This is a genomic window from Roseateles microcysteis, assembly GCF_036880965.1.
GTDB lineage: Bacteria > Pseudomonadota > Gammaproteobacteria > Burkholderiales > Burkholderiaceae_C > JAUASW01.
In genome coordinates this window covers 902,460-958,547 of sequence record NZ_JBAJMV010000001.1, presented here as the reverse complement: position 1 = coordinate 958,547, position 56,088 = coordinate 902,460, and the positions used below count along the sequence as shown (strand labels likewise).

Annotated in this window: 56 protein-coding genes (2 of these 56 running past the window's edge); 34 read left to right on the top strand and 22 right to left on the bottom strand. The window is 65.1% G+C overall.

The features are described from left to right. The 9 genes from V3596_RS04390 to V3596_RS04350 all read left to right on the top strand — a co-directional run. Window positions 1-964: the 3' portion of a glycosyltransferase gene (locus tag V3596_RS04390; protein ID WP_334276366.1), read on the top strand. The gene continues 77 nt to the left of window position 1, outside the view; the window shows 964 of its 1,041 coding nt (coding positions 78-1,041); its start codon lies off the left edge, out of view; it ends in the stop codon at window positions 962-964. Next, window positions 961-2,178: a glycosyltransferase family 4 protein gene (locus V3596_RS04385; protein ID WP_334276365.1), complete on the top strand. Its 1,218-nt coding sequence runs from the start codon at window positions 961-963 to the stop codon at window positions 2,176-2,178. The genes V3596_RS04390 and V3596_RS04385 overlap by 4 nt, the downstream gene beginning before the upstream one ends. Before the next feature lie 16 nt (window positions 2,179-2,194). Then, window positions 2,195-3,067 carry a dTDP-4-dehydrorhamnose reductase family protein gene (locus V3596_RS04380; protein WP_334276364.1) on the top strand — a complete coding sequence of 291 codons (873 nt, stop codon included), beginning with the start codon at window positions 2,195-2,197 and terminating at the stop codon, window positions 3,065-3,067. A 31-nt stretch (window positions 3,068-3,098) separates the two neighbouring features. After that, window positions 3,099-4,109 carry an SDR family NAD(P)-dependent oxidoreductase gene (locus V3596_RS04375; RefSeq protein WP_334276362.1) on the top strand — a complete coding sequence of 337 codons (1,011 nt, stop codon included), beginning with the start codon at window positions 3,099-3,101 and terminating at the stop codon, window positions 4,107-4,109. Beyond that, a complete protein-coding gene (gene wecB, locus V3596_RS04370; RefSeq protein ID WP_334276491.1) occupies window positions 4,096-5,235 on the top strand; it encodes a non-hydrolyzing UDP-N-acetylglucosamine 2-epimerase in 1,140 nt (379 codons plus the stop codon). Before V3596_RS04375 ends, wecB begins: the two co-directional genes overlap by 14 nt. A 101-nt stretch (window positions 5,236-5,336) precedes the next feature. Beyond that, window positions 5,337-7,274: an SLBB domain-containing protein gene (locus V3596_RS04365; protein WP_334276361.1), complete on the top strand. Its 1,938-nt coding sequence runs from the start codon at window positions 5,337-5,339 to the stop codon at window positions 7,272-7,274. Further along, window positions 7,274-8,425, top strand: coding sequence for a Wzz/FepE/Etk N-terminal domain-containing protein (locus V3596_RS04360; RefSeq protein ID WP_334276360.1), 1,152 nt, complete (start codon window positions 7,274-7,276; stop codon window positions 8,423-8,425). Before V3596_RS04365 ends, V3596_RS04360 begins: the two co-directional genes overlap by 1 nt. 35 nt (window positions 8,426-8,460) lie before the next feature. After that, window positions 8,461-9,555 (top strand): MraY family glycosyltransferase, encoded by a 1,095-nt coding sequence (locus tag V3596_RS04355; RefSeq protein WP_334276359.1) that lies wholly within the window; start codon window positions 8,461-8,463, stop codon window positions 9,553-9,555. A 60-nt stretch (window positions 9,556-9,615) separates the two neighbouring features. Then, window positions 9,616-11,091, top strand: coding sequence for a DEAD/DEAH box helicase (locus V3596_RS04350; protein ID WP_334276358.1), 1,476 nt, complete (start codon window positions 9,616-9,618; stop codon window positions 11,089-11,091). A 4-nt stretch (window positions 11,092-11,095) separates the two neighbouring features. On the opposite strand, the gene V3596_RS04345 is transcribed toward V3596_RS04350, so the two are convergent. Together V3596_RS04345 and V3596_RS04340 are read right to left on the bottom strand one after the other, a co-directional pair. After that, entirely contained in the window at window positions 11,096-11,869 is a 774-nt protein-coding gene (locus tag V3596_RS04345; protein WP_334276357.1) for an SAM-dependent methyltransferase, read from the bottom strand. Next, window positions 11,866-12,465 carry a Maf family nucleotide pyrophosphatase gene (locus tag V3596_RS04340; protein WP_334276356.1) on the bottom strand — a complete coding sequence of 200 codons (600 nt, stop codon included), beginning with the start codon at window positions 12,463-12,465 and terminating at the stop codon, window positions 11,866-11,868. Before V3596_RS04340 ends, V3596_RS04345 begins: the two co-directional genes overlap by 4 nt. 43 nt (window positions 12,466-12,508) lie before the next feature. Here V3596_RS04340 and V3596_RS04335 point away from each other — a divergent pair, with 43 nt between their 5' ends. From V3596_RS04335 to acpS, 18 genes are all read left to right on the top strand, one after another. Beyond that, window positions 12,509-13,063, top strand: a complete 555-nt coding sequence (locus V3596_RS04335) for a YceD family protein (protein ID WP_334276355.1) — start codon at window positions 12,509-12,511, stop codon at window positions 13,061-13,063. Window positions 13,064-13,263: 200 nt separating this feature from the next. Further along, the gene (rpmF, locus tag V3596_RS04330) at window positions 13,264-13,449 is read left to right on the top strand and encodes a 50S ribosomal protein L32 (protein WP_198100908.1); all 186 of its coding nucleotides are present in this window, start codon (window positions 13,264-13,266) and stop codon (window positions 13,447-13,449) included. Between the two features lie 246 nt (window positions 13,450-13,695). Further along, window positions 13,696-14,763: a phosphate acyltransferase PlsX gene (plsX, locus tag V3596_RS04325; RefSeq protein WP_334276490.1), complete on the top strand. Its 1,068-nt coding sequence runs from the start codon at window positions 13,696-13,698 to the stop codon at window positions 14,761-14,763. Window positions 14,764-14,780: 17 nt separating this feature from the next. After that, complete coding sequence (locus V3596_RS04320) at window positions 14,781-15,770, top strand: beta-ketoacyl-ACP synthase III (RefSeq protein ID WP_334276354.1); 990 nt, start codon at window positions 14,781-14,783, stop codon at window positions 15,768-15,770. A 23-nt stretch (window positions 15,771-15,793) separates the two neighbouring features. After that, window positions 15,794-16,738: an ACP S-malonyltransferase gene (fabD, locus tag V3596_RS04315; RefSeq protein ID WP_334276353.1), complete on the top strand. Its 945-nt coding sequence runs from the start codon at window positions 15,794-15,796 to the stop codon at window positions 16,736-16,738. A 7-nt stretch (window positions 16,739-16,745) separates the two neighbouring features. Then, window positions 16,746-17,483, top strand: coding sequence for a 3-oxoacyl-ACP reductase FabG (gene fabG / locus V3596_RS04310; RefSeq protein WP_334276351.1), 738 nt, complete (start codon window positions 16,746-16,748; stop codon window positions 17,481-17,483). 143 nt (window positions 17,484-17,626) lie between these two features. After that, complete coding sequence (acpP, locus tag V3596_RS04305) at window positions 17,627-17,866, top strand: acyl carrier protein (protein ID WP_282823812.1); 240 nt, start codon at window positions 17,627-17,629, stop codon at window positions 17,864-17,866. 74 nt (window positions 17,867-17,940) lie between these two features. Further along, window positions 17,941-19,185: a beta-ketoacyl-ACP synthase II gene (fabF, locus tag V3596_RS04300; protein WP_334276350.1), complete on the top strand. Its 1,245-nt coding sequence runs from the start codon at window positions 17,941-17,943 to the stop codon at window positions 19,183-19,185. A 13-nt stretch (window positions 19,186-19,198) separates the two neighbouring features. Beyond that, window positions 19,199-19,642, top strand: coding sequence for a hypothetical protein (locus tag V3596_RS04295; protein ID WP_334276349.1), 444 nt, complete (start codon window positions 19,199-19,201; stop codon window positions 19,640-19,642). A gap of 53 nt (window positions 19,643-19,695) precedes the next feature. Next, window positions 19,696-21,159 (top strand): Do family serine endopeptidase, encoded by a 1,464-nt coding sequence (locus V3596_RS04290; RefSeq protein WP_334276348.1) that lies wholly within the window; start codon window positions 19,696-19,698, stop codon window positions 21,157-21,159. A gap of 494 nt (window positions 21,160-21,653) precedes the next feature. Then, a complete protein-coding gene (gene lepA, locus V3596_RS04285; RefSeq protein ID WP_334276347.1) occupies window positions 21,654-23,462 on the top strand; it encodes a translation elongation factor 4 in 1,809 nt (602 codons plus the stop codon). Window positions 23,463-23,471: 9 nt separating this feature from the next. After that, window positions 23,472-24,437, top strand: a complete 966-nt coding sequence (lepB, locus tag V3596_RS04280) for a signal peptidase I (protein ID WP_334276346.1) — start codon at window positions 23,472-23,474, stop codon at window positions 24,435-24,437. A gap of 41 nt (window positions 24,438-24,478) precedes the next feature. Then, entirely contained in the window at window positions 24,479-24,844 is a 366-nt protein-coding gene (locus tag V3596_RS04275) for a DUF4845 domain-containing protein (RefSeq protein WP_334276345.1), read from the top strand. Between the two features lie 10 nt (window positions 24,845-24,854). Continuing rightward, window positions 24,855-25,550, top strand: a complete 696-nt coding sequence (gene rnc, locus V3596_RS04270) for a ribonuclease III (protein WP_334276344.1) — start codon at window positions 24,855-24,857, stop codon at window positions 25,548-25,550. A 48-nt stretch (window positions 25,551-25,598) separates the two neighbouring features. After that, a complete protein-coding gene (gene era, locus V3596_RS04265; RefSeq protein WP_334276343.1) occupies window positions 25,599-26,531 on the top strand; it encodes a GTPase Era in 933 nt (310 codons plus the stop codon). Window positions 26,532-26,533: 2 nt separating this feature from the next. Next, on the top strand, window positions 26,534-27,313 hold the full coding sequence (gene recO, locus V3596_RS04260) for a DNA repair protein RecO (protein ID WP_334276342.1): 780 nt from the start codon (window positions 26,534-26,536) through the stop codon (window positions 27,311-27,313). A gap of 9 nt (window positions 27,314-27,322) precedes the next feature. Beyond that, entirely contained in the window at window positions 27,323-28,105 is a 783-nt protein-coding gene (locus V3596_RS04255; protein WP_334276341.1) for a pyridoxine 5'-phosphate synthase, read from the top strand. An 85-nt stretch (window positions 28,106-28,190) separates the two neighbouring features. Next, a complete protein-coding gene (gene acpS, locus V3596_RS04250; protein WP_334276340.1) occupies window positions 28,191-28,586 on the top strand; it encodes a holo-ACP synthase in 396 nt (131 codons plus the stop codon). Between the two features lie 35 nt (window positions 28,587-28,621). Here the strand turns inward: acpS and V3596_RS04245 are convergent, their stop codons facing one another. From V3596_RS04245 to V3596_RS04235, 3 genes are all read right to left on the bottom strand, one after another. Next, a complete protein-coding gene (locus tag V3596_RS04245) occupies window positions 28,622-29,581 on the bottom strand; it encodes a hypothetical protein (RefSeq protein WP_334276339.1) in 960 nt (319 codons plus the stop codon). Between the two features lie 94 nt (window positions 29,582-29,675). Continuing rightward, complete coding sequence (locus V3596_RS04240; RefSeq protein WP_334276489.1) at window positions 29,676-31,181, bottom strand: POT-type proton-dependent oligopeptide transporter; 1,506 nt, start codon at window positions 31,179-31,181, stop codon at window positions 29,676-29,678. Window positions 31,182-31,316: 135 nt separating this feature from the next. Beyond that, a complete protein-coding gene (locus tag V3596_RS04235) occupies window positions 31,317-34,328 on the bottom strand; it encodes an Rne/Rng family ribonuclease (RefSeq protein WP_334276338.1) in 3,012 nt (1,003 codons plus the stop codon). A gap of 739 nt (window positions 34,329-35,067) precedes the next feature. Between V3596_RS04235 and V3596_RS04230 the strand changes: the two genes are divergently transcribed. From V3596_RS04230 to V3596_RS04215, 4 genes are read left to right on the top strand one after another with little or no spacing between them, the layout of a single operon-like run. Further along, complete coding sequence (locus tag V3596_RS04230; protein WP_334276488.1) at window positions 35,068-36,048, top strand: RluA family pseudouridine synthase; 981 nt, start codon at window positions 35,068-35,070, stop codon at window positions 36,046-36,048. Then, window positions 36,045-36,710 carry an HAD-IA family hydrolase gene (locus tag V3596_RS04225; protein ID WP_334276337.1) on the top strand — a complete coding sequence of 222 codons (666 nt, stop codon included), beginning with the start codon at window positions 36,045-36,047 and terminating at the stop codon, window positions 36,708-36,710. Before V3596_RS04230 ends, V3596_RS04225 begins: the two co-directional genes overlap by 4 nt. Continuing rightward, the gene (locus tag V3596_RS04220; protein WP_334276336.1) at window positions 36,703-37,095 is read left to right on the top strand and encodes a Rieske (2Fe-2S) protein; all 393 of its coding nucleotides are present in this window, start codon (window positions 36,703-36,705) and stop codon (window positions 37,093-37,095) included. The genes V3596_RS04225 and V3596_RS04220 overlap by 8 nt, the downstream gene beginning before the upstream one ends. 14 nt (window positions 37,096-37,109) lie before the next feature. Beyond that, complete coding sequence (locus tag V3596_RS04215; RefSeq protein WP_334276335.1) at window positions 37,110-38,105, top strand: S49 family peptidase; 996 nt, start codon at window positions 37,110-37,112, stop codon at window positions 38,103-38,105. Window positions 38,106-38,114: 9 nt separating this feature from the next. Here V3596_RS04215 and V3596_RS04210 read toward each other — a convergent pair whose 3' ends face one another. The 10 genes from V3596_RS04210 to hemP form a co-directional block, all read right to left on the bottom strand. After that, window positions 38,115-39,170 (bottom strand): collagen-binding domain-containing protein, encoded by a 1,056-nt coding sequence (locus V3596_RS04210; RefSeq protein WP_334276334.1) that lies wholly within the window; start codon window positions 39,168-39,170, stop codon window positions 38,115-38,117. Between the two features lie 155 nt (window positions 39,171-39,325). Then, window positions 39,326-40,756, bottom strand: a complete 1,431-nt coding sequence (locus V3596_RS04205) for an aldehyde dehydrogenase family protein (RefSeq protein ID WP_334276333.1) — start codon at window positions 40,754-40,756, stop codon at window positions 39,326-39,328. A 60-nt stretch (window positions 40,757-40,816) separates the two neighbouring features. After that, entirely contained in the window at window positions 40,817-42,106 is a 1,290-nt protein-coding gene (locus tag V3596_RS04200) for a DUF2325 domain-containing protein (RefSeq protein WP_334276332.1), read from the bottom strand. Between the two features lie 27 nt (window positions 42,107-42,133). Then, window positions 42,134-42,778, bottom strand: coding sequence for an energy transducer TonB (locus V3596_RS04195; protein WP_334276331.1), 645 nt, complete (start codon window positions 42,776-42,778; stop codon window positions 42,134-42,136). Between the two features lies 1 nt (window position 42,779). Next, window positions 42,780-43,568, bottom strand: a complete 789-nt coding sequence (locus V3596_RS04190; protein ID WP_334276330.1) for an ATP-binding cassette domain-containing protein — start codon at window positions 43,566-43,568, stop codon at window positions 42,780-42,782. Beyond that, window positions 43,568-44,608, bottom strand: a complete 1,041-nt coding sequence (locus V3596_RS04185) for a FecCD family ABC transporter permease (protein WP_334276329.1) — start codon at window positions 44,606-44,608, stop codon at window positions 43,568-43,570. Before V3596_RS04185 ends, V3596_RS04190 begins: the two co-directional genes overlap by 1 nt. Before the next feature lie 29 nt (window positions 44,609-44,637). Next, window positions 44,638-45,492: a heme/hemin ABC transporter substrate-binding protein gene (locus V3596_RS04180; RefSeq protein WP_334276328.1), complete on the bottom strand. Its 855-nt coding sequence runs from the start codon at window positions 45,490-45,492 to the stop codon at window positions 44,638-44,640. Beyond that, window positions 45,486-46,577 (bottom strand): hemin-degrading factor, encoded by a 1,092-nt coding sequence (locus V3596_RS04175; RefSeq protein WP_334276327.1) that lies wholly within the window; start codon window positions 46,575-46,577, stop codon window positions 45,486-45,488. Before V3596_RS04175 ends, V3596_RS04180 begins: the two co-directional genes overlap by 7 nt. A gap of 16 nt (window positions 46,578-46,593) precedes the next feature. After that, the gene (locus V3596_RS04170; RefSeq protein WP_334276326.1) at window positions 46,594-48,774 is read right to left on the bottom strand and encodes a TonB-dependent hemoglobin/transferrin/lactoferrin family receptor; all 2,181 of its coding nucleotides are present in this window, start codon (window positions 48,772-48,774) and stop codon (window positions 46,594-46,596) included. 79 nt (window positions 48,775-48,853) lie between these two features. After that, window positions 48,854-48,985, bottom strand: coding sequence for a hemin uptake protein HemP (gene hemP / locus V3596_RS04165; protein WP_334276325.1), 132 nt, complete (start codon window positions 48,983-48,985; stop codon window positions 48,854-48,856). A gap of 219 nt (window positions 48,986-49,204) precedes the next feature. On the opposite strand from hemP, the gene bfr reads away from it, so the two are divergent. Next, entirely contained in the window at window positions 49,205-49,687 is a 483-nt protein-coding gene (gene bfr, locus V3596_RS04160) for a bacterioferritin (protein ID WP_334276324.1), read from the top strand. A 110-nt stretch (window positions 49,688-49,797) separates the two neighbouring features. Further along, window positions 49,798-50,034 (top strand): (2Fe-2S)-binding protein, encoded by a 237-nt coding sequence (locus V3596_RS04155; RefSeq protein ID WP_334276323.1) that lies wholly within the window; start codon window positions 49,798-49,800, stop codon window positions 50,032-50,034. Between the two features lie 17 nt (window positions 50,035-50,051). Here the strand turns inward: V3596_RS04155 and ureG are convergent, their stop codons facing one another. From ureG to V3596_RS04120, 7 genes are all read right to left on the bottom strand, one after another. Next, on the bottom strand, window positions 50,052-50,699 hold the full coding sequence (gene ureG, locus V3596_RS04150; RefSeq protein WP_334276322.1) for an urease accessory protein UreG: 648 nt from the start codon (window positions 50,697-50,699) through the stop codon (window positions 50,052-50,054). Window positions 50,700-50,753: 54 nt separating this feature from the next. Beyond that, window positions 50,754-51,782 carry a hypothetical protein gene (locus V3596_RS04145; RefSeq protein WP_334276321.1) on the bottom strand — a complete coding sequence of 343 codons (1,029 nt, stop codon included), beginning with the start codon at window positions 51,780-51,782 and terminating at the stop codon, window positions 50,754-50,756. Window positions 51,783-51,961: 179 nt separating this feature from the next. Beyond that, a complete protein-coding gene (locus V3596_RS04140) occupies window positions 51,962-52,675 on the bottom strand; it encodes an outer membrane lipoprotein-sorting protein (RefSeq protein ID WP_334276320.1) in 714 nt (237 codons plus the stop codon). Between the two features lie 10 nt (window positions 52,676-52,685). Next, window positions 52,686-53,906, bottom strand: a complete 1,221-nt coding sequence (locus V3596_RS04135; RefSeq protein WP_334276319.1) for an FtsX-like permease family protein — start codon at window positions 53,904-53,906, stop codon at window positions 52,686-52,688. Further along, the gene (locus V3596_RS04130) at window positions 53,903-54,589 is read right to left on the bottom strand and encodes an ABC transporter ATP-binding protein (RefSeq protein WP_334276318.1); all 687 of its coding nucleotides are present in this window, start codon (window positions 54,587-54,589) and stop codon (window positions 53,903-53,905) included. Before V3596_RS04130 ends, V3596_RS04135 begins: the two co-directional genes overlap by 4 nt. After that, entirely contained in the window at window positions 54,586-55,122 is a 537-nt protein-coding gene (locus tag V3596_RS04125; RefSeq protein ID WP_334276317.1) for a hypothetical protein, read from the bottom strand. The genes V3596_RS04130 and V3596_RS04125 overlap by 4 nt, the downstream gene beginning before the upstream one ends. A gap of 257 nt (window positions 55,123-55,379) precedes the next feature. Beyond that, on the bottom strand, window positions 55,380-55,757 hold the full coding sequence (locus V3596_RS04120) for a hypothetical protein (RefSeq protein WP_334276316.1): 378 nt from the start codon (window positions 55,755-55,757) through the stop codon (window positions 55,380-55,382). A gap of 144 nt (window positions 55,758-55,901) precedes the next feature. Between V3596_RS04120 and V3596_RS04115 the strand changes: the two genes are divergently transcribed. After that, a protein-coding gene (locus V3596_RS04115; RefSeq protein WP_334276315.1) for a GNAT family N-acetyltransferase crosses the window boundary here: on the top strand, window positions 55,902-56,088 show its beginning. 662 nt of this gene lie beyond the right edge of the window; the window shows 187 of its 849 coding nt (coding positions 1-187); the start codon lies at window positions 55,902-55,904; its stop codon lies beyond the right edge, outside the window.

Genomic DNA, 56,088 nt, shown 5'->3' with positions numbered 1-56,088 from the left:
CTTGCTGGCGGCCTGGCCAGCCGGGCGGCCGCTGGTTGCCTGGCTGGACGCGCGCGCACGTGGCCGCCTGGTGCCTCCGGCGGGCAGCGAGATCACCTGGGTGCGTGCCAGCTTCGGCTCGCGCCTGGGGGCCGAGGTCTCACTGGCCCGCGCTGGTCGGGCTCAGGATCGGGTGCTGTGCTTCCATGGGCTGCCGCCGCTCATGCGCAATGCCGCGCCTGTGCTGGTGTTTCAGCAAAACCGCAATTACCTGGGCCTGGTGCCGCTGGCAGCCTTCAGCTGGAAGACGCGCCAACGGCTGCGCTTCGAGCAGGCGATCAGCCGCTTGTTCCGGCGCCGTGTTGCCAGCTACTGGGTGCAAACGCCCTCGATGGCGCGGGCGCTGCGGGCCTGGTATGGCGCCGAGCCCGTCAAGATCCATGTGATGCCCTTTGCATTGCCGGCCGAGGCGGCCGAGCAGGTGCCGGCGCCGCGCTGGGATTTCGTCTACGTTGCTGACGGCGAGGCGCACAAGAACCATCGCACGCTGATCGAGGCCTGGGCCTTGCTGGCCGAGCAGGGCCTGCGCCCAACGCTGGCCCTGACCCTCTCTTCGCGCGACGCCGGCCTGGCGAGCTGGATCGCTGGCCGGGCGGTCGAGCTGGGCTTGCAGGTCAGCAACCTTGGCACGCTGGCGCATGCGGACGTGCTGCAGCTCTATGGCTCTTCCAGAGCGCTGATGTTCCCGTCCACGAGCGAATCCTTTGGTCTGCCGCTGATCGAGGCGCGCAATGCCGGGCTGCCCATCCTGGCCGGCGAGCTGGATTTCGTGCGCGATGTCTGCGAACCGGTGCAGACCTTCGACCCGGGCTCGGCGGTATCGATGGCTCGCGCAGTGCGCCGCTTCCTGCAGCTGGCCGAGGCGCCGCTGCAGCCGGTTGGCGCCGCGGATTTCCTGCGCGCGCTCCACGACGAGGCGGCATGAAGGTCTTGCTGCTGAGCCAGCATTTCTGGCCCGAGTCCTTTCGCATCAACGAGATCGCGCAATCGCTGGTCGAGCAGGGTTGCGAAGTGACGGTGCTGACCGGCAAGCCCAACTATCCGGAAGGCCGGCTGTTCGATGGCTACCGCGTCGGCGGCATCCAGCGCGAGCGGCACCAGGGCTTCGAGATCGTGCGCGTGCCGCTGCTGCCGCGCGGCCCCGGCGGTGCGCGTGCGCTGGTGCTGAACTATCTGTCCTTCATTGCCTGCGCCTCGCTGATGGGGGCGTGGGCGCTGCGTGGCCGTCGCTTTGACGTGATCTTCGTCTACGGCACCAGCCCCATCCTGCAAGCGATACCGGCCGTCGTCTTGAAGTGGATCAAGGGGGCGGCGCTGGTTACCTGGGTGCAGGACCTTTGGCCCGACAGCCTCGAAATCACCGGTTTCATCAGGAACAAGCGGGCGCTGGCTGCGGTGGCTGTGGTGGTGCGCTGGATCTACCGTCGCACCAACCTGTTGCTGGTGCAGTCACAGGCCTTTCTGGCGCCGGTCCGTGCCATGGCCGGTGGCGTGCCTGTGGCGGTGCATGAGAACCCGGGCGATGCAGCAAGGCCCGGCCCGCTGGCACCAAGCCCGCTGGGCCTGGATCCCGCTGTGTTCAATATCGTGTTTGCCGGCAACCTCGGCACCGTCCAGGCGCTGGACTGCGTGCTGGATGCCGCCGAGCGCCTGGGGCCGGATGCCGGCATCCGCTGGTGGCTGGTCGGCAGCGGCGCGCGCGATGCCTGGCTGGCCGAGCAGGTCCAGAGGCGAGGGCTGTCACAGGTCACGCTGGCCGGGCGATTTCCGCCCGGGCAGATGCCCTCGATCTTTGCGCAGGCGGATGCCTTGCTGGTCAGTCTGCTGGGCGGCCCGGCCTTGAGCTTGACGGTTCCGAGCAAAATACAGGCCTATCTGGCGGCTGGCCGCCCGATTCTGGCCAGTCTCGATGGCGAAGGTGCACGCGTGGTGCGCGAGGCCGGCGCCGGATTGGCCAGCCCGGCACAGGACAGTGCTGCACTGGCAGCCGCGGCCCAGGCCCTGCAAGCCATGCCGGCGGCAGAGCGGCAAGCCCTGGGCGAAGCGGGCAGGCGTTACTACGCCGAACACTACGAGCCGGAGCGCCTGGCCAGCGCACTGGTGAAACATTTCGAGCGCGCCGTCGCGGCGCGCCCTTGAGAAGAGAAGACTGAGCATGAATCAAGAGAAACGCCGCCTGCTGGTGCTGGGTGCCAGCGGCATGTTGGGCAATGCGGTGCTGCGCCTGTTTGCGCAGGACCCGGCTTTCGAAGTGTTTGGTTCGGTGCGTGGTGCCGCTGTCATCAAGACGCTGCAGGCCAAGGCGCCTGCGGCACAGTTCGTGGCCGGCGTCGATGTCGAGAGCCTGGACAGCCTCACCCGCTTGTTCGCCCAGGTGCAGCCCGACCTGGTGATCAACTGCATCGGCGTGGTCAAGCAACTGGCCGAGGCGGACGACCCGCTTACCGCGATTCCGATCAACGCGCTGCTGCCGCACCGCCTGGCACGGCTGGCGCAGGTGGCCGGCGCGCGGCTGATTCATGTCAGCACCGACTGCGTGTTCTCCGGCAAGAAGGGCGGCTATCTGGAGAGCGACGCTTCGGACGCTTACGATCTTTACGGCCGCAGCAAGCTGATGGGTGAAGTCGACTACGACAATGCAATCACCTTGCGCACCTCGATCATCGGCCACGAACTGGCCAGTGCGCATGGGCTGGTCGGCTGGTTCCTGGCGCAGCAAGGGCCGGTGCGTGGCTTCACCAAGGCCATCTTCTCGGGCCTGCCCACGGTCGAGCTGGCGCGGGTGATGAAGGAGCATGTGGTGCCGCATCCTGAACTGCGCGGTACCTGGCATGTTTCAACGGTGCCGATCGACAAGTACACGCTGCTCAGGCTGGTGGCCGCCGAGTACGGGCGCAGCAACGAGATTGCACCGGACGACAAGCTGGTGATCGACCGCTCGCTGGACTCCGGGCGCTTCCGCGCCGCCACCGGCTATGCCCCCCCTGACTGGCCCGAGCTGGTGCGCCGCATGCGCGAGTTCGGCTGAAGACACAACGATTGACGACAGAGAGTTCCAGATGTTCAAAGACAAAGTCCTGCTGATCACCGGCGGCACCGGCAGCTTCGGCAATGCCGTGCTGACCCGCTTCCTGAAATCCGACTTCGCCGAGATCCGCATCTTCAGCCGCGACGAGAAGAAGCAGGAAGACATGCGCATCGCCCTGAAGAGCGACAAGGTCAAGTTCTACATCGGCGACGTGCGCGACTACGACAGCGTGCATGACGCGCTCAACGGCGTGGACTATGTCTTCCATGCTGCTGCGCTCAAGCAGGTGCCGTCCTGCGAGTTCTATCCGATGGAAGCGGTCAAGACCAATGTGGTTGGCGCCGAGAACGTGATGCGCGCCGCCATTGCGCAGGGCGTGAGCCGCGTGGTCGTGCTCTCCACCGACAAGGCCGTGTACCCGATCAACGCCATGGGCATGTCCAAGGCCATGATGGAAAAGGTGATGGTGGCCAAGTCGCGCCTGTGCGACCCCAGGAAGACGGTGCTGTCTGCCACTCGCTATGGCAATGTGATGGCCTCGCGCGGTTCGGTGATTCCGCTGTTCCTGCAGCAGTTGCAGGACGGCAAGTCGCTGACCATCACCGATCCGACGATGACCCGCTTCCTGATGTCGCTCGAGGAGTCGGTCGACCTGGTGCTCTACGCCTTCGAGCATGCGCGCCCCGGCGACATCTTCGTGCAGAAGGCGCCGGCCTCGACGGTGGGCGACCTCGCTGAGGCGATGCGCCAGCTGCTCAAGAAGAGCAACGACATCAACATCATCGGCACTCGCCATGGCGAGAAGCTGTACGAGTCGCTGGTCTCGCGCGAAGAGATGGCGCGCTCGGAAGACCTGGGCGGCTACTACCGCATCCCGGCCGATTCGCGCGACCTGAACTACGCCAAGTACTTCGTCGAGGGCCAGCCCGAGATCGCGACCATCGACGACTACACCTCGCACAACACCAAGCGGCTGACGGTCGAAGAGGTCAAGCAGGTGCTCATGCAGCTGGACCTGATCAAGGAGGCTGTCAATGCTTAAGGTCATGACCGTGGTGGGCACGCGGCCGGAGATCATCCGGCTGTCGCGCGTGATCGCCCAGCTCGACCGGCATTGCGAGCATGTACTGGTGCATACCGGCCAGAACTACGACTACGAGCTCAACGAAGTCTTCTTCAGCGACCTCGGCATCCGCAAGCCGGACCACTTCCTGGAGGCGGCCGGCGCCACGGCCGCCGAGACCATCGCCCAGGTGATCATGAACGTGGACAAGGTGCTGGACCAGACCAAGCCCGACGCGCTCCTGATCCTCGGCGATACCAACAGCTGCCTGGCCGCCATTGCTGCCAAGCGCCGCAAGGTGCCGATCTTCCACATGGAAGCCGGTAATCGCTGTTTCGACTTCCGCGTGCCGGAAGAGATCAATCGCCGCATCGTCGACCACACCTCGGACATCAACCTCAGCTACAGCCAGATCGCACGCGACTACCTGCTGCGCGAAGGCCTGCCGCCGGACCAGGTGATCGTCACCGGCAGCCCGATGCGCGAGGTGCTCGAGCATTACCGTCCCGGCATCGAGGCCTCAAGCGTGCTGCAGCGCCAGGGCCTGACCGAAGGCAAGTACTTCGTCGTCAGCTCGCACCGGGAGGAGAACGTCGATGCGCCGGAGAACCTGCAGCGCCTGCTGAACCTGCTGAACAAGCTGGCAGAGCGCTACGACGAGCCGGTGATCGTGTCCACGCATCCACGCACGCGCAAGCGGCTGGAATCCTTGCTTGCCCAGCAGACCATGCACCCCCGGGTGCAGTTCATGAAGCCTTTCGGCTTCCTGGACTATGTCAAGCTGCAGGCTGGCGCTCGCGCGGTGCTTTCCGACAGCGGCACCATCACCGAAGAGGCCAACATCCTCAACTTCCCGGCCTTGAACCTGCGCGAGGTGCATGAGCGGCCTGAAGGTGTGGAGGAGGGCGCGGTGATGATGGTCGGCTTCGATGCCGAGCTCGTGCTGGACGCGCTCAAGATCCTGGAGAGCCAGCCGCGCGGTGATGAACGCTTGCTGCGTCTCGTGCACGACTATTCACCGGCCAATGTGTCTGACAAGGTGCTTCGCATCATCATCAGCTACACGGGCTTCGTGAACCGCAAGGTATGGCGCAAGCCGGCATGAACCGCACGCGCGGGGTGCGGACTAGAATCCGCGCCGAACGAGGCTGCGAGCTCACGGCCTTGCCTCTCTCTACCAAGGCCTGGAGCCTTTCCTATCGCCCTATGCGCAAACTCATTGCAACCTTGGTGTCCGGTCTTGCCCTGCTGGCCTTGACGCCGCTGGCCATGAGCCAGGCCGGTACTGGCGCTGAAACTGGCGCGGGCGCGATGGGCGGCCCGATCCGACTGACCCAGCCTTTGCCGCGCGCCGTCAATGGCAAGCAGGCCGATGGCAAGCAGAAGTCGAACAGCAACTTCGAGCGCAAGTCGCGCGAGGCCGGCGACCCGCTCTCCCGCGAGGATGAAGCTGCCCAGCGCCCTGAGCCGGCGCCATCGGAGTTTGAGCTCTTTGTCAGCCGCCTCGCCACCAACAGCAAGAGCAGTTTTGACCGCGACGGCGAACCGATGCAGTTGGTGCGGTATTTTGGGAGTCAGCTTTCGCAGGGCAATCCGGTCGATGAGGGCGATGATGGTCCGAGCCTCGTGCCCGAGGACTACCTGATCGGCGCTGGCGACGAGATCCTGCTGAACCTCTGGGGCAGCGTGGAAGCCAATCTTCGCCTGCAGGTGGATCGCACCGGGATGGTGGCCATTCCGCGCGTCGGCAGCGTGGCGGTGAGCGGGCTGCGCTTTTCGGAGCTGCGCAAGGTGCTGGCCCTGCGGGTCGGCCAACAGTTCAAGAACTTCGATCTGTCAGTGGCCTTGGGGGCGGTCAAGTCGGTGCGTGTCTACGTGACCGGCTTCGTGCAGAAGCCGGGGGCCTATCCGGTCAGCGCGCTGTCGTCGATGCTGCAGGCCGTGATGGCGGCGGGCGGCCCCACCGCCGTGGGCAGCTTCCGCAACATCCAGTTGCGACGCGGCAGCGCCACGCTGAGCTCGCTGGACCTCTACGACTTCCTGCTCAAGGGTGATCGCAGTGCCGACCGCCCGCTGCGCAGTGGCGACGTGATCCATGTCGGCGCCGTCGGTCCGCAGGTGGGCGTGATCGGCAGTGTCAACAATCAGGCCGTCTTCGAGCTGCGCGCCGGTGAGACAGTCAACGATGTTCTGCGCATGGCGGGCGGCGTCTCGGCCGTCGCGAATCGCACCGTGGCTTCGCTTTACAGCTTTGATGACAAGGCTGGCCAGGCGCTCAAGAGTGTTGATCTTCAGAAGGATCAGGGCCTGGTCCTCAAGCATGGCGACGTGCTGCGCATCTCAAGCGCTGCCGACCTGGCCAGGCCCAGTGTTGGCTTGAGCAAGCGTGTGCGCGTCGATGGCGAAGTTCAGCGACCGGGCGACTATGTGCTCCCCGCTGGCAGCACCCTGCGGGATGCCATTGCCGCAGCCGGCGGCCTGACCTCCGAGGCATTTGTGTTCGGTGCCGAGTTCACCCGCGAGAGCACGCGCATTTCGCAGCAGGAGAATTACGACCGGGCTCTGCGTGAGCTCGAAACCGAGTTCAACCGTGCCGCCGTCACGCGCAAGGAAAAGGTCGTTCCGCCAGACGGAGCTGTCGTTGGCCGAAGCCTCGACCAGCTCCAGCTGATCGAGCGCCTGCGTTCGGTCAAGCCGACCGGCCGCATCGTCTTGCAGTTCGGGCCGCAGGACCGCGACCTGCCGCTGCTCGCGGTCGAGGACCGGGACCGCTTGTTCGTGCCATCGCGTCCGACGTCGATCAATGTCTATGGCAGCGTGTTCAACGGCGGCAGCTATCTGTTTGCCGATGGCCGCAACCTGGAGCAGTACCTGTCGTTGGCCGGCGGTCCGACTCGCAATGCCGACGCGGACAGCACCTTCGTGATTCGCGCCAATGGCAGCGTCGTCAGCGCTCGCAATACCCGCAGCGGCTGGAGCTTCAGCGGTGCCCAGGCTGTCGAGGCCCTGGCCGCCTTGCCGGGCGACACGATCTTTGTGCCAGAGAACATGAACAAGGTCAGCTGGACACAGGAGGCCAAGGACTGGGCCTCCATACTGTCGCAGTTCGGCCTCGGCGCCGTGGCCCTCAAGAACCTGAAATGATGAGCGAACAAACCAAGGCTGCCGCCCCGCAGTCCGCCGAAATGGGTGGGCTGGACATGCTTCTTGAAGTCGCCCGTCATGCGCGTCTGATCGTCGTTGGCGGCCTCGCGGCCGGCGTGCTGGCGGTCGGTTTGAGCTATCTGGTCCGCCCGACCTTCAGTGCGAGCACGGTGTTGTTGCCGCCACAGCAGCAACAGTCGGCGGCGGCCTCGGCACTCTCCTCGCTGGGGGCGCTGGCTGGCCTGGCGGGCGGCGCGGCCGGGGTCAGAACGCAGCTCGACCAGTACGTGTCCATCCTGCTCAGCCGGACCGTGGCTGATCGCATGATCGAGCGCTTCCAGCTCTCGGCGGTTTATGAAGAACCGCTGCTGATGGATGTGCGCAGGGTCTTCTGGACCAAGCTGCGCGTGACAGCCGGGCGGCGTGATGGCCTCATCACCATTGAGGTCGATGATCACGAGCCCAAGCGGGCTGCGGAAATGGCGGCCGCGATGGTCGAAGAATTTCGCCGCATCACCTCCGAGATTGCGATCACCGAGGCGCAGCAGCGCAAGGTCTTCTTCGAGAAACACCTCGCCGATACGCGTGACAGGCTGGCGGCTGCGCAGCGCACGCTGCAGGACAGCGGGCTCAGTGCGGGCAGCTTGAAAGCAGAGCCCAAGGCTGCAGCGGAAGGCTATGCCCGGTTGCAGGCCGAGGCCACCGCGGCGCAAGTGAAGCTGCAAGCCTTGCTCAGCAGTCTGACTGCCAATGCACCTGAGGTGCAGCAGCAGCAGGCGGTGACGAGCGCCCTGAGGCAGCAACTGGCACGTGCTGAGGCCAGCACCAGCGGCGAGGGCAGCGACTACATCAGCAAGTACCGCGAGTTCAAGTACCAGGAGACTCTGTTCGAGCTGTTCTCGCGCCAGTTCGAACTCGCGCGTGTCGATGAGAGCCGGGAAGGTGGTCTGATCCAGGTCGTCGATGCGGCTGTTGTTCCGGAGAAGAAGATCAAGCCGCGCCGTTCCATCGTCGGCTTGGTCACCAGTGTGCTGTGCGGCCTGGGCCTCCTGGGTTTTGTTTTGCTGCGCTGGCGCTGGCGCCTGACCGCCTCCGAGGCTTCGCGCAGCAAGCTCGGCAGTCTCGGCCTGGCGCTGCGCGGCAAGGCCTGAGGCCTGGCCGCCCTTTCTTGATCAGCCGCTGCTAGATGCTCTCCACCCTCGCCCTGAGTTTTGCCGTCGCCTTTGTGGCCACCCTGCTGATCGTCCGTTCAGCGCGGCTGCACTCCAAGCTCTCCGCCGATCACGATTTTTCCGGTCCGCAGAAATTTCATTCGCGCGCCGTGCCTCGCATTGGCGGTTTGGGCATCTTTCTGGGCGTGCTGGCCGGCACTGGCTTGGCCTTGTACAAGCTGGCCGATGGTCGAGCACTGGTCGGCGGCTTGCTGCTCTGCGCCATGCCGGCTTTCCTGATCGGGCTGCTGGAGGATGCAACCAAGCGCATCAGCCCGCTCTGGCGCATGCTGGCCTTGATGGCCGCAGCACTGCTGGGCGTATTCCTGCTGGGCGCGCGTATCGATCACACCGCCATTCCGGGCCTGGACCTGATTGCCGCCACCTCGGTGGGCGGGGCGCTGCTGGCCATCTTCGTGGTCGCTGGCGTGGCCAATTCGATCAATATCATCGATGGCTTCAATGGCCTGGCCTCGATGTGCAGCATCATCATGCTCAGCGGCGTCGCTGCCGTGGCCCTGACGGTGGGCGATCAGCTGGTGGCCGGCTGCGCCCTGATGGCAGCCGCGGCAACGCTGGGTTTCTTTGTCTGGAACTATCCGGCCGGCCTCGTGTTCCTGGGCGATGGCGGCGCCTATTTCCTGGGCTTCCTGCTGGCTGAGCTGAGCATCCTCCTGATCAACCGCAACCCGGATGTCTCGCCGCTGTTCCCCTTGCTGCTGTGCGCCTATCCCGTGATCGAGACGGTGTTCTCGATGTACCGGCGCAAGGTCGTGCGCGGGCGCCCCGTCGGCATGCCCGATGGCGTGCATCTGCACAGCCTGGTGTACCGCCGCCTGATGCGTTGGGCCATCGGCAGCCGGGACGCTCGCGAGCTGACCCGGCGCAATTCGCTCACGGCGCCCTACCTCTGGGTGGTGTGCTCGGCCTCTTCGATCCCGGCCGTGATCTGGTGGGATGACGATGCGGCGCTGGGCATTGCCCTGGGCGTTTTTGCGCTCGGCTACATCACCATGTACTGGCGCATCGTGCGTTTTCGCACACCGCGCTGGCTGGTGTTGCGGCGCTAAATCCAGGCTGCGCCGGTGAAAACCCGCGTTTATCGACGAAGACAGCGATAATCGCGGGCTATGACCGAAACGACCCTCCCAGAAGTCGCGCCCGCGCGCTTCGACACGCTGCCCCTGGACCCCAAGCTGCTTCGCGCGGTGGCCGACTCCGGCTACCTGATGATGACGCCGATCCAGGCCAAGGCGATTCCCATCGTGCTGGAGGGGCGTGACGTGATGGGTGCGGCCCAGACCGGCACCGGCAAGACCGCTGCCTTCTCGATCCCGCTGCTGCAGCGCATGCTCAAGCATGAAAACGCCAGCGCTTCGCCGGCCCGCCATCCGGTGCGCGCCCTGGTGATCGCCCCGACACGCGAGCTGGCCGACCAGGTGGCCAACAACGTCAAGGCTTACGCCAAGCACACCAATCTGCGCTCGGCCTGCGTGTTCGGCGGTATCGACATGAAGCCGCAGACCCTGCAGCTCAAGGCCGGCGTCGAGGTGCTGATCGCCACCCCGGGCCGCCTGCTGGACCATATCGAGGCAAAGAACTGCGTGCTCAACCAGGTCGAGTACGTGGTGCTCGACGAGGCCGACCGCATGCTGGACATCGGCTTCCTGCCGGACCTGCAGCGCATCCTGAGCTACCTTCCCAAGACCCGCCAGACCCTGCTGTTCTCGGCCACCTTCTCGCCTGAGATCAAGCGTCTGGCGCAGAGCTATCTGCAAGACCCGATCCTGGTCGAGGTGGCGCGGCCCAATGCCACGGCCACCACGGTGGAGCAGCGCTTCTACAGCGTCAGCGACGACGACAAGCGCCAGGCCGTGCGCCAGATCATCAAGGAGCGCTCGCTGACGCAGGCGATCGTGTTCGTCAATTCCAAGCTGGGCGCGGCCCGCCTGGCCCGCTCGTTCGAGCGCGATGGCCTGCGCACTGCGGCCCTGCATGGCGACAAGTCGCAAGACGAACGCCTGAAGGCGCTGGAAGCCTTCAAGCGCGGTGAAGTCGACCTGCTGGTGGCCACCGATGTTGCGGCCCGCGGCCTGGACATCGCCGACCTGCCGGCGGTCTTCAATTTCGACGTGCCCTTCAATGCGGAAGACTATGTCCACCGCATCGGCCGTACGGGCCGCGCCGGCGCTTCCGGCCTGGCCGTGACCCTGGTGGCGCGTGACGACACCCGCCTGGTGGCCGACATCGAGAAGCTGATCAAGCGCAAGATCGATCTCGATCCGCTGGAGATCGAGAGCGAGCGTCCGCGCCGCGCGCCGAGGCGCGATGCTGAAGAAGGTGCATACGTCGCGGCAGCGGCAGCGCCGGCGCCGGTGGCTTCCGCCCCGCGCAGCAGCTACCGCGCGCCCTCGGCGCCGCGCGACGCCTTCTTCGACAAGCCCTACGAAGCCAGCGGCAGCAACGAACCGCCGGCCTGGGAAAAGAACGCGGCCCAGCCTGCGGTCAAGGGCGTGTCCAGCAATATCAAGCCCAAGAAGAAGGTGGCTGCGTTGTTTGGCGCCAAGCGGCCCGCACTGGTCGAGTCGGCCCCGGAAACAGCCTGATAGGTCAGCCGGCCAGCAAGGCGAAGACGGCCGGGATCTTGTCCGGCAAGGCTCTGGGATGCTGGCGCCACTGCGCCACGGTCGTGCTGCGGGTCCAGCCCTCACGCAGCGTCAGCCCACAGCTGACCGAGAGCTGCGTCTGAGGCTTCAGGCTGGCCAGCAAGGCCTGCAAGAGCGCCTCATTGCGATAGGGCGTCTCGATCATCAATTGGGTCTGCGCCTGCCGCTGCGAGAGCTGCTCCAGCTCGCGGATCCGCGCCGTTCGCGCCGCAGCGTCTACCGGCAGGTAGCCGACAAAGGCAAAGCTCTGCCCGTTGAGTCCGCTGGCCGACAGCGCCATCAAGAGCGAGCTCGGCCCGCTCAGCGGCAAGACCTCGATGCCGGTCGCATGTGCCTGGGCCACCAGGCGCGCGCCGGGGTCGGCCACGGCGGGCAAGCCGGCTTCGGAAATCAAACCCACATCATGACCTTGCAGGGCTGGCGCCAGAAGCGCCCGCCAGGCAGCGCTGCTGTCGTCGCCGGCCGGTGACTTGCCGCCGCCCTTGGGTGGGCGTGGCAGCTCGGCAATCTGCAGCTCCTGCAACGGCAGATTCAGTGGACAGATCGCGTCGACCCGCTTCAGGAAGGCCCGCGTGGTCTTGGCGTTCTCGGCTGCCCAGTGTTTGATGCCCGCCGCCTGCTGCAGTGCCAGATGCGGCAGCACGTCCTGCAGAGGCATCTCGGCGCCTGGCACGCCAAAGTCCAGCGTGTTGGGCATCAGGACCAGCCGCCCCTTCATGACCGGCCCAGCGGGTTGATGCCTGCCTGGCGCAGCAGCTCGCAGGTGCGGATCAGTGGCAGGCCTATCAAGGCGGTCGGGTCGTCGGATTCGATCGCACTCAGGAGGCTGATCCCCAGTCCCTCGGACTTGGCGCTGCCGGCGCAGTCGTACGGCTTCTCAGCGAGCAGATAGGTTTCGATTTCCGCGTCCGAGAGATCGCGAAAACGAACCACGACCGGGGCCAGTGACTGCGCGGCAAAGCCTCGGCTCAGGCAGACCACCGCCACGGCGGTCTGGAAAACGATCTGCTTGCCACGCATCGCTCGCAACTGCTCGATGGCACGCTCATGGGTACCCGGCTTGCCTATGGGTTTGCCTTCCAGATCGGCTACTTGGTCGGAGCCGATCACGACGGCGTCCGGATGCTGTGAGGCAACGGCTTGTGCCTTGGCCAAGGCGAGACGCACGGCGAGGGCTGCGGGAGCCTCTCCCGGCCGCGGTGTTTCATCGACCTCGGGCGACTGGACGGTGAAGGGCATGCGCAGGCGCTCAAGCAGTTCGCGCCGGTAGCGTGAGGTCGAGCCAAGAATCAGGGCGGGGGGGCTTTGAAGCATGGGGAGATTCTCCCATCGGGGTCGGCGCTCTTACACTTGCGGCATGAAAGAACGAGTTTTTGACCCCCGCAAGCTCGACGTCGCCGCGTTCGCGCGCGATGCTGCCAGCTTGCACGGCGAATGGCCTGCGACCAGCCTGCAGCGCCTGGCCGAGGCGGCGGCTGCAGAATCGCCGGCCAGCCAATGGCCTGCTGTCACCTGGTCCGTCGAAGGTGAGACGCGCGAAGTGCGGGGCCAAGCCCAAGCCTGGTTGCATCTGAAGATCGGCGCCAGCGTTCAATTGACCTGCCAGCGCTGCCTGAAGGCCGTAGGCGAGACCTTGGCACTGGAGCGCAGTATCCGCTTCGTCAAGGACGAGAACGAGGCCGCCGAGCTCGATGTCGACAGCGAGGAAGATGTCCTGGCGCTGCAGCGCCATCTGGACCTGGCCGAGCTGATCGAAGACGAGCTGCTGCTGGCGCTGCCCTTGGTCCCGCGCCACGAGACCTGCCCCCAGCCCTTGCCGGTGCCCGCGGAGGATGACGAAGTCTTCGAGGAAAAGCGCCCCAATCCCTTTGCCGCCCTGGCGGCTTTGAAGAAGGGCAGTGGCTCGCAATAGCTTTGCACGCTGGGAGCTTTGGGAAGTTCAGAAGCCGTGCTAGAATCGCGGGCTTTCCCGGGTTGGATTGCTCGCGTCTTGGTGGCGCGCTCATCGACACGGGGTTGCCCAGGCGACGGTGGCAGGCAGAGTTCTGAGTTGCCAATCCAATCGTGTTGCCAACAGTACAAGCCTTAACCGTATAGCCGCAGGAGAAAATCATGGCCGTTCAGCAAAACAAGAAGTCGCCTTCCAAGCGTGGCATGCACCGCTCGCACAATGCCCTGGTGAACCCGGGCACCGCGATCGAGCCGACCACCGGCGAAGTGCATCTGCGTCACCACATCAGCCCCAATGGCTTCTATCGCGGCCGCAAGGTCCTGAAGACCAAGGCTGACGCCGCCTGATCTGACTTCCATCTGCCTCGCGCCGACAAGGTGTCGAGGCTCATGAAGCGGTTCACTGGCGAACAACAAGACCCGGCCTGCTAGCCAACAGCAGGGCTGGGTTTTTGTGTTTCTGGGGGCTCTTCCCATGCGGGTGCGCCCGCTTGCCGTGGATCTGACGCTCGCGTAAGGTCCGCGGTTTCGCGGTCCAGCAACCGCGCTGACAAGATTTCGATGAACTCAATGGTGGATTCAAGTGCAGGCGGCGTGGTGCGCCTGTCGGTCGACTGCATGGGCGGCGACCACGGCCCTTCGATCACGCTGCCGGCCTGCAAGGCCTTCCTGGCGCGTCATCCGCAGGCCGAGTTGCTGCTGGTCGGCAAGCCCGAGGCCTTGACCGAGGCAGCCCATTGGCCGCGCTGCCGGATCGTGACCGCCAGCGAAGTGGTCGAGATGGATGACCCGGTCGAGGTGGCCCTGCGCCGCAAGCGCGATTCATCGATGCGTGTGGCCATCAGCCAGCTCAAGGCCGGGCCCGATGGCGCGAGTGCTGCGCAAGCCTGCGTCTCCGCTGGCAACACCGGCGCCCTGATGGCCGTGTCGCGCTACGTGCTCAAGACCATGGACGGTATCGACCGTCCGGCGCTGGCCTCGGTCATCCCGAACCAGCATGGCGGCTTCACGACCATGCTGGACCTGGGCGCCAATGTGGATTGCGAAGCCGAGCATCTCTTGCAGTTCGCCATCATGGGCTCGGCTCTGGTGCAGGCGGTGGACGGCAAGGCCAACCCGAGCGTCGGCCTCCTGAACATCGGCGAAGAGCAGATCAAGGGCAGCGAGACGATCAAGCGGACCGGCGAAATGCTGCGAACCGTGGCGGCGGCTGGTCATCTGAACTTCTACGGCAACGTGGAAGGCAATGACATTTTCAAGGGCACGGCCGACATCGTGGTCTGCGATGGCTTTGTCGGCAACGTCGCATTGAAGACGGCCGAAGGTCTGGCTGCGATGCTGGTGGGCTTCATCAAGGAAGAGTTCAAGCGCGGCATTTACGGCAAGTTGGCGGCAGTTGTCGCCTTGCCGGTGCTGAATCGCCTGAAGGCCCGCGTGGATCACCGCCGCTACAGCGGTGCAGCGCTGCTTGGCTTGCGCGGCCTGGTGTTCAAGAGTCATGGCTCGGCCGATGCCTTCGCCTTCGAAACGGCCTTGAACAGGGCTTATGATGCGGCCCGCAACCGGCTTTTGGACCGGGTTCACGATCGCGTGGTCGAGACGATGCAGGCCTGCCCCAAGCCGGCGGCCGCCGCTGACAGCGCTGGAGACAAGGCGGCCTAATCAGTCGCCAACCCCGCATGACATCACCGCTTCCCCGCTACTCCCGTGTCCTCGGCACGGGCAGCTACCTGCCTCCCCAACGCGTCACCAACGCCGATCTGGCCCAGCGCCTGGCGGCCGATGGCATCGAGACCTCGGACGAGTGGATCATTGAACGCACCGGCATCCGGGCCCGCCATTTCGCGGACACGGGTGTCACTTCGAGCGAACTGGCCTTGCCTGCTTCGCTGGCGGCCATTGAGGCAGCGGGGCTGGTGCCGGCCGATATCGACCTGATCATCGTCGCCACCTCGACGCCGGACATGGTCTTTCCCTCCACCGCCTGCCTCCTGCAGGCCAAGCTGGGCATCGCCGGCTGCGCTGCATTTGATGTGCAGGCCGTCTGCTCCGGTTTCGTCTATGCGCTGACGGTCGCCGATTCGATGATCAAGACCGGCGCGGCGCGCAAGGCCTTGGTGGTCGGCGCTGAAGTGTTCTCCACGATCCTCGATTTCAAGGACCGCACGACCTGCGTGCTGTTCGGCGACGGCGCGGGCGCCGTGGTGCTGGGTGCCAGCGAAACGCCTGGCATCCTGGCCGCCGAGCTGCATGCCGATGGCAGCCATGTCGGCTTGCTCTGCGTGCCCGGCCAGGTGGCCGGTGGCGTGGTGACTGGCCATCCGTTCCTGAAGATGGACGGACAGGGTGTGTTCAAGCTGGCCGTGGGCGTGCTGGAGAAGGTCGCGCGATCAGTGCTCGAGAAGGCTGGCCGCAGCGAAGCCGACATCGATTGGCTGATTCCGCATCAAGCCAATATCCGCATCATGCAGGGCACGGCCAAGAAGCTGAAGATGTCGCTGGACAAGCTGATCGTCACGGTGGATGAGCATGGCAACACCTCGGCCGCTTCGATCCCCCTGGCGCTGGATGTGGCGGTGCGCAGCGGCAAGGTCAAATCAGGTGACACCGTCATGCTGGAAGGCGTGGGCGGTGGCTTCACCTGGGGCGCCGTCCTGCTGGACGTGTAATAAAGATTCGAGAAGATACTGACATGAGCGCTGCTGCATTCGCATTCGTCTTCCCTGGCCAGGGTTCGCAGGCTGTGGGCATGCTGGACGCCTGGGGCGACCATCCGGAAGTGGCACGCACGCTGGCCGAGGCTTCCGCTGCACTTGGTGAAGACATTGCTGCCCTGATCAAGACCGGTCCCAAGGAGCAGCTGGACCTGACCACCAACACCCAGCCGGTGATGTTGACGGCCGGCGTCGCCTGCTACCGCGCCTGGATTGCCGAAACCGGCCTCGTGCCCGCTGCTGCTGCTGGCCACTCGCTCGGCGAGTACACGGCGCTTGTCGCTTCTGGCGCGCTGAGCCTGGCTGACGCGCTGCCGCTGGTGCGCTTCCGCGCTCAAGCGATGCAGGAGGCGGTGCCGGTGGGTGTGGGTGCGATGTACGCAATCCTGGGCCTGGACGGTGCCGTGGTGCGCGAGACTTGCCTGCAGGCCGCTGCCGCCAGCGGTGAGGTCGTCGAGGCTGTCAATTTCAATGACCCCAAGCAGACCGTGATCGCCGGCAGCAAGGCCGGCGTCGAGAAGGCCGCCGAGATGCTGAAGGCCGCGGGCGCCAAGCGCGCGCTGCCGCTGCCGGTGTCAGCTCCTTTCCATTCCAGCCTGATGAAGCCGGCCGCCGAGCGGCTGCGCGAGAAGCTGGCTGCTGCGAACTTTGGTGCGCAGGCCTTTCCGGTCATCAACAACATCGACGTCGCCGTCACGGCCGGCGCTGAAGATTTGCGCGACGCCCTCTACCGTCAAGCCTTCGGCCCGGTGCGTTGGGTTGAAGTGATCCAGGCCTTGAAGGCCCGTGGTCTGACTCACATCATCGAATGCGGCCCGGGCAAGGTGCTGGCCGGCATGGCCAAGCGCATCGACGCCGAGATCGTCAGCACCACGGTGCTGGACCCCGCCTCGCTGGTCGAGGCCAAGAACCTGCTGGGTTGAACAAGACATGACAGATACCAAACAAGTTGCGCTGGTCACGGGCGCCAGCCGAGGCATCGGCCGCGCCATCGCGATGACGCTGGCTGAGCGTGGCTACATCGTCGTCGGCACGGCCACGACCGAGTCTGGCGCTGCTTCCATCAACGAAGCGCTGGCTGCACACGGCGGCAGGGGCATCGCCCTGAACGTCAACGACGGCCCGGCCGTCGAGGCCGCCATCGACGAGATCGTCAAGGCTCATGGCGGCCTGCAGGTGCTGGTCAACAACGCAGGCATTACCCGAGACACCCTGGCCATGCGCATGAAGGACGACGATTGGGACGCCGTGACGGACACCAATCTGAAGGCCGTGTTCCGCATGAGCCGTGCTGTGATGCGCACGATGATGAAGCAGCGTTATGGCCGCATCATCAGCATCACTTCGGTGGTGGGCGCGTCCGGCAACGCCGGCCAGGCCAACTACGCAGCAGCCAAGGCTGGCGTGGCCGGCATGACCCGTTCGCTGGCCCGCGAACTGGGCAGCCGCGGCATCACGGTCAATTGCGTGGCCCCTGGCTTCATTGCCACTGACATGACCGAGGTGCTGCCCGAGGCCCAGAAAGCCGCGCTGCTGTCGCAGATCCCGGTCGGTCGCCTGGGCGAGCCCAAGGAAATTGCTGATGCAGTCGCCTTCCTGGCTTCGCCGGCTGCGGCCTACATCACTGGTACCGAATTGCATGTCAATGGAGGCATGTTCATGAATTGAGGTCGGCGCATCCGCGCAGGCCCGCCGGTTTTTGCCCGGCCGGTGAAGGTCTTGGAGCCACGCGTTTCCCTTGAACTAGGGGCATGTCTCTAGAGGCCTTAGAATCCCGGGCTGTTCCTTTGCAAACCCCTCCTGGAGGAGTCATGAGCGATATCGAAGCACGCGTCAAGAAAATCATTGCCGAGCAACTCGGCGTGCCTGAGGCCGATGTGACCAATGAGAAGGCCTTCGTGGCAGATCTGGGCGCAGATTCCCTGGACACCGTCGAACTGGTGATGGCACTCGAAGACGAGTTCGGCATCGAGATCCCCGACGAAGAAGCCGAGAAGATCACCACTGTCCAGCTGGCGATCGACTACGCTCAAAAGGCCCAGAAGGCCTGATGAGCGCCGAGTGGCTGCGCGCGAGACCGCTTCGCGCGGTAGCGCAGCCGACTGTCAACTGATTTCCGTATCGCATGAGCCGTCGTCGCGTTGTCGTTACCGGACTTGGTCTTATCAGCCCCGTGGGTATCACGGTGGCCGAGGGCTGGGCCAACATCCTGGCGGGCCAGTCCGGCATTGACCGCATCACCCGTTTCGATCCCAGCAACTTCGCCTGCCAGTTCGCAGGCGAGGTCAAGGGTTTCGACGTGGCTGCCTATATGTCCAGCAAGGAAGCTCGGACGATGGACTCCTTCATCCATTACGGATTGGCGGCGTCCATTCAGGCGGTGCAAGACGCAGGTCTGCCCACGAATGATCAGTTGACGGAAGAGCAGGCCGAGCGCATCGGCGTGCTGGTGGGCTCCGGCATCGGTGGCCTGCCGATGATCGAGGAAACACATACCGAACTGGTAAACCGCGGCCCGCGCCGTGTCTCGCCGTTCTTCGTGCCGGCCTCGATCATCAACATGATTTCTGGCCATGTCTCGATCCGCTACGGCTTTCAAGGCCCGAATCTGGCGATCGTGACGGCCTGCACCACCGGCCTGCACGCCATCGGCGAAGCCGGCCGGCTGATCGAATACGGCGACGCCGACGTGATGATTGCCGGCGGTGCCGAGGCGACCGTCTCGCCGCTGGGCGTGGGTGGCTTTGCAGCCGCCCGTGCTCTGTCGACCCGAAACGACGACCCCAAGACCGCGTCCCGTCCCTGGGACAAGGACCGCGACGGCTTCGTGCTGGGCGAGGGCAGCGGTGTGCTGGTGCTTGAAGAGTACGAGCACGCCAAGAAGCGCGGGGCCAAGATCTATTGCGAGCTGGTGGGCTTCGGCATGGGTGCCGATGCGTATCACATGACTGCGCCCAACGTGGATGGCCCCAAGCGCTCCATGAAGGCTGCGCTGCGCAATGCTGGCCTCAATGCCGACCAGATCCAGTACATGAACGCGCATGGCACCTCCACGCCGCTGGGCGACGTGAACGAGACCAACGCGATCAAGCTCGCCTTTGGTGATCACGCCAAGAAGATGGTGGTCAGCTCGACCAAGTCCATGACCGGCCACCTGCTGGGCGGCGCTGGCGGCATCGAGTCGGTGTTCACCGCGCTGGCGGTGCACAACCAGATCGCTCCGCCGACGATCAACATCTTCAACCAGGATCCCGAGTGCGACCTGGACTACTGCGCCAACGAGGCGCGGCCGATGAAGATCGAGTACGCCGCCAAGAACAACTTCGGTTTCGGTGGCACCAACGGCACGCTGATCTTCAAGCGGGTCTGATGCCCTGACGGCGATGCAGCCCTCGCTGCGCCATCCGCCTCCATTCCTCTTTACGGTCGGTCGCGACCCTGCCTGGAGCCTGCTCAATGCGGGCCTCGCCGGGCTGGGTGCGGCCGCTTTTCTTTTGGCCCTGGCGCTGCACTGGGGCATGATCGTCTGGTGGGCTGCACCTTTGGTGCCGCTGATGGCGATCTTGTGGTGGCGATGGTCAGCGCCGCACGAGCGCCGCCTGCGCTGGGACGGCCAGGCCTGGCAGTTGCTGGCGCAGTCGGACGATGAGATCGCTGTTCGTGTGGCCCCGGCTCTGGATTTCGACGCGTGGTTGCTCTTGCGCCTGGGCAGTCCCGACTGGTGCTCTGTAGTCGCGCCACGCTATCTGGCGCTGAGCCGCAAGCAGCATGCTGGCCAATGGAGTTTGCTGCGCGCCACCTTGTATGCGGAGCGGCCGAAGCAGTAGGCTTCGCGCGTGCCTGCCTTGCCCCGTGACGAAAGACCCAGGAACTATCTCGAATGTTGAAGACACGCTCCCACCTCCGTACCGTCGCCAAGCCCTGGACGCTGGCGATGGCGCTGTCCGCCGCGACCCTGACCGTCGTGCTGACGGCCTTGCCCATCACGAGTCACGCCCAGCGCGGCAGCCTGCCCGACTTCACCGAGCTGGTCGAGAACACGGGCCCGGCGGTGGTCAATATCCGCACCACCGAGAAGGTCCGCCCGGCCGCCAATTCGGCCGAGATGAATGACCTGCTGCAAGAGCTGCAGCGTCGCTTCGGCATGCCGGCACCCAATCAGCGCCGTGGCAATCCGCGTGGTGGTGAAGAGGAAGCGCCGCAGCGCCGCGGCGTGGGTTCGGGCTTCATCCTCAGCGCCGATGGCGTTGTGATGACCAATGCCCACGTGGTCGATGGCGCAGACGAAGTGCTGGTCACGCTGACCGACAAGCGCGAGTTCAAGGCCAGGATCGTCGGCGCCGATCGTCGCAGCGACGTGGCCGTGCTGAAGATCGATGCCACCGGCCTGCCGACCGTGAAGATCGGAGACGTCGGCCGGCTCAAGGTCGGCGAATGGGTGCTGGCCATCGGCTCGCCCTTCGGCTTCGAGAACACGGTGACGGCCGGCATCGTCAGCGCCAAGTCGCGCGACACCGGCGACCTGCTGCCGCTGATCCAGACCGACGTGGCCATCAACCCCGGCAACTCGGGCGGCCCGCTCCTGAACATGCGCGGGGAGGTGGTCGGCATCAACTCTCAGATCTACAGCCAATCCGGCGGCTTCATGGGTATCTCCTTCTCGATCCCGATCGACGAGGCGGTGCGCGTGGCCGATCAGCTTCGCAACGGTGGCAAGGTCAAGCGCGGCCGCATGGGCCTGCTGCCTGACGACCTGACGAAAGAGCAGGCCGAGGCGATCGGCCTGGGCAGCAAGGCGCACGGTGCGCTGGTGCGCAATGTCGAAGCTGGCAGCGCGGCTGAAAAGGCCGGCATCGAAGGCGGCGACGTGATTACCAAGTTCGATGGCAAGAGCATCGAGCGCGCCATTGACCTGCGCCGCATTGCCGCGGCCACCAAGCCAGGCAGCAAGGTCACGGTGCAATTGTTCCGCCGTGGCGCCTACAAGGACGTGCATGTGGTGCTCGGCGAAGTGGACGACGAAGAGGCCGCCAAGCGCGATGCTGCACCAGAAGCGGTCAGCAGCGCCAACGCCCTGGGACTCAGCGTCGGCGAAATCGGCGAGAGCCAGAAGCGAGAGTTGAAGCTGCGCTCGGGTGTGCGCGTGGAATCGGCCGAAGGCCCGGCCGCGCGTGCCGGTCTGCGTGCTGGCGACCTGATCCTCTCGGTCGACAACGTCGAGGTGAGCACCGTCAAACAGTTCCAGGCCCAGCTTGCCAAGGCGGACAAGGCCAAGGTGATCAGCATGATGGTGCGCCGTGCCGATGCCGTGACCATCGTCCTGGTCAAGCCGGGCAAGCCCTGATCCGTTCAGGCCCGTCGTCCTACAACCCAGTAGGGCGATGGGTCTTTCCATGTCGTGAGATCGAATGGATCCCGATCCAAGTTTGCAGGCGCTCACATCTCCAGCCCGCAAACTTGATTCCTAGCTTGATCAGCTAGAATTGAACCCAATGAAGCCTCCAATGGCGGCTTCTCGTCGCAATCGGCGAACGTTCCTGCGCAATTGGTGACCTGTGCACCAGCTTGTGAATAATCTGTGGATAATTTTGCTGTTGGCGGCCTGCAACGGCGGGAAATCGGGCCTTGGCGCGGTTTCCAGTCCAGGCCTTTTGGCTACAATGAAGGCCCAACAAGCAGTTGCCATTAGTTTTGTTGGAAGGCGCGTCACCGTTTCGACGTGCCTTTTTTTTGTTTCCGGCACGGCCCTTTCAGGGCCTTCACATCGCCTCGCGATATGAGCCTCCAACGCAACGGCTGAAGCCGTTGTAGCCCGGCGAAGCGACGCGCGCATCCAGCATGAATCACATCCGCAATTTCTCCATCATCGCCCACATCGACCACGGCAAGAGCACGCTGGCAGACCGGATCATTCAGCGTTGCGGTGGCCTGTCGGACCGCGAGATGGAGGCGCAGGTGCTGGACTCGATGGATATCGAGCGCGAGCGCGGCATCACGATCAAGGCGCAGACTGCAGCGCTTCAGTACAAGGCCCGCGACGGCAAGACCTACAACCTCAACCTGATCGACACGCCGGGGCATGTGGACTTCTCGTATGAAGTCAGCCGCTCGCTGTCGGCCTGCGAAGGCGCGCTGCTGGTGGTGGATGCCTCGCAAGGCGTCGAGGCGCAGACTGTTGCCAACTGCTACACCGCCCTGGACCTCGGCGTCGAGGTCGTGCCGGTCTTGAACAAGATGGATCTGCCCAACGCCGATCCGGACAACGCCAAGGCCGAAATCGAAGACGTGATCGGCATCGACGCCGACGACGCCATCCCCTGCAGCGCCAAGACCGGCATGGGCATTGACGAGATCCTCGAAGCCGTGATCGCGAGGATGCCGCCTCCAAAGGGCGAGGTCGAGGCACCGCTGCGGGCCATGATCATCGACTCCTGGTACGACGCCTATGTGGGCGTGGTGATGCTGGTGCGCGTGGTCGACGGCACGCTCAAGAAGGGCGAGCGCATCCGCATGATGGCCTCCGGCGCCGTCTATCCGGCCGACAACCTGGGCGTGTTCTCGCCCAAGTCGGAAAGCCGCGATGCGCTGAATGCTGGTGAGGTGGGCTTCATCATCGCCGGCATCAAGGAGCTGCAGGCCGCCAAGGTCGGCGACACCATCACGCTGGAAAAGAAGCTGCCGAACAACCTTGGCCCCGCCGAAGTGGCGTTGCCCGGCTTCAAGGAAATCCAGCCGCAGGTCTTTGCCGGCCTGTACCCGACCGAGGCCAGCGAGTACGACTCGCTGCGTGACGCGCTTGAGAAGCTCAAGCTGAACGACTCCTCGCTGCGCTACGAGCCCGAGGTGTCGCAGGCGCTGGGCTTCGGTTTCCGCTGCGGCTTCCTGGGCCTCTTGCACATGGAAATCGTGCAGGAGCGGCTGGAGCGCGAGTTCGACCAGGACCTGATCACCACCGCGCCCAGCGTCGTGTACGAAGTGGTGATCGGTGACGGCACCGTGATCGAGGTCGAGAACCCGAGCAAGATGCCCGAGGTCGGCCAGATCCAGGAAATCCGCGAGCCCATCGTCACCGTGCATCTCTACATGCCGCAAGACTATGTCGGCCCGGTGATGACGCTGGCCAACCAGAAGCGCGGCCAGCAGATCAATATGGCTTACCACGGCCGCCAGGTCATGCTGACCTACGAAATGCCGCTGGCCGAGATCGTGCTGGACTTCTTTGACAAGCTCAAGAGTGTTTCGCGCGGCTATGCCTCGATGGACTACGAGTTCAAGGAGTACCGCGCCTCGGACGTCGTCAAGGTCGATATCCTGATCAACGGTGACCGGGTCGATGCGCTGTCCATCATCGTGCACCGGGCGCAGAGCCAGTACCGCGGGCGTGCCGTGGCCGCCAAGATGCGCGAACAGATCCCGCGCCAGATGTATGACGTGGCGATCCAGGCTGCCATCGGCGCCAACATCATCGCCCGCGAGAACATCAAGGCGATGCGCAAGAACGTGCTGGCAAAATGCTACGGCGGCGACATCACGCGCAAGCGCAAGCTGCTCGAAAAGCAAAAGGCCGGCAAGAAGCGAATGAAGCAGATCGGCACCGTCGAGGTGCCGCAAGAAGCTTTCCTGGCCATCCTCCAAGTGGACGACTGATCAATACCAATGACAGCCCTGACCGGACTTCTCTACGCCGTACTCATCGCCTATGTGGGCGGCTGGCTGGCAGGTCAATGGACCGCCAATTTCGCCCTCCTGCTGTTCCTCCTGACCTCGGTCACCGGCCTGTACTGGCTGGCAGAGCGCTTCTACTTCAAGCCCTCGCGCGAGCGCGCGGCCCAGCAGCTGCTGGCCAGCGACGCCCAGCGCCGTGAAGCCCTGGCGGCCCAGGGGATCAAGCGGGTCGATGGCGATGTCGAGTCTGCTCGCCAGGAAATCCTGCGCCAGCCCTGGTGGCTGGACTGGACCGCCGGCTTGTTCCCGGTGATCCTCGTCGTCTTCCTGCTGCGCTCCTTCCTGGTCGAGCCCTTCAAGATTCCGTCAGGCTCCATGGTGCCGACATTGCGCGTCGGCGACCTGATCCTGGTGAACAAGTTTCACTATGGCATCCGCCTGCCGGTGCTGAACAAGAAAGTCATCTCCAATCACGAGGTCCAGCGCGGCGATGTGATGGTGTTCCGCTACCCGCCCAACCCGAGCGTCGACTACATCAAGCGTGTGGTGGGTGTGCCGGGCGATGAGGTGGCGTACCTGAACCAGAAGCTCTACATCAACGGCAAGCCGGCAGAAGTCCAACCCAAGGGCGACTTCTACGATGACGATGCGATGCAATACCGGCCGCACTTCGCCGAGAAGCTGGGCGCGGTGGATCATGAAATCCTGGTCGACCCGACTCGCATGCTGCCGCCGTCGGCGCGCAGCGCCTATGCCTTCCGGGAAAATTGCAGCTACAGCATGCAAGGCGTCACCTGCAAGGTGCCGGCCGGCCACTATTTCATGATGGGCGACAACCGCGACAACTCGGAAGACTCGCGCTTCTGGGGTTTTGTGCCGGACGAGAACATCGTCGGCAAGGCCTTCTTCGTCTGGATGAATTTCGGTAATCTCAAGCGCATCGGCGCCTTCCACTGAAGGCGCCCGCCAAGCCCATGCATTTGAAAGGAACCCGCTCGATGCTGCAGCGTCATACAGGTCGTCATCAGCGAGGCATCAGCCTCATCGGACTGCTGTTCTGGGGTGTATTCCTGGCCTGCGGGGCCGTGGTCACGGCCAAGGTGGTGCCGACGATCATGGAGTTCTACACGATCCAGAAAGCGGTCGACAAGATCGCGGCTGGCAATCCGGCCACCGTGCCGGCGGCGCGCGCCGAGTTCGACCGCATCCGCTCGGTCGAGTATTCGATCGTCAGCGTCACCGGCGCCGACCTCGAGATCAGCAAGGAAAACGAAAAGGTCCGCATCAGCTTCGCCTACAACCGCGAAATCGATCTGTTCGGCCCGGCCTTCCTGCTGATCAAGTACGAAGGTCGTTCCCGCTGAAGCCATTTCCATGAGTGCTGCCTCGCTGGATGCGCTGCAGAAGCGCCTCGGCCATCGTTTTTCTGATGCCGGCCTGCTGCAGCGGGCCTTGACGCACCGCAGCTTTGGCGCCGACCACAACGAGCGCTTGGAGTTCCTGGGCGACGCAGTGCTGAGCCTGGCGGTGTCGAGCCTGCTGTTCGAGCGCTTTGCCGGCTCGGATGAGGGCGACCTCACTCGTATCCGCGCCCATCTGGTGCGCGAGGACAGCCTCTACAAGCTGGCCCTGGGCCTGGGCTTCCCGCAGGTGCTGCGCATGTCCGAGGGCGAAGCCCGGGGCGGCGGAGCGCAGCGGCCGTCGATCCTCGCTGACGCGATGGAAGCGGTGATTGGCGCCAGCTTCATCGATGGCGGCTATGAGGCTGCGCGTGAGCTGGTGAAGCGCATTCTTGGCGAGCAGATCCAGGGCTCGGCCAGCGCCAGCGAACACTGGGGCAAGGACGCCAAGACGGCGCTGCAGGAGTGGTTGCAGGCCCGCAGGATGTCCGTGCCGACCTACACGATCACCGAAACCCGTGGCCAGGCGCATGCCCAGACTTTCCGGGTCGAATGCGCCGTGCCGGCGCTGTCCCTGGCCTCCAGTGGCGAGGGCCGATCGCGCCGCGCCGCCGAGCAAGACGCCGCCCGGCGTATGCTTGATGACCTGATCGCCCGCGACAAGTCCTGAAAAGGCTTGAGCGTCTGATTGAACGAGCGGCCTCGCGGCCGTCACACCATGACCGAATCCTACCCGCCGTCGTCTTCCACTGCCGAGGGCTCCAACGAATTGCCGCAGCGCTGCGGACTTATCGCCATCGTCGGCCGGCCCAATGTTGGCAAGTCGACGCTCCTGAACGCCCTGGTGGGCCAGAAGGTCAGCATCACTTCGGCCAAGGCCCAGACCACGCGGCACCGCATCACTGGCGTGCGCACGGTCGAAGAGGCGCAGTTCGTCTTCGTCGACACGCCTGGCTTCCAGACCAAGCACAACGCCGCGCTGAACCGCAACCTGAACCGCACCGTGCACGGCGTGCTCGGTGACGTGGACCTGGTGCTCTTCGTGGTCGAGGCCGGCCGCTTCGGGCTGGATGATGCCAAGGTGCTGTCGCTGCTGCCTGAAGACAAGCCGGTGGTGCTGATCGCCAACAAGCTCGATGCCGTGCACCGCCGCGCCGAGCTGGCGCCCTGGCTCAAGAGCATGCAGGAGCGCCGCTCCTTTTCAGAGTTCATCCCCATCTCGGCCAAGAAGGCGGCCGACGTGGCGCGCCTGTTCAAGATCCTGAAGCCGTATCTGCCCGAGCAGGGCTGGTTCTATGACGAAGATGCGCTGACCGACCGCAGCGAGAAGTTCCTGGCCAGCGAAATCATCCGCGAGAAGCTGTTCCGCCTGACCGGCGATGAACTGCCCTACACCTCGACCGTCGTCATTGACAAGTGGGAAGACGAAGGCGAGCTGCGCCGCATCTCGGCTTCCATCGTGGTCGAGCGCGATGCCCACAAGGGCATGGTGATCGGGCAGGGCGGCGAGCTGCTCAAGCGCATCGGTTCCGAGTCACGCCAGGAGTTGGAGCATCTGATGGATGGCCGCGTGTTCCTGGAGCTGTGGGTCAAGGTGCGCTCGGGCTGGGCCGATACCGAAGAGCATCTGCGCAGCTACGGATACGAGTGAGCATGGCGCGAGGTGCCCGCGTACCGAGCGTCCAGCAGGCCTTCGTCCTGCACCACTACGACTGGAGCGAGTCCAGCCTGATCCTGGACCTGTTCACGCGTGAGCAGGGGCGGCTTGCGGTTGTAGCCAAGGGTGCCAAGCGCCCGTACTCGCAATTGCGCGCGGTGCTCCTGCCGTTTCAGCGCATCCTGGTTGGACTGTCCAAACCAGGCAAGACGACGGAAGAGGGCGCGCCTGAGGTGCTGACGCTGCGCACCGCCGAATGGGCTGGTGGCAATACCTTGCCAGCGGGCGCTGCGCTGTTCAGCGGCTACTACCTGAACGAACTGCTCCTCAAGCTGCTGGCGCGACAGGACCCGCATCCGGCCTTGTTCGATGCCTATGCCGCCACCTTGCCCGAGTTGCATGACAGCGAGGATGCGCAGTCGCAGGCTGCGCTGCGCGCTTTCGAGCTGCGCCTGCTTTCCGAGCTGGGCCTGCTGCCGGACCTGAGTCTGGCTACGCCGACCCAGCAGCCGCTCGATGCACAGCGGCGCTATGCCTTGTCGCCAGAGTCCGGCGTCATCGCTGCCAGCGACGATTCAGCTCTGCTGAGTGGCTCAAGCCTGGTGCGTTTGCAGGCGGCGCTGCTGCACGGCAGCCCGGCTGCGCTGCGCCAGGCCTGCCAGGACGACCTGCCAGCCCTGAAGACGGTGCTGCGCGGCCTGTTTCTCTATCATCTGGGCCACCGCCCCTTGCGCACGCGCCAGGTGATGCTGGACCTGCAGAACCTCCTGAACTGAATCATCGAGATGAACCCTCTTGTCGCTCCTGACGCATCCGGCCATGGCGGCCGTTGCGCGCTGTCGGTCAACGTCAACAAGGTGGCCTTGCTGCGCAACACGCGGCACCTGGGCATTCCGAGCGTGTTGCGTGCCGCCGAGCAATGCCTGCTGGCGGGCGCACAGGGCATCACGGTGCATCCGCGGCCCGATGCCCGGCACATCCGTACCGAAGATGTGCACGAGCTGGCTGCCCTGATGAAGGCCTGGCCCCAGGCCGAATACAACATCGAGGGCAACCCGACGCAGAACCTGATGGAGTTCGTGCGTCAGCTGCGGCCGCATCAGGTCACTTTCGTGCCTGACAGCGAAGAGCAATTCACGTCCGATCATGGCTGGAACCTGCCAGCCGACATGGAGCGGCTGCGGCCCTTGATCGCCGAGTGCAAATCCTTGGGCGTTCGCGTGAGCCTCTTCATGGACCCGCTGCCTGCCGCGATGCCGCTTGTTGCCGAACTCGGCGCCGAACGCATCGAGCTGTATACCGAGACCTTTGCCGGCGCCTTTGGCACACCGCGCGAGGCTGGGGTGCTGTCCGGCTTCACGGCCACGGCGCAAGCCGCGCTGGCCGTGGGGCTTGGCATCAACGCCGGCCATGATCTCAACCGCGAGAACCTCACCAAGTTCCTGCAGGCCGTGCCCGGCGTGCAGGAGGTGTCGATCGGCCATGCCTTGATCTCGGATGCATTGGAGCTTGGCTTCACCGAGACGGTGCGCGAGTACCAGCGCTCGATCCAGAGGGCATACGCGTGACTCGGGCCGCCGCGCCGGGCCGCCCCAAGCAAGGCCCGACCCTCTCGGAGGGTCGCTCGCAGTACCCGGCGAGCGGGGACCTCACATGATCTACGGCATCGGCACCGACATCTGCGACATCCGCCGCATCCGTGAAACGCTCGCGCGGCGCGGCGAGCGCTTTGCCGAGAAGGTGCTGGGCCCGCACGAGCTGGCGGTTTTTCGCGAGCGCCGGGCCAAGGTCGAGGCGCGTGGCGTGGCCTATCTGGCCACGCGCTTCTCCGCCAAGGAGGCCTTCTCCAAGGCCATCGGGATGGGCATGCGCATGCCGATGACCTGGCGCGCCTGCGAGATCGTCAAGGCGCCCAGCGGCAAGCCCGAGATCCGCCTGCATGGCGAACTGGCTGCCTGGTTCGAGACCAAGGGCCTCAAGGCCCATGTGACGGTCAGCGACGAGAGCGAGTACGCCGCGGCTTTCGTGGTGGTTGAAACCAAGACCTGAATTGATATGGCCCGCATGAAGCGGGCCTGGTCATCTCAGCGCTTCTTGACGGTCTTGCCCTTGAGGTCGACCACCATGTGCATCTGCATCTGCATCAGATTGCCGTCGGGCATGGGCATTTCCATTTCGGCGTTGAAGTCCAGCGTGTTCAAGAGCATCAGACGGTCGGCCAGGCGCATGCGCAGCAGGCCCTTGCCCTGGCCTTTTGCAGTGAGCTTGAAAGGCACAGGCGCCGTTTGCGGCTCGCTTGCGGCAGAGGCGGCGGGCGCAGGCATCGTGGCATCCAGCTTCATGTCGAGTGTGGCGCTCACGTCAAAATCGGCCACGCCCTTCTCGACCTTGCGCAAGGTGTAGCGCGCCACCGTCTTGTTGCTCAGCGCTGAAGCATCCACACCGGGCAGCGGCATGTCCATCTGGAAGGGCAGCTCGATCGTTTCGCCGGGCTTCAGCACAGCGCCTTCCAGCGGTGCCATGGCGTTGAACATCTTGGCGAACAGCGCGTTGGCATCCATGCCGGGGAGGGCCTTGCCCATCGCTTCGCTGAACTTGACGTCCTCGTACCGACCCTTGTTCAGCACAGCACTGAAACGCATCTCACCGAGCGGGTTCGGCACCGTCTGGACAGGGCCGCCTGCGCCGAGCTGCATTTCCATCATGCCCATCAGGGCTTCAGACTGCACCTTGATCAGGCCTTGCTTGTCTGCCGCGCTGGTGTCGATGCGCTGGGTCAGCTTGGAGTTCATGACGATGGGCGAGGGCATCTTGCCGATCGTGGCCGCCAGCTTCTCACGCTCTGCATCGCTGATGTCCGGCTTGGGCAGCACTTTCATGCGCATCTCCATGCGCATCTGGGTATCGAGCTGCTGGTGCGTGTTGGGCAGCGGCAGCACATGGAATTCAATGCCCTTTGCAACGGTTTGCGCTGCCGCAGTGAAGGGCAGGCAAAGGCTCAAGAAGGCGGCCGAAATCATCCGGCGCATGGATTGTGTGGACATGGAATCTCTCCCTGATCGATAAGCAATAAAAAGCCCGGGCCGCCGTACGTTGCGGCAGCCCGGGCGCATCATAAGTGCGCTTGGAAACGCGGCCTTACTTGCGGTAGTTGTCCTGCATCGGATAGCGACGCGCGTACAGGCCGAACAGCGCTGCCGCCACCAGTGCGAAGCCGGCGAAGAAGAACATCTGGAAGGCGGTCACGCTGGTGCCGGTGCTTTTGATGTAGCTGGTCACCGCCTCGCCCTTGACACTCGAGTTGGCCAGCAGCACCCACAGGTTGCCGATGGTGACCGAGAGGTTCCAGAAGCTCGTGATCACGCCCTTCATGGCGAGCGGCGCCTGGCTGTAGGCGAACTCGAGGCCGGTGGCCGAGACCAGCACTTCGCCGAAGGTCAGCAGGGCGTACGGAGCGATCTGCCAGAGGATGGACATGCTGTGGCCATCGTCGATCCAGAGCTGCGTGCCGCCCACCACGACCCAGGCCAGGCCCGAGAAGGCAATGCCAGCGCCCATGCGGCGCAGCGCGGTGATCTTTAGCCCCATGCGATTCAGCATCGGATAGAGCACCATGTTGTTGAACGGGATCAGGATCATCACCAGCGCCGGGTTCAGCGCCTGCATCATCGAGCTCTGGAACCATTCCGGCTTGGCCATCTGGTCGGCCTGCAGGATCCAGGTCGAAGCCTTCTGGTCGAACAGCGACCAGAACGGCGTCACCAGCGCGAACAGCACCAGGAGGCGCAGCACGGTGCGCACGGCCTCGACAGCGGCGGCACCATGCTTGGGCACGGCGCGGTCCAGCTGCATCCAGGCGCCGGCACCGCCGAAGCCCATCACCAGCACCAGGGCTGAACACAGCGCGGCAACGATGCCGATGTCCTTGTAGAAGCACAGACCGACGATGGCAAGTGCCACGCCGGCAAGCGCCACGCCCTGGCCAGCAGCGCCTTGCGACAAGGCGGTGCGCACGACCTTCAGGAAGCTGTTCGGGTCTTCATGTGCCGTTGGCTTTACGTGGATGTATTTCTTGCGGCCGGCCCAGAAGATCATCGTGGCGATGAACATGAACACGCCCGGAATGCCGAAGGCCACGCTGGCGCCGAACTCCTTCAGGAAGATCGGCATCAGCAGCGAGGCGAAGAAGGAGCCGAAGTTGATGATCCAGTAGAAGCCGTCGAAGACCTTTTGTGCCAGCGAGCGATTGCTCTGGTCGAACTGGTCGCCCACGAAACTGCTGACCAGCGGCTTGATGCCGCCCGAGCCCAGTGCGATCAGGAACAGGCCGGCGTAGAAGCCCTTCAGGTTGTCCTCGAACACCGCCAGGAAGGCATGGCCCACGCAGTACAAGAGGCTGAGCCAGAAGATGGTGTTGTACTTGCCGAAGAAACGGTCGGCCAGCCAGCCGCCCAGCAGCGGGAAGAAGTAGACGCCGATGACGAAGGTGTGGAACACATCCTTGGCTTCGCCCTTGCGCAGCGGTTCCGGAATCGACAGCAAGAGGCTGGTCATCAGGAACACGGTCAGGATGTTGCGCATGCCGTAGAAGCTGAAGCGCTCACATCCTTCGTTGCCGATGATGTAAGGGATCTGCGGCGGCATCTTGGGCGCGGCCGCGCTGGCGGGCTGCTGATTGGCGATGGTCGTCACGGCTTGTCTCTCTTGATGGTGTTGTAGGTCTTCAAGTAGAAACGCCGCCGGGCGGTGAGCTCGGCGGCGTGATTCGCTCGGGCTTGATCAGCCCTGTGCTTCGAAGGGCAGCTTGATCTGGCTGAGGTCCTTCTTGGTCTCGACCAGGACCAGCGGGCCTTCGTCGATCTGGGCCACGGGCGGCCGTTCGCGCGGCACGTGGACGGCCTTGGGCTCGGCAGCCATGGCGGCCTGGGTTTCGCGGATCTTGTCGGCATCCGAATTCACCCATTGCAGGCCAGCGCCTTCGGCGACAGCGTGCAGCGCGTCAATCGGCAGCTCGAAGCGCTCGACCACCGGTGCGGCGGGCGGCGGGGCCACCACGGCAACGGCTGCAGCAGCGCGAGGAGCCGGCGGCGGCGCTTCCGGCGGAGGTGCGGCCGGCGGCGGTGCCTCTGGCGGCGGCGCGCTCGGCGGCGGCGCTTCGCCTTCGTCATCACCTTCACCCAGGCTCTGAGGCGCAGGTGCTGCGCTCAGCTCCAGCTGGGCCGGTACGCCACCTTCTGCATTGCCTTCAACCGTCGAGCCATCTTCACGGCGTTCACGGCGATAGCGGTCACGGCTGCGGCGGCGACGGCCATCGCGGCCTTCTTCGCCAGCTTCGGCAGGCGCTGCTGCTGCGCCTTCCGCGGCGGCTTGCTCATCGCCTGCGGCTGCAGTGGCGGTGCTGTCTTCGCTGCTCGGTGCTTCCGCGCCTTCGGCGGCAGCTTGCTGGCCATCGCCGGCTTCCTGGCCGCGGTCACGGCCACCGCGACGGCGGCGGCGGCGACCTTGACGCTCTTCGCTGCTGGCTTCACCGGCAGCCGACTCGATGCCATCAGGTTGCGTGTCGGCAAATGCCGGTTGGTCGATCAGCGCTTCGGGCTTGGCTGCCAGTTCGGCATGTGCTGCGGTTTCGACCGGACGCTCGTTGCGCTCGCCGCGTTCACCACGCTGACGACCACCGCGCTCACCACGCTCACCACGTTCCTGGCGCTCGCCGCGCTCCGGACGTTGTTGCTGCTGCTGCTGTTCGCCGCGCGCTTCCTGGCCTTCTGGCTTGTTGGCATCGCTGCGACGGCCGCGTTGCTGCTGCTCGCCACGCTGGCCCTCGTTGCGGCCACCTTCGCCGCGCGCTTCCGCCGGCTTGGCTTCGCCACGACCGCCACGGCCGCCGCGGCCTTCACCACGTTCACCGCCGCGTTCGCTGCGCTCACCACGCTCGCCGCCACGGCCACCACGGCCACCACGGTCGCCCCGGCCTTCACCGCGCTTGCCATCCTTGCGCTCGCCCGTGGGCTTGGCTTCGGTCGGTGCCTTGACGGGCTCGGCCACAGGGGCCGGCTCGCCACCAAAGATGCTCTTCAGCCAGCCCATGAAGCCGCCACCTGCGGCCGGAGCCGCCACCGGTACTGCCACGGGCGCAGCGGCCTTGGCCACCGGCTCGGGCTTGGGCACAGCGACCGGAGCGGGCGACTCGGGCAGGATGCCCTTGATCACCGGCTCCTGCTTGCTCTTGCCCTTGTCGTCGCTACCACGGCGGGTGATGCCGACCTCATCGGTCGACTCTTCGATCATGGTGTAGCTGGCCTGCAGGTTTTCCAGACGCGGGTCGTCGTGGCGCAGGCGCTCCAGCTTGTAGTTGGGCGTTTCGAGATGGCGATTGGGCACCAGCAGCACGGTGACGCGCTGCTTCAGCTCGATCTTGGTGATCTCGGTGCGCTTCTCGTTGAGCAGGAAGCTGGTCACTTCCACCGGCACTTGCACGTGCACGGCAGCCGTGTTGTCCTTCATCGCCTCTTCCTGAACCATGCGCAGGATCTGCAGCGCGCTGGACTCGGTGTCGCGGATGTGGCCGGTGCCGTTGCAACGCGGGCAGGTGATGTGGTTGCCTTCGGAGAGGGCCGGGCGCAGGCGCTGGCGCGAGAGTTCGAGCAGGCCGAACTTGCTGATCGAGGCGAACTGAACGCGGGCACGGTCCTGGCGCAGCGCATCGCGCAGGCGCTGTTCGACTTCGCGGCGGTTCTTCGACTCTTCCATGTCGATGAAGTCGACAACGATCAGGCCGCCCAGGTCACGCAGACGCATCTGGCGCGCGATTTCATCGGCGGCTTCCAGATTGGTGCGGGTGGCGGTTTCCTCGATGTCGCCGCCCCGGGTGGCGCGGGCCGAGTTCACGTCCACCGAAACCAGCGCTTCGGTGTGGTCGATCACGATGGCGCCGCCCGAGGGCAGGTTGACCGTGCGGCTGAAGGCGGTTTCGATCTGGTGTTCGATCTGGAAGCGGCTGAACAGCGGCGCGTCGTCGCGATAGCGCTTCACGCGATGGCCCTGGTCGGGCATCACGTGGTTCATGAACTGGCTGGCCTGCTCGTACAGGTCGTCGGTGTCGATCAGGATCTCGCCGATGTCGGCGGTGAAGTAGTCGCGGATCGCGCGGATCACCAGCGAGCTTTCCTGATAGATCAGGTAGGCGCCCTTGCCGCCCTTGGATGCGTCATCGATCGCAGTCCAGAGCTTCAACATGTAGTTCAGGTCCCACTGCAGCTCGGCAGCGGAACGGCCGATGCCGGCAGTGCGGGCGATCAGGCTCATGCCCTTCGGATACTCGAGCTGGTCGAGGTTTTCCTTTAGCTCTTCGCGGTCTTCGCCCTCGATGCGGCGCGAAACGCCACCACCGCGCGGGTTGTTGGGCATCAAGACCAGGTAGCGGCCGGCCAGGGAGACGAAGGTCGTCAGGGCAGCGCCCTTGTTGCCCCGTTCTTCCTTCTCGACCTGGACCAGAAGTTCCTGGCCTTCGCGGATGCAATCCTGGATGCGTGCGCTGCGCACGTCCACGCCTTCGCGGAAATACTGACGGGCGATTTCCTTGAAGGGCAGGAAACCGTGGCGGTCTTCGCCGTAGTCGACGAAACAGGCTTCGAGCGAAGGCTCGACGCGGGTCACGACCGCCTTGTAGATATTGCCCTTGCGCTGCTCGCGGCCTTCGATTTCGGTTTCGAAGTCCAGCAGCTTCTGGCCATCAACGATCGCAAGACGCCGCTCTTCCTGCTGCGTCGCGTTGATCAACATACGCTTCATACATCACTCCTCGCGCGCCAGCCGCAAAGGCTTGGCGCGCAGCATGCCGTCGCCTGACCGGATGCCGGTCAGGGCGACTGTTCGATGCATGCGCTTTCGTGAGGAACCGAGGAAGGAATCGCCCTGGACTGGTGCTTGATCGAAGCTTGGCTTCGTTTCAGCAGCGCAGCGTTGGCGCGTGCGTGACGACAGACGGCGCAGTAGCAGGGTCCCGTTGACGCAACGCTCTTGGCGATGCGGCCCGGCCACGGCCGAGGGCTGCGCCGGCAACAGGCCGGGGCAGCGCGCGAAGGCGGTGGGGGGTGAGGGGATTCGTGCTCATGGCGCGGACTGTTGGACGCTGCCACCAGGCGGTCTGACAAATAGCCGACCGGCCTGCTGGCTCAAAAAAACCTTTGTCTGATGCCGCCCTTGATAGGCAAAGTCGGCATGGCTCGTTCTTCTCTACTTGCGCTTCAGGTGCTACGCCGCCCGCCGCCTGCTCACTTGGGGATCAGGCCCGCATGCCGCGATGGCACCTTGCATCACCGGGTTGTTTGACCGGGCCGGAACTTGCGCTCCTCCCCTGTCGCCACCGTCAGCTTTCAGCGTTCCCGCACTGTTCGCACAGGTAAAATCTGATAAATCAAACACTTAGAGCGGACTTGTGGTGAGCAACATTATACGGGCCAAAACCCAGCGGCCGGCCGCTGCGAAGAAGCCCAAGCCCCTGCTTGCCGCGACAGCCAAGCCCAAACCGATACTGGCTCCCGCACCGGCCCCGGTGCAAGAGCGGCCGCAGGTACGACGAGTGACCGTGGATGAAGGCTCGGCCGGCCAGCGCCTGGACAATTTCCTCCTGAGGGAACTCAAGGGTGTGCCCAAGACTCACGTCTACCGGGTGATCCGGGCCGGCGAGGTGCGGGTCAACAAGGGCCGGGCCCATGCCGACACCCGGCTTGAGATCGGTGACGAAGTCCGCGTACCGCCAGTTCGTCTGCCTGAAAAAGCGGCAGGTCCGGTCGTGCCGGCCAAGGAATTTCCCGTCGTCTTCGAGGACGATCACCTGATCGCCGTCAACAAGCCGGCCGGCGTGGCGGTGCACGGCGGCTCGGGTGTGAGCTTCGGCGTGATCGAGCAATTGCGTCAGGCCCGTCCGACGGCCAAGTTCCTCGAACTGGTGCACCGTCTCGACAAGGAAACCTCGGGCCTCTTGCTGATCGCCAAGAAGCGCAGCGCGCTCACCGCCCTGCAAGACCAGTTCCGCGAGCGCGAAACCGGCAAGACCTATGCGGCCCTGGTGATCGGCGACTGGGCCGAGAACAAGAAGGTCATCGACGTTGCGCTGCTGAAGTTCACCGGCAGCGATGGTGAGCGCTGGGTGCGGGTGGTCGAGAACTCGCACGATCCGCAGGCCGATCAGGCCAAGCGTTCGATCAGCCTGGTGCGGGTTGCGCAGAAACTCAGGGGCTTCAGCCTGCTGGATGTGACGATCAAGACCGGCCGCACGCACCAGATCCGGGTGCACCTGGCGCACGCCGGCCACCCCATTGTTGGCGATCCCAAGTATGGCGACTTTGAAGCCAACCGGGCGATGGCCCGTGGTGCCTTGAAGTTCGACCGCATGTTTCTGCATGCCAAGCGCCTGCAGTTCACCCATCCGGCCAGCGGCGAGACGCTGGAGTTGCTGGCCGAGCTGCCGCAAGACTGTGCCGACCTGGTGAAGGCGCTGCGTCCATGAGCCGCCGGCCGCAGCGTTTCGATCTGATCGTCTTTGATTGGGACGGCACGCTTTACGACTCTACGGCGCTGATCGGCCAATGCATCCAAGCTGCCGCTTCAGACCTTGGCCTGCCCGTGCCCAGCGACGAGCAGGCCAGCTACGTGATCGGCCTGGACCTCTACCAGGCCCTGGCGCATGCGATGCCGACCCTGCCCCGCGAGCGCTATCCCGAACTGGGCCAGGCCTTTCGCCGCCACTTCTTTGCCGCTGAAGACCAACTGAGCCTGTTTGAAGGCGCACTGGAGATGCTGCGCGAGCTCAAGGCCCGCCACCACTGGCTGGCCGTTGCCACGGGCAAGAGCCGCAAGGGCCTGGACCGGGTGCTGCAAGCACCCGACCTGCAGGGCTTGTTCGACGGCACCCGCACCGCCGACGAAACCGCCGGCAAGCCCGACCCGACCATGCTCTTGCAGTTGATGCGCGAATTTGGCACCGAGCCGGAGCGCACCTTGATGATCGGCGATACCAGCCACGACCTGCAACTCGCCCTCAATGCCGGCACCGCCAGCCTGGGCGTTGGCTATGGCGCGCATGACCCCGCCGAACTCACGGCATTCGGCGCGCTGCATATTTGCCACTCCGTTCCCGAATTGCAGCGCTGGCTGCTCGACCATGCCTGAAGAACAAGACAACAAGCCGCTTGGCCAGCCCCTGTGTGCGTCCAATGAGCTGGAAGAGCGCGGCCGCGCCCACAGCTTCGACGTCCTGCAATACAGCCAGCCGGCGCGCGCCTTTGCGCTGCGCTTCGAAGGCCAGGTGGTGGCCTACCTGAACCGCTGCGCCCATGTGCCCACCGAGATGGACTGGCAGGAGGGCGAGTTTCTCGACGCTGACAAGGAGTACATCATGTGCTCCATCCACGGCGCGGTGTACGACCCGCTGACCGGCAGTTGTGTCACCGGCATGTGCGGCCGCATGGGCCTGACCAAGATCGATGTGGCCGAGAAGGAAGGCCACGTGTATTGGTATCCTTCCCGCGATACCAAGCCGGCTTTTGAAGATTGATTGAGCGCCCTGAAATGAACGACGACCTGCCCCAGCCTTTTCCCGATCCGAAGCCGGCATCTTCATCTTCAGCACCGGAGCGCGCTGCCGGCTACGAACAGTTGCTGGCCCAGTTCGCGCAGAGCTATCTGGCGGACCGCCGCAGCGAGCGCCGCTGGCGCGTGTTCTTCCGGCTGCTTTGGCTGGCCTTCTTCTTCACCTTGGCCTGGGTCTTGTTCTTCTCGCAGCGTCACCATGGCAGTGCACCGAACACGCCGCACACCGCCTTGATCGAGCTGCGCGGCGAAATTGCGGTCGATTCAGATGCCAGTGCCGAGCTGATGATCTCGGCCTTGAAGAATGCCTTCGAGGACGAGGGCACACAGGCCGTGGTGCTGCGCATCAATTCGCCCGGCGGCAGCCCGGTACAGGCCGGCATCGTCTATGACGAGATCCAGCGACTGAAGGCCATTCACCACAAGAAGGTCTATGCGGTGGTCGAGGAAATCTGTGCCTCCGGTGCCTACTACATTGCCGCTGCCGCCGACGAGATCTATGTGGACAAGGCTTCCATCGTCGGCTCGATCGGCGTCTTGATGGATGGTTTTGGCTACACCGGCCTGATGGAAAAGCTCGGCGTCGAGCGCCGCCTGCTGACCGCGGGCAGCAACAAGGGCATGCTGGACCCGTTCACGCCCATGTCAGCCCCGCAGCGCGCCTATGCGCAAGCGATGCTGGACCAGATCCACGCCCAGTTCATTGCTGTCGTCAAGGAAGGCCGCGGCAAGCGCCTGAAGGAAACGCCGGAGACCTTCTCCGGCCTGTTCTGGAACGGCGAGCAGGCGATCAAGATGGGCCTGGCCGACCAGTTCGGCAGCCTGGACTTTGTCGCGCGGGAAGTGATCAAGGCCGAAGAGGTGATCGACTACACGCCGCACGACAACGTGGCCGAACGCCTGGCCAAGCGTTTCGGCGCGGCCATGGGTGAGGGCGCAGTCAAGGCGCTGCGCAAGTTCGGCGATATCCGCTGATAGTGAGGATCAGCGGGTGCTGCGGCGGCGCAGCGCCAATACCATGGCGCCGAGCGCCAGGGCCACCAGGGCCAGGCCTTGCGGTTCGGGCACGCGGGCCGGCAAGGCCTGCTCGCGCATCGGCTCGTAGCCGATCTCGATGGTCGACAGCATGTTGTTCGCAATCACCGTGCCCTCCCAATGGCCGGAGCTGGCGGCAATGATGTCGGCCTGAGAAGCCAGCAGGGTGCCGTAGCCGGAGTGCAGTTCGACCTTGTCGGCGTTCATCACATTGAAGATCAGGCGGTCGGCGAAGGCGGCCAGATTGCTGCCCAGGTAGTCGTAGCCGAACTTCAAGGTGCCACTGGCCGTCAGGTTGATGACGATGTAGTCGTCGCTGTCGAAGCTGCTCGCATCGAGCGTGAAGGCCTTCAGAACGCTGTCGCCGATATTGAAGATCTGCAGGCCTGCGCCCGGCTTGGCGCTGCCGCCATGCAAGCGCAGATCCCAGCCGCGCGTGATCGTGCCGGTATTGCCAAGCGTGCCGAGCTCGCCGGAGAGGCCGCGCAACAGCGTGGCGGTGTCGGTGAACATCTGCTGAATGTTTGCTTGTTCACCCTTGCTCAGTGACAGGTGCTTGGCCGAGCCGAGGTCAGCGCCGCCATAGATGCCGGTGCCTTGCTGCACGCCGCCAGACAGCCATGCAGCCTGGGCCGGGCCCATGCCGATGTTGGTGTTGACCCCGGCATCGGTCGGCCCGTTGTAGATCGCACCGTCGCGGATCTTCACGTTGCCGCCAACGACGAGGCTGGGTGCAGCGCTGCCGTCTGCACCACGCGCAGACGGGTTGCGATAACCGACCGTGATGCTGTTGATGTCGACATTGCCGCGCACGGCCAGCCGGCCTTCGATGTCGGAGTGAGCGGTCAGGTTGCCGAAAAAGAAGCCGCTGTAGTCGCCTGCGGCCCCGAGGTTCACCACCGGACTGGCTTGTGCGGCGGTGGCCATGGCCAGCAGCATGCCGGCGCAAATGCCCTTGACGGCGCGCAGCGGTGCGCCGCCCAGCCTGGATCGACCTGTCTTCATTCCCTCATCCCTCATCCGAAGTTGTTGTTTCGCCGTCAATCGCTGTGTGGCGCGTAGGTCCGGCGAGCAGCGCGAATTCTAGGAAGAGGGGCCGGCCCCGCGCTTCCCCCGAGTTCGGGTGAAGCGCGGGACCGCGTGTGAGTTAGTGCACGGATTCAGGCCTGGATATAGCTGGTCTTGACGCTGGTGAAGAACTCCGCCGCGTAACTGCCCTGCTCGCGCGGCCCGTAGCTGGAGCCCTTGCGGCCACCGAAGGGCACGTGATAGTCCACGCCTGCCGTGGGGCAGTTCACCATCACCATGCCGGCCTGCGAATTTCGCTTGAAATGGCTGGCGTGCTTGAGGGAGCTGGTGCAGATGCCGCTGGAGAGGCCGAAGGGCGTGTCGTTGGCGAGCTTCAGGCCGTGCTCGTAGCTGTCGCAGGGAATCAGGCTCAGGACCGGGCCGAAGATTTCCTCCTGGCAATGGCGCATCGCGTTGTCGCAATCGCCGAACAAGGCAGGTGCCAGGTAGTGGCCGGGTCTTTCAAGCGTCAGGAGCTCGCCGCCGGCCAACAGGCGGGCGCCTTCCTGGCGCGCAATGGCGATGTAATCGAGGTCCTGCTGCAATTGGCTCGCATCGACCACAGGCCCGACCTGCGTCTGCGATTTCAATGCATGGCCGACCCGCAGTGCACGCGTCAGCTCGGTCATGCGCTCGGCGAAGCGGGTGTAGATCGAACGCTCCACGATGATGCGGCTCGAGGCGGTACAGCGCTGGCCGGTCGAATAGAAGCCGCCCTGGATGGCGCAGTTCACTGCCTGTTCCAGGTCGGCGTCGGCCAGCACCACGAGCGGGTTCTTGCCGCCCATCTCCAGCTGGAACTTGGCGCCACGCTTGACCGCGGCGAGCGCCACACGCTGTCCGGTGGCTTGTGAGCCGGTGAAGCTGATGCCGGCCACGCGCCGGTCATCCAAGAGGGCCTGACCAACGACCGAGCCCGGCCCCATTACCAGGTTGAACACACCGGCCGGCAGGCCTGCGCGGGAGATGATGTCGGCAAGCAGCCAGGCCGAGCCCGGCACCAGCTCGGCCGGCTTGAACACCACGGTGTTGCCATAGGCCAGTGCCGGCGCGATCTTCCAGGCGGGAATGGCGATGGGGAAATTCCAGGGCGTGATGATGCCGACGACGCCCAGCGGCTCGCGGGTCACCTCGATCTCGATGCCGGGCCGCACCGAGGCCAGCTTGTCGCCCCGCACGCGCAAGGCCTCCTGCGCGAAGAACTTGAAGATCGCGGCGGCGCGGCCCACCTCGCCGATGGCTTCGGGCAAGGTCTTGCCTTCCTCTCGGGCCAGCATCTGGCCCAACTCCTCGCGGCGGGCCTGAATCTCGCTGCCGATCTTGTCGAGTGCGTCGGCACGCATTTGCGGGCTGCTCAGGCCCCAGGCGGGTGCGGCGGCATGCGCGGCCGCAATGGCTTCTTCGGCCTGAGCTGCGTCGGCCTGGGCGTAGTGGCCGACCAGGTCCTCGGTGTCCGAGGGGTTGATGTTGGGCCGTTCGCTGACGCCGTTCAGCCATTGGCCGGCAATGTAGTTGGCTTGCATGAGAGGCTCGCAGTTGGAATATTGCAAATATATCTAATTGCCAAGCCGGACAGCCTTTGCTCAGGGTTTGGTGCGGCTTGCCGTCAATGCGGGTTCCTCGTTGCCCGGCCCGCCCAAGCCGCCCAGTGCTCGCTCCAGGCTGCTCGCGCTGGGCTTGTCGACGAAGACGCAGCGCTTGCCGTGGCGCTTGCAATGGTCCTTCACGCGCCAGTAGGCGTCATGGCTGATGCAGCCGGTCTGGCAGATCACCAGGTCGGCAGCGGCCAGGCTTGCGTCCAGCTTGCCCACGGCATCTTCGTCGCCGCCGTCATGATGAAGGAAGCGACCGCCGGTTCGCTCGATCAGCTGGCGATAGACGGGCACGACGGATTGGCGGCCGCCCACGCAAAGCACCGAGCGTTCCTTCAGTTCGGGCAGGGCTTGCTCAGCGTCGGCGAGAGTCGTCACCGAACTCGCCGCAGCCAGCGCCTGCAGTGCATCTTCGGCGCGGCGGCGTTCGCGCTGCTGCTGTTGCTGCGCGATCAGCAAGCTGCGCTCCAATTCATGGATGCGGGCCAGTTGCACGCGGATATGTTCCGACTGCTCCTGGCGATGGCGCAAGCCGGGCACGGCGGCCTCGAGGGCCTGCATCTCTTCGCGCAGGCCGGCCAGAAGCGTGTCGCGACCGACCAGCTCGGCGCGCATGCGCAGATTGTCGGCTTGCAGGCGCTCCATCTCGATAGCCCGCTCTTGAGTCAAGCGCGTGTTGCGGCTCTGCGCCTGCGCCAGCTCGCGCCCGAGCACGCGGTTCTCCTCTTGCAGGGTGTCGATCCGCACCAGGTCGGCACGCTCGGCACTGCCCACCTGGTGCTGCAGCATGTGGATGCCGCGCAGCACCAGCTCCTGCAACGCGGTATCGCAACGTGCATGCGTCAAGGTGGCCCACAGCGCGCCGGGCACGTCGTTGCCATGCTGGGCAGCGGCCCACCAGCGCGCCAGGGCTTCCGTGCTCTTGTGCTGGGCGGACAGGCGCAGCGCGGGCGCATAGCGCTGATCCAACTCCTTCTGCAGGAGCTCGGCGATGGGCGAGCGCCGGTTGCAATCGTTGATGGCGCCGCAGTGCAGCTCGTAGTCGCCCGCCATGGCCAGGCCGCCCAGCACCTTGGCCAGCCGTCGACGCAAGAGCGGCATTGGCAGGCAGACGCCGATCACCGGGCAAAGCGCCTGCGAGGGCATTTCCCACAAGCGTCGACGGCGAGAGCCTTGCTGGCTCACCGAGGCCGGCACCGGCAATGCCAGCGGCGCGCTGGGGCCGCTGCTCTCAATGGGCAGCCGGCTGAAGATGTTGTTGCTAATCTCTTTGTCGCACACGGCCTTCCTCCTCCTCTTGAAAAACACTCACTGCAGGGCGAAGCGGATTGGGTACTCGACCCAGGCTGCCAGGCGCTGCTCGCCGCGCCGTGCCGGCAGATAGGGGCAGGCCATGGCGATCTGGCGTGCCGCTTCGTCAAGCAGGCGCCAGCCGCTGCCACCTTGCACAAGCACCTCGGCCGCGCGGCCTTGCTCATTGACCTGCACACGCAGCAGAACCTGACCCTGGACGCCGCGCTCGCGCAGCATGGCTGGGTAGCGCCGCTCCACGCCACGAGCGCTGCAGGTGCCGTGTTCAGGTGGCAGCGCGGCCGGTTGATAGCTTGCTTGCGGCGGCTGCTCGGCACGGATGGCGGCAGGTGCCGGCGCTGCGGCCGCCGCAATGACTTGCGGCGCCGTTTGCACTGCGGCAGAGGGCGGAGCAGCGCCGGTCTCAGCTGCGGCGATGACCTGGAACTCCGGCGCCGACAGCAGCGCTGGCATCGCCGGGCTTGGCAGCGTGGGCACCTGCGCTTGAGGCCGGGGAGCCGGTGTTGCTGCGACCGCTGCTGGAATCAGGCGTGTCGTCAGGACCGCGGCCTGGGCCTTTGGATACAGCCCTGTGCCCGGCATGGCGAGCATCAGCGCCAGGCCGTGCACCGCCGCCGTCAATGCGAGACCGGTCTTGTTCATCTCAGGCGGCCTGGGCCAGGCACTGCAGCGGGCTGGCCAGCACCGCCAGACCCTCGGCGTCGCGCAGCAGGCGCATGCGTACGCCATAGAGCTGCTCCAGCAGCGGCAGGCAGGCAGGCACGGCATCGCAATCGGCGAGGATGCGGCCTTCGCGCAGCAGCCACAGGCGATCGAAGTGATTGAGGGCGATGTTCAAGTCATGCAGTACCGCCACCAGCGCATGGCCGCGCTCGGTCGCGAAATGCTGCATGGCCTGCATCAGCTCCAGGGTGAGGCCGGGGTCCAGCGCGGCCAGCGGCTCGTCAAACAGCAAGAGGCCTTTGCGCTCGTCCCAGGCTTGGGCAAACACGCGGGCCAATTGCACGCGCGCCTGCTCGCCGCCGGAGAGGCTGTCGAAGCGTCGGCCGATCAGGTGGCTCGCCTGCGCCTGCGCCATGGCCAGTTCGGCAATTCGCGCCTGTTGCGGGTCGTTGCGCAGCGCAACGCGCCCCAGGGTGACGACCAGTTCCACCGGCAGCCCAAAGGCCACGCCGTGGGTTTGTGGCAGGACCGCGCGGCGGCGGGCAAGGCTGGCGATCGGCCATTCGGCCAGCGCGCGGCCATCGAGGACAAGGCTGCCGTTGGCCGGCGCCAGCTCTCGCGCCAGCAGCTTCAGGAGGCTGGACTTGCCGGCGCCGCTGGGGCCAAGAATTGCCACACGTTCTTCCGGCCGCAGCATCAGATTGAAAGGGCCGAACCGCTGCCTGCCAAGGACCAGCGTTGCGTTGTCGATCTTCATCAGCGCACTCATCAAGCACTCCCCGTTTTTCGCATCGCGCTTCTGAGCAGCCAGAGGAACCAGGGCGCTCCGATCAAGGCGCTGAACACGCCCACCGGCACTTCGGCCGGGCTCGCGACCGTGCGGCCCAGCGTGTCTGCAATCAGCAGCAGCAGGGCGCCGCTCACCATGGCAACCGGAATCAAGCGGCGTTGATCGGCGCCGACGAACTGGCGCGCCAGATGCGGCGCCATCAGGCCGATAAAGCCGATGTTTCCGCACCAGGCCACGGCGAGCGCGCTGAGCAGGGCCAGCAGGGCGATGGAGCGAACTCGCAGACCCTGCACCTCAATGCCCACGTGCGCCGCAGCGGCTTCGCCCAAGGCCAAGGCATTGAGCCCTTGGGCCATCCGCAGCGCGACCGAGGAACCCAGCGCGAGGGCGACCAGCATCACGCCAGCCATGATCCAGTTCGCACCGGCCAGCGAGCCCAGCGTCCAGAAGTTGATGGCCCGCAGTTGCTCGTCGTTGGCGAGGTTGCTGCACAGGCCGATCAGCGCGAAGCACATCGCCTGCAAGGCCAGGCCGGTCAGCAGGAGCCCGGCGATCGAGCCCGGCGCAAGCCAACGCGCCATCCGTTCAAGCGCGAAGCAGACGATCAGCGCACCCGCGAAGCCGACCATCGGCAGCATCCACATCCGAAAGGCCGGCGGCAGCGCAAACTGCAGGCTGGCAAACACGGTCAGCGACAAGGCCACGGCCGCGCCTGCGCCGCTGCTGACACCCAGCAAGGCCGGGTCGGCCATGGGATTGCGGAACAGCGCTTGCGCCAGCGAGCCTGCCAAGGCCAGGGCGGCGCCGACAGCCATGGCCAGCACCAGGCGCGGCAGCCTCAGTTGCCACAGCACATGCGCGCTGCCGCTGAAGGCCTCGGTCTGCACCCAGGGTGGCAAGAGCCAGTCGCCCAAAGGAATCGGCAGCGCGCCCACCTGGGCGCACACGACAGCCGCCACCAGCGTCAGCAAGGTCATTGCTGCGACAGACGAGAGGCGCGACAGCTTGCGTGCTGGCATGACGGCGCCGCCTAGGGTCAAATCTTGCTTCATGCCTTGTACAAGGACTCGGCAAATCTGGGCAGCAGCTGCGGCAGGCGCGGGCCGAAGCCGAGCAGCTCCAGCGCGTCATATGCAATGACGCGCTTGGCGCGACCTGCTGGCGTCAAGGCCAGCCCTGGTGCTTGCAAGAGCGGCGCGATGCCGCCGGCGGCTTGCAGGCCCTCATTGGTCGTCAGGATCACGTCCGGCGCAGCGGCAATAGCCGCTTCAGGCGTCAGCTGCTTGTAGCCACTCACGCCAGCCAGTGCGTTGCGAGCGCCGGCGTAGGTCAGCATGGCATCCGCAGCCGTGCCTTCGCCTGAAATGCGCAATTGCGCCATGCTGTGAGCCAGCACGAAGAGCACGCGCGGCGGCTTGCTCGCCTGGCTGAGCTGTTGCACGCGCTGCTGACCGGTCGCCCAGCCATTGCGCATGCGTTCAACCAGCGCGCGAGCTTGCGGCGTTCGTCCGAGCAGTTCGCCGACACGCTCGACGCGCGCCAGCAGGCCTTCGAACCGGTGCTCCGAGCGCAGGATGTGCAGCGGCACCTTGGCCAGTTCGAGCTGGCGCAGGACGGCCGGCGGGCCGGCGTCTTCGGTCGCGAGTACCAGCGTTGGCGCCAGCGCCAGCAGGCCTTCGGCCGACAGTGTTCGCATGTAGCCAACGTCCGGCAGCATGCGTGCAACGGCCGGGTAGACCGAGGTGCTGTCCACACCGACCAGCGAGGCTTCGGCGCCCAGCGCATAGACCACTTCGGTCATAGAGCCGCCGACGCTGATCAGGCGCTGCGCCGGCGCTGCATGGGCTTGCCGCAATGCCAGCGCGGCAGGCGCCAGCGCCAGCAAGGCGCGGCGGTTCAGCATGCGGCCTCCGATGGCGCCGTGTCGGTCAGGCTTTCCAGCAGCTCGCGCCAGTCGCAGCGCTCGGCCTGGCCCGGCTTGCGCTCGCCGAAGAACTGGGCGATCAGCTGTTGCCTGTCGTCGAACAGTTCCAGCGAACAGACCAATCCGTCGCTGGTGGGCTTGCGCACAGCCCAAGCGCTGGCGATGTGGTCTTCGCGAAGATGAAGGTTGAAGCCCGAGTCCAGCACATTGAGCCATGGCCCCATCACGGCTACTCGCTTCACGGCGCCGCTGTGGATCTGGATCATTCCGGGGTTGCCAACGAAGCACATGATGGGCACGGCCTCCTGAGCCGCGCGGCTGAGCAGTTCCTGCGCGCTTGCCGCAGCCAGCGGCTGGGCGAATCCGGGATCCGCCAGGCGCAGGGCCTGGGTGCGCGAGACGCCGAAGCGCTTGAGCATGCCGAAGAACTCGTGCGTGTCGCGCATCGAAGCCCAGGCCTCGCGGAAAGCCTTCACGTCGACTTCCGAATCCGGCTTCTCAGCCGCGTCGGACCAGGCCTGGCCCAGCTCGATGCCAGGCTGCTGGTCGTCGGCCAGGAACAGTTCGACCAGCGATTCAAACGCCGCGACATTGGTGCCGGGGCGCAGGAAGATCTTGTGCACGGCCTGGCCGGCCGGGTCGAAGAATTGCAGGCTGCGCTGCACGGCGCCGTCTGCTAGGCGCTCTGCAATCGTAAAGCCGTGAGCCCATTGCGAATAGAACACGCGAAGGTCGATGGCGCCGCCAAGCACCAGGCCGACGCCGTGCTGCGTGCTGGCATTGGCATAGACGCCGACCTTCTCGTGCACGCAGGACTCGTTGCGGGTTAGCGCCAGCAATTCACCGAGCGGTTCCAGCGACTCGATCAGCAGGCTCCACTCGGCGCGCAGGCGGCGGGCTTGCAGCGGCGATTCGTCGGGAGCGAACCGCCCGCAATGGGCGGCAATCAGTTCGCCTTCGGAGACCGCCAGCCGTGCCGCGATGTCGCGGTGGCGCGCTGGCTTGTCGGCTTGCTGGCGTGCCGAGGCAAAGGCCTGGCGGATGCTTTCAAAGCTGGCTTGCATGGTTTCCTTTCCTTGATCAGAAGTCGGCGCGCAGCGACAGCTGCAGTTGACGGCCGGAGGCGGTATAGGCATCGAGCACGGTGCTGTTGGCGGCGATGCCGCGCACGTCAGACCAGCGCCAGTACTTTTTGTCGGTGGCATTGGTGATGAAGGCAGCGAGGCGCAAGCCCTTGCTGATGTTGTAGGTGGCGCCCAGGTCCAGCACGTCGTAGCTGGGGGGCAGGAAGTTGGTCGCGGCGCTGGTGCGCGAAGCCGGCTTGGCCGCGCTGTGCAGCCACGAAGCCTGCAGTTCCCAGTCGCCTGTTTCCCAGCGCGCAGCGAAGCTGGCGCGCGTTGGTTGCACGGTGTCCAGCGGCGTTTCGATGCCAGCACGCTCGCTGTGACCGCGGGCTTGCGAGATGGCGGTGCTGAACGACAGACCTGGCATCGCTTGCCACATCAGTCGCGCTTCAGCACCGCGGATGCGGGCCCTTGCGAGATTGACGTACTGGAACACCAAGGGGTTGGCGGTCGTGCCGGCGCCGCTCGCCACTTCCTGGCTGATGAAGTCGCGGTAGCGGTTGTCGAAGGCGCTCAACTGCCAGCGCAGCGTTTCAGTGACCTTGCCGCGCACGCCAGCTTCCAGGCTGTTCGCATGCTCAGGCTTCAGGTCGGGGTTTCCAATGCTGCGGTAGCCCTGGGCCGGATTGGCGAAGCCGTTGTTGACCTGGTCCGGCGTCGGTGCGCGGAAGCCTTGCGACCATTGCGCATAGGGTTGGAAACCCGGCGCCGCGCGCCAGATCAGGCCCAGGCGCGGCGTGACGGCCTGGTCTGACAGCGCCACCACGGTGCCGCCGGTGTAGCCGTCCGCCTTGGGCTTGAGCGAATAGTGCTCGAAGCGTAGGGCCGGGATCAGGCTGAAGTCCCCGGCCTCGATCTCGTCCTGCACGAAGGCGCCGGCCAGCGTGTAGTCGGTGTCGGGGAAGGGCTTGTTCGGGAACGCCTCGCCAGCCGGCGGCACCGTGCCGTCGCGCAGGCCTGCGATGCGGTTGCGGCTGACATCCAGGCCATAGCTCAGGCGCTGACCACTCAGCTGCGTCTGGCCGATGCTGGAAAGGCCGATCAGCTTTTCCTTGTAGGAGCCGTCACGGGTGCGGTCGGCCGACACGTGGCGATCTTCAAAGGCGTACTGGCGGGTTTCGCTGTCCTGCACATAGACCGTCGTCTTCAAGGACTGCAGCCATTCGGCATTCAGGTCCTCATAGTGATGCTCGAGCGAGAAGCGTTGGCGATCCAGCTTGTCATTCGCCCGCAGTGACACCACGGCGGTGGGCGTGGCAGCGCTGAACGTCGCGGCGCGGGCGCTGATCACATCGGTATCGATCTTGCGACGGCGCGCTTCCAGCGTGGCCATCAGGCGCTGCCGGGCGTCGATCTTCAGGCCCAGCTTGCCCATCACCGTTTCGCTCGTGATATCGGTCGGGTTGGGTGCGGTGCGTGTGGCGTTCAGCGCTTCGTTCTCGCCCTGGTTCTTGGTCTCGTGGCCGCGTCGGACAGTGGCCATCAGGAGGCCTTCCCAATCGCCGGAAGAAGCAGCGAAGGCGGCCGTGGCCTTCTTCGAGTTGTCGGTGCTCAGTGCGCCCAGCGTGACGAAGCCGGCTTGCTTCCTGCCGTTGACCAGCAGATCGGACGGCGACAGCGTGCGCAAGCTCAAGGCGCCACCCAGGCCATCGCTGCCGAACTGGACCGAGGCCGGGCCGCGCAGCACTTCGGCGCTGGCCAGCATGTCGGTGTCCATGTAGTCCGCGCGGCCGCTGGCGAAGGCGCCGAAGCTGAAGCTCTGCGGCATGCGGATGCCGTCGATCATCATCAGCACCTGGTTGCCTTCGAGGCCGCGGATGTTGATGCCTTCATTGCCACCGCGGCCGGTCGATGCGCCGGCGGCGGTGAAGCGCGGCGCGACGGCGCGCACGGCGATGTCGACCTCGTTCTCGAGCAGGTCCTTCAGGTCGCGGGCTTCGCGTTGCTGCAGGCGCTTCTTGTCGTAGACCGTCACCGTGCTGGGCACGGCGTCGGTGCTGCGTTCGGTGCGGGTGGCACTGACGGTCAACTCGCCCAGGCGAGTGGGGTCAGTGGCAGGAGCGGGGGCGGTTTGGCTCTGTGCAGAGCCGAAGAGGGCGACGAGCGCCAGCGCGACCGGAGTCTTGCGCGACAGCATGGGCGAGTCCTTGTGAGGTGACTGGCACGGGCTGGCGCTCTAGCTGGCTGGTGCGGTGATGACAGGTGAGGAGGAGGAGCTACTTGGTCAGGATCAGCTTGCCGAGGGTGGTCAATCGCAGCCGGTAGACCTGGCCGGCATGCTCGATCTCGACCTCGCGACGGCCGCGTAGCAGGGCCTCGCTGCTCAGCCGGGCGGCCGAGGCTGGCATGGGCGATGCCTGCTGCGGCAGTGGCGCTTGGACGGGGAGTTGAATGGGCATGCAGCAACTATAAATGAGAATGATTCGCAAGCGCAATAAAATCGATGGCATGACTGCTGCATGCCATTGCGAAGGCTTCGCAGTACGGCCGGAACAACATGGAAATATGGCCGTGCAATTCCCGGCCGAAGCACAATGGCCGGCAGTCAATTTCCTCAGGAGAACAAGATGCAAGGCGACGCGAAGGTGCTGGAGTTTCTGAACGCCCAGCTGAAGAACGAACTGACTGCGATCAACCAGTATTTCCTGCATGCCCGCATGCTGAAGAACTGGGGTCTGCTGCGCCTGGCCAAGCATGAGTACGAGGAGTCGATCGAGGAGATGAAGCACGCCGACAAGCTGATCGAGCGCATCCTCCAGATTGACGGGCTGCCCAATCTGCAAGACCTCGGCAAGCTCTACATCGGCGAAAGCGCGGTTGAAACGCTGGAATGCGATCTGCGCATCGAGGTGGGCTCGCTGGCCGTGCTGAAAGACGGCATCGCCCAGTGCGAGCTGGTGCGCGACTACGTCTCGCGCGAGATCCTCGCAGCCATCCTCAAGGACACCGAAGATCACATCGACCATCTGGAAACCCAGATCGGCCTGGTTGCCCAACTGGGCGAGCAGAACTGGCTGCAGAGCCAGGTCGGTGAAGGCGCGGGCAGCTGACGCCTGGTTCGCATGCCCTTGCCGCAATGTGCCTATCGCGAACGTGATTGAGAAGGGTTCGCATTTGCGTTATGCTGCGGGCATTCCATCGGAATTGCCCCGCAGCCGCCATGATTGTTTGCCTCTGCCGCCGAGTTTCTGACCGCGACATCCGCCATGCGGTGGCATCTGGCGTGCGCAATTTCGAATTGCTGCAGGACGAGACCTCCGTGGGCTCGGCTTGCGGTAGCTGCCTGGATTGCGCGCGCGAAGAGTTCGACGCCGCCATCAACCGCTGCCACGGCGCGGCGCACTGCATGAGCGAGCCCGCGCCCCAGCGCCGCGTGATCACGCTGCAAGCGGCCTGAGTGGCCGCTTTTTTTCGTCAGGCCTTCAGCAGGCCCTTGGTCTCGATGAAGTCGATCACCTGATCCAGCCCGGCGCCGGTCTTCAGGTTGCTCATCACGAACGGCCGGTTCGGCCGCATGCGTCGCGTGTCGGCCTCCATCACCTCCAGATTTGCCCCGACATAGGGCGCAAGATCGGTCTTGTTGATCACGAACAGGTCGCTCTTGGTGATGCCCGGCCCGCCCTTGCGAGGGATCTTCTCGCCGGCCGCCACGTCGATCACGTAGATCGTCAGGTCCGACAACTCGGGGCTGAAGGTCGCAGCCAGGTTGTCGCCACCGCTTTCGATGAAGACGATGTCGGCATTCGGGAACAGGCCCAGCATGCGGTCCACGGCCTCCAGATTGATCGAGGCATCTTCACGGATTGCGGTATGCGGGCAACCACCGGTCTCCACGCCCATGATGCGATCGGGCTCCAGCGCGCCGGCCACGGTCAGGAGGCGCTGATCTTCCTTGGTGTAGATGTCATTGGTGACGACGACGAGGTCGTAGCGCATGCGCAGTGCCTTGCACAGCACTTCCACCAGCGTCGTCTTGCCCGAGCCGACCGGCCCGCCCACGCCAATGCGCAGCGGCGGCAGCTTGCGGGTGCGGCCGGGGATCTGGTGCAGGGATGAGCTCATGTCGGGTCTCGCAGGCAAATGGTGAAGAAATGACCTCCGCAAGTATGGTGCCAGCTAGAACGAGTACGTGGCAGCCAGATAGCCGAGCCGGCGCGTTGGCAACTGCGCGATGACACTGTTCCTGTTGCCGCCGTAGATGCGCACGCCGCCATCGACGCGCCAGCGGTTGCCGGACCAGCCCAGTGAGGCGCTGCTGATGCGGCCGCCGTCGCCGGGCGTCCACAAGGTGTCAATGGCGGGATGCCAGCCTTCGTGGTCCCAGGCCAGGCGTGCGTAGAGGTTGCGACGGCGCAGGCTGCCGTTGTTGAAGGCCTGCGTCTGCCAAGCCAGGTTGCCCGCCACCACGGCTGAGGGCGCGCGGCCGGTCAGAGAGAGCACAGCGGCGTTGCGCGCCTGCCAGCCGCGCCACTGTGAGTCGCTCAAGGCACTGCCATCCCACCAGGCTTCCATCATCACGCTGAGCTTGCTCTCGCCGGTCCAGCTGCCACCGAGCAGGACTTGCGCTGAGGCATCGCCGCGTTGCAGGCGCCAAGGGTTGCTGCCTGCAAGCGGGCTGGCAGATGAGCTCATGCGCCAGACATCGCTGTGCTGCATCGCGCGGGCCGAGCCATGCAGCTCGAGGCTGTCTCCAATCACTGAAGAGAAGGCTGCGCCGACGCTTGCCCTCGTGTGCTCGCCCCAGCGCGCGATGCCATGCAAATCGGTCGAACCCTGGCGCTTGTACACGCGCATTGCGAAGGCCTGCTCATCGCCCAGTCGCGCATCGCTGCCGGATTGCGGATTGACCCAGACGAAGCTCCAGGCCGTCTCGGCCGTGAAGTACTCGGCCTGCACCAGCGGCCGGCCGCGGCTCATGGCCGACAGCAGCGTGCGTCGCTCTTCGCGAGCCACCACGTCGTTCGGCCTGAAGCCAAAGCCCACATCCCAGGCCACAAGCTTGCGACCCGCGCTGAACTGCCACTCCCCCAGCTCGCCCGAGGCATAGAGCTCCTGCACGACGGCGCGCGAGCTTGCCGGTCCACCTGCGGGCCGGCTGTGTTGCAGATAGAGTGCGCCCGCCAGCGGCCCATGTTGGCCGCGCAACTCGGCCTCGATCATCGCGACCGGACGCGGAGTCGGCGCTATCCCTGGCTGCAATGCTTCCGCTGCTGCCAGTGGCCCCTGGTCTGAGCCTGTACGTTGCTGCCATTGCGGCCTCAGTTGCCCGGACATATCGGCCTGCGCCGCACCCGCAGCCAGCGCGAGAAGCAAGAGCGCTGCCCTCATTCGAGCACCGGGCTGCGCGCCAGGAACATCGGGTTGAACCAGCTCTGCGGCACCTGGCGCGGCTTGCGACTCTGGTAGCGCACATGCGTCAGCTTGCGGTTGCTCAGCGCATCCTGCAGCACCATCTCGGTGACCTGCGTCTTGTCCATGATGAAGCGTGCCTTCTTGGCCAGCTTCTCGGATTGGACATAGAGCTCGGCATGCAAGGGCTCGTGCCGCGCCTTTCCCAGCCACAGCTCGATGCGCTGGTAGGTCACGCCACGGCGCTTGGCCTTCAACTGCAGATGCCAGCAAGCCAGCGCTTCGCAGCGCTCTTCGCCGATCAGCGCTCCCTCATAGTCTTCGCTCCAGGATTGCGTGGCGATGTCGCCGGTCGAAGCATCTCCCAGCAGGCGCTGAGTCGGCGTGATGCGCATGGGCCGCTGGCTGCCCGGCATCAGCAGCCAGAAATCATCGCCCAGCATCAAGACTTTCTGGCCCTTCTCCGCGGGGCTCGTCATCAGCACCAGCGAGCGGCGCTCGGGCGCGGTCAGCACGGTGTAGCGGCGCTCCTTGTCGGGGCTGCCATCGGGGTTCGACACCTCGATCAGTGTGTCGATCTGCTGCTGGCCGCTGCCGCGGAAGGCATCGGCGTTCTTCAGCATCGTGGCGACATCGGCTGCCTGGGCCAGCGGGGCCGCCAGGGCGAGGGCAATCAATAGCGTTTTCATCGGGAGGATCTCAGGTATGGGCCAAGGCCGCGACGATGGGCAGGCGCACGGTCTTGCGGGCGACCCAGGCCGAGGCCAACAGTGCCAGCACCAGCATGGCGGCCAGCGTGAGGGCGTAGAGCTGCGGGTCGATGGCGATGTTGAGCGGATAGCCCTTGGAGTAGCCCGGTGGCGGCGGCATGTTCACCGGCACGACCATCAGGAAGAGGCTGAAGCCCAGTGACAGCAAGGCACCGAGTACCGCGCCACCGCCGCCGAGCAACATGCCTTCGAGCGCCAGCGTGCGCTGCAACTGGCCAGGCAGCGTGCCGAGTGCTCGCAAGGTGCCGATCTCGCGGGTTCGCTCGATGATGGCCATGGCCATCGCATTGCTGACAACGAAGATCACGATCACCGCAATGATCATCCCCAGTGCACCGAAGATGCGGTCATAAAGCTGCTTGACGCTGCGATAGAACATGGCCTGATCCAGCCAGGTGCGCACGGTCAACTCGGGCAGCAAGGCATGCATCCGCGCTTGTGCTGCATCGGTGGCTTCCATGCCTTTGAGGAACACGCCCAGAGAAGAAATGCGCTGGGTGTCCAGCAAGGCCTGGGCACTCTTCACGTCGATGTAGAGCGCGCGCTTGTCCATCTCGGCAATGCCGGTCGAGAACACGCCTTGCACTTGCACGTCGATGGCATTCATGGCGCCTGCCGTGGTGCTGGCCAGCAGCGTCAGCATGTCTCCGGGCTTGGCCTTGAGGCTGCGCGCCAGGCCTTCGCCCAGCATCACGGCCATGCCTTGGCCACTGGTCAATGCTGCGCCTTCCTTGATCGTGAGGAAGGGACCCTTGATCGCAAACTCGGCATCGGGGTCGATGCCGCTGCCCATCATCACGGTGGACTTGTCGCCATTGGAGATCAGGCCGCTGAACTCGACCCGCGGCAGCACCTGGCGCACGTCGGCGTCCAGCAGCATGCGCTGGCGCATGGACTCCCAGCCTTCCATGCCGTGTTGCAGAGGCTGGTCTTCATCCTTCGTGAATTGCTCGGCCTTGGCGATGACCAGGTGGCCGGTGCTGCGGGCCGCTGATTGAGCCAGGCTCTGATACGTGAAGATCGCGAAGCCGCCAGCCAGCAGCATGGCTGCGGTGCCCAGTGCTGCGATGGCCAACGTGACGGCCGAGCGGCGGCCATTGCGCCGGGTATTGAGCCAGGCGAACTGCAGCCATTTCATGGCGGCGCTCATTGCAGGGACTCCTCGATGCGGCCGTCATGCAGGGCGATGATCCGGTCGCAGCGCGTGGTCAGGCGTTCGTCGTGCGTGGCGATCAGGAAGGCCGCGCCCTGGCGGCGGCTGAGCTCGCGCATCAGGCCCAGCACCTGCTCGGCGGTCTCCGAATCAAGGCTGGCCGTGGGTTCATCGGCGATCACCAGACGCGGACGCTTGACCAGCGCGCGGGCAATGGCCACGCGCTGGCGCTGCCCGCCGGAGAGTGCATCCGGCTTGTGATGCGCATGCTCGCTCAGGCCCACGGATGCCAGCGCAGCGGCGACGCGCTCCTTGCGCTCGGCAGCCGCCACGCCCGCGAGGAAGAGCGGGTAGTCGACGTTCTCGGCCGCCGTCATCACCGGCACCAGATTGAAGCCCTGGAAGACGAAGCCAATGGCATCGCGGCGCAGCAAGGTGGCCTCGCGATCACGGCGCAGGTCGACCGGCTCGCCGCCGAGCAGGATCTGGCCCTCATCCGGCCTGTCGATCAGCCCGCAGAGATTCAGGATGGTGCTCTTGCCGCTGCCTGAAGGTCCGGTCAATGCCAGCAGTTCGCCACTGGCTACGCTCAGGTCCACCCCGCGCAATGCGGGCACGCGATGGATACCCAGGCGATAGGTCTTGCGTACCTGGCGCAGCTCGACAACGGTGCTGCTCACTTGGCGTCCTTGGCCAGCTTGGCGGCGCGCTCACGCACTGCGTTCTGGAAGCCGGCCGGCGCCTGGGCGAACATCGGGCTGGCCTGCACGTCGGCCAACAGCTTGGCGCCGCGTGCCGCGCGGTTGAACATCGAGGGCAGAGACAGGAAGGTGTTGGCAGCGATGAAGCGGGTCTCCAGAGAGACGGCCGTGCCGCGATGCAGTTGCTGGTCATGCTGCGGCTGCAGCAGTTGCAAGGCCTTGTCGATCAGGGCCAGGCCGTCTTCAGCGTGGCTCATCTTCTTCCACGGCATCATCGCGGCGCGGGCACGCAAGGTGGTGGCGGCGCCGGTGTAGGCCATCAGGAGCGGGCTGCCCGGCTCGGCGGCCAGCAACTTGGTGAACTGTTCGACGCTGGCTTCGATGGCGGCGTCGTCGCGTTGTGCAATCTGGAATTGCTGGAAGGCCGCGTCGAACGGTGTTTCGGTGGCTGCGCTGGCGCTGCCGATCAGGGTGAGCAGCGAGAACAGCAAGGCGGGGAGCTTGGCTTTCATGTCGGATCTCCGAGGGATTGGTTGTCGATGCAGCCAGTCTCGGGATCCTGAAGAACACCTGCCACCCGCTTGCGATGTGCGATCCACGTGCGGCGCCAAGCGTTGCCAGCACGGCGCGAAATGCAGCGACCTGCTGTGCGCAAAAGAGAAAACTCCGCGAGCCTTGCGGCGTCGCGGAGTTGTCATGTCAGATTCTTTGGGCGGCTGTCGCTGGACCGTGACGCCAGCCGCACCTCGAGCAAACCGATGTTGCCTGCTTACTTGGTCTGCGGCGCAGCAGCTGTGGTCATCGCTGCCTTGGCGTCGGCCTTCACTTCATGCTTGGCTGCGTTCTTGGCTGCCTTCGCATGCTTGGTTGCGACGGGCTTTTCCGCAGGTGCTGTGGCGACAGCCGGCGTGGCGGCGGGCGTTGCGGCTGTCGTCACAGCGGCGGTGGCCGCAGGCGCTTCCTTGGCAACCGGCGTGGCCGTTGCGGCGGTTGCCGGGGTGGTGGTGCTCGGAGTTGCTGCGGTGGTCGTGCCTGTTGCCGTTGCTGCAGGTGTGCTTGCAGTTGTGGGGTTAGCGGTTTGCGCCATCGCCAGGTGACCGGTGAAAGCCAGCAGGGCGGGGATCAGTGCGGTCTTCAGAGCATTCATCAGGATTTCTCCGTCGGTTGTGAAAGGGTACGTGCACAACGAGAGGTCCTGGGCAAGAGTTGACCCTGTGCGGATGGCGTTGCAATGCGTTACACGACACGCGGGCGCGGCGGCAGAATCGCGGCCACACACAAGGGAGCAGACATGAGCTTGCAGGACCGGCTCTCGCTGGGCTGGCGCACCGACCTGATCTTTGCGCGCTTCAGCGGGATCATCGAAGAGCGGGGCGACTGCATCGTCGTGCGCACTCCGGCCAATCCCTATTTCTATTGGGGCAACTTTCTTCTGCTGCCGGCTCCGCCGCGCGACGATGGCCTGGCGCACTGGCTGC

Bases quoted from the DNA above. Each gene is read 5' to 3' on its own strand.
- V3596_RS04385 (WP_334276365.1), top strand. From the start codon at position 961: ATGAAGGTCTTGCTGCTGAGCCAGCATTTCTGGCCCGAGTCCTTTCGC.
- V3596_RS04380 (WP_334276364.1), top strand. From the start codon at position 2,195: ATGAATCAAGAGAAACGCCGCCTGCTGGTGCTGGGTGCCAGCGGCATG.
- V3596_RS04375 (WP_334276362.1), top strand. From the start codon at position 3,099: ATGTTCAAAGACAAAGTCCTGCTGATCACCGGCGGCACCGGCAGCTTC.
- V3596_RS04365 (WP_334276361.1), top strand. From the start codon at position 5,337: ATGCGCAAACTCATTGCAACCTTGGTGTCCGGTCTTGCCCTGCTGGCC.
- V3596_RS04360 (WP_334276360.1), top strand. From the start codon at position 7,274: ATGAGCGAACAAACCAAGGCTGCCGCCCCGCAGTCCGCCGAAATGGGT.
- V3596_RS04355 (WP_334276359.1), top strand. From the start codon at position 8,461: ATGCTCTCCACCCTCGCCCTGAGTTTTGCCGTCGCCTTTGTGGCCACC.
- V3596_RS04350 (WP_334276358.1), top strand. From the start codon at position 9,616: ATGACCGAAACGACCCTCCCAGAAGTCGCGCCCGCGCGCTTCGACACG.
- V3596_RS04345 (WP_334276357.1), bottom strand. From the start codon at position 11,869: ATGAAGGGGCGGCTGGTCCTGATGCCCAACACGCTGGACTTTGGCGTG.
- V3596_RS04340 (WP_334276356.1), bottom strand. From the start codon at position 12,465: ATGCTTCAAAGCCCCCCCGCCCTGATTCTTGGCTCGACCTCACGCTAC.
- V3596_RS04335 (WP_334276355.1), top strand. From the start codon at position 12,509: ATGAAAGAACGAGTTTTTGACCCCCGCAAGCTCGACGTCGCCGCGTTC.
- rpmF (WP_198100908.1), top strand. From the start codon at position 13,264: ATGGCCGTTCAGCAAAACAAGAAGTCGCCTTCCAAGCGTGGCATGCAC.
- V3596_RS04320 (WP_334276354.1), top strand. From the start codon at position 14,781: ATGACATCACCGCTTCCCCGCTACTCCCGTGTCCTCGGCACGGGCAGC.
- fabD (WP_334276353.1), top strand. From the start codon at position 15,794: ATGAGCGCTGCTGCATTCGCATTCGTCTTCCCTGGCCAGGGTTCGCAG.
- fabG (WP_334276351.1), top strand. From the start codon at position 16,746: ATGACAGATACCAAACAAGTTGCGCTGGTCACGGGCGCCAGCCGAGGC.
- acpP (WP_282823812.1), top strand. From the start codon at position 17,627: ATGAGCGATATCGAAGCACGCGTCAAGAAAATCATTGCCGAGCAACTC.
- fabF (WP_334276350.1), top strand. From the start codon at position 17,941: ATGAGCCGTCGTCGCGTTGTCGTTACCGGACTTGGTCTTATCAGCCCC.
- V3596_RS04295 (WP_334276349.1), top strand. From the start codon at position 19,199: ATGCAGCCCTCGCTGCGCCATCCGCCTCCATTCCTCTTTACGGTCGGT.
- V3596_RS04290 (WP_334276348.1), top strand. From the start codon at position 19,696: ATGTTGAAGACACGCTCCCACCTCCGTACCGTCGCCAAGCCCTGGACG.
- lepA (WP_334276347.1), top strand. From the start codon at position 21,654: ATGAATCACATCCGCAATTTCTCCATCATCGCCCACATCGACCACGGC.
- lepB (WP_334276346.1), top strand. From the start codon at position 23,472: ATGACAGCCCTGACCGGACTTCTCTACGCCGTACTCATCGCCTATGTG.
- V3596_RS04275 (WP_334276345.1), top strand. From the start codon at position 24,479: ATGCTGCAGCGTCATACAGGTCGTCATCAGCGAGGCATCAGCCTCATC.
- rnc (WP_334276344.1), top strand. From the start codon at position 24,855: ATGAGTGCTGCCTCGCTGGATGCGCTGCAGAAGCGCCTCGGCCATCGT.
- era (WP_334276343.1), top strand. From the start codon at position 25,599: ATGACCGAATCCTACCCGCCGTCGTCTTCCACTGCCGAGGGCTCCAAC.
- recO (WP_334276342.1), top strand. From the start codon at position 26,534: ATGGCGCGAGGTGCCCGCGTACCGAGCGTCCAGCAGGCCTTCGTCCTG.
- V3596_RS04255 (WP_334276341.1), top strand. From the start codon at position 27,323: ATGAACCCTCTTGTCGCTCCTGACGCATCCGGCCATGGCGGCCGTTGC.
- acpS (WP_334276340.1), top strand. From the start codon at position 28,191: ATGATCTACGGCATCGGCACCGACATCTGCGACATCCGCCGCATCCGT.
- V3596_RS04245 (WP_334276339.1), bottom strand. From the start codon at position 29,581: ATGTCCACACAATCCATGCGCCGGATGATTTCGGCCGCCTTCTTGAGC.
- V3596_RS04240 (WP_334276489.1), bottom strand. From the start codon at position 31,181: ATGCCGCCGCAGATCCCTTACATCATCGGCAACGAAGGATGTGAGCGC.
- V3596_RS04235 (WP_334276338.1), bottom strand. From the start codon at position 34,328: ATGAAGCGTATGTTGATCAACGCGACGCAGCAGGAAGAGCGGCGTCTT.
- V3596_RS04225 (WP_334276337.1), top strand. From the start codon at position 36,045: ATGAGCCGCCGGCCGCAGCGTTTCGATCTGATCGTCTTTGATTGGGAC.
- V3596_RS04220 (WP_334276336.1), top strand. From the start codon at position 36,703: ATGCCTGAAGAACAAGACAACAAGCCGCTTGGCCAGCCCCTGTGTGCG.
- V3596_RS04215 (WP_334276335.1), top strand. From the start codon at position 37,110: ATGAACGACGACCTGCCCCAGCCTTTTCCCGATCCGAAGCCGGCATCT.
- V3596_RS04210 (WP_334276334.1), bottom strand. From the start codon at position 39,170: ATGAAGACAGGTCGATCCAGGCTGGGCGGCGCACCGCTGCGCGCCGTC.
- V3596_RS04205 (WP_334276333.1), bottom strand. From the start codon at position 40,756: ATGCAAGCCAACTACATTGCCGGCCAATGGCTGAACGGCGTCAGCGAA.
- V3596_RS04195 (WP_334276331.1), bottom strand. From the start codon at position 42,778: ATGAACAAGACCGGTCTCGCATTGACGGCGGCGGTGCACGGCCTGGCG.
- V3596_RS04190 (WP_334276330.1), bottom strand. From the start codon at position 43,568: ATGAGTGCGCTGATGAAGATCGACAACGCAACGCTGGTCCTTGGCAGG.
- V3596_RS04185 (WP_334276329.1), bottom strand. From the start codon at position 44,608: ATGCCAGCACGCAAGCTGTCGCGCCTCTCGTCTGTCGCAGCAATGACC.
- V3596_RS04180 (WP_334276328.1), bottom strand. From the start codon at position 45,492: ATGCTGAACCGCCGCGCCTTGCTGGCGCTGGCGCCTGCCGCGCTGGCA.
- V3596_RS04175 (WP_334276327.1), bottom strand. From the start codon at position 46,577: ATGCAAGCCAGCTTTGAAAGCATCCGCCAGGCCTTTGCCTCGGCACGC.
- V3596_RS04170 (WP_334276326.1), bottom strand. From the start codon at position 48,774: ATGCTGTCGCGCAAGACTCCGGTCGCGCTGGCGCTCGTCGCCCTCTTC.
- hemP (WP_334276325.1), bottom strand. From the start codon at position 48,985: ATGCCAGCCTCGGCCGCCCGGCTGAGCAGCGAGGCCCTGCTACGCGGC.
- bfr (WP_334276324.1), top strand. From the start codon at position 49,205: ATGCAAGGCGACGCGAAGGTGCTGGAGTTTCTGAACGCCCAGCTGAAG.
- V3596_RS04155 (WP_334276323.1), top strand. From the start codon at position 49,798: ATGATTGTTTGCCTCTGCCGCCGAGTTTCTGACCGCGACATCCGCCAT.
- ureG (WP_334276322.1), bottom strand. From the start codon at position 50,699: ATGAGCTCATCCCTGCACCAGATCCCCGGCCGCACCCGCAAGCTGCCG.
- V3596_RS04140 (WP_334276320.1), bottom strand. From the start codon at position 52,675: ATGAAAACGCTATTGATTGCCCTCGCCCTGGCGGCCCCGCTGGCCCAG.
- V3596_RS04135 (WP_334276319.1), bottom strand. From the start codon at position 53,906: ATGAGCGCCGCCATGAAATGGCTGCAGTTCGCCTGGCTCAATACCCGG.
- V3596_RS04125 (WP_334276317.1), bottom strand. From the start codon at position 55,122: ATGAAAGCCAAGCTCCCCGCCTTGCTGTTCTCGCTGCTCACCCTGATC.
- V3596_RS04120 (WP_334276316.1), bottom strand. From the start codon at position 55,757: ATGAATGCTCTGAAGACCGCACTGATCCCCGCCCTGCTGGCTTTCACC.